This window comes from uncultured Solobacterium sp. (assembly GCF_963550625.1).
Classification (GTDB): Bacteria; Bacillota_I; Bacilli_A; order Erysipelotrichales; family Erysipelotrichaceae; genus Bulleidia.
This window is the reverse complement of the sequence record NZ_CAUVCV010000008.1, coordinates 1-57,671: the sequence shown is the minus strand read 5'-3', so window position 1 is coordinate 57,671 and position 57,671 is coordinate 1. Positions and strand designations below refer to the sequence as shown.

The 57,671-nt window shown below is 37.1% G+C and carries 54 protein-coding genes and 12 tRNA genes (1 of these 66 running past the window's edge); 56 read left to right on the top strand and 10 right to left on the bottom strand.

Annotation, left to right across the window (positions count from 1 at the left end):
* The 12 genes from RYK16_RS05790 to mgtE all read left to right on the top strand — a co-directional run.
* Positions 1-594: the final stretch of an ABC transporter substrate-binding protein gene (locus RYK16_RS05790; protein WP_294208307.1), read on the top strand. The gene continues 1,398 nt to the left of window position 1, outside the view; the window shows 594 of its 1,992 coding nt (coding positions 1,399-1,992); its start codon lies beyond the left edge, outside the window; it ends in the stop codon at positions 592-594.
* A 258-nt stretch (positions 595-852) separates the two neighbouring features.
* Positions 853-2,331 carry an ABC transporter permease gene (locus tag RYK16_RS05785; protein ID WP_314851324.1) on the top strand — a complete coding sequence of 493 codons (1,479 nt, stop codon included), beginning with the start codon at positions 853-855 and terminating at the stop codon, positions 2,329-2,331.
* Complete coding sequence (gene oppC, locus RYK16_RS05780; RefSeq protein WP_314851323.1) at positions 2,331-3,257, top strand: oligopeptide ABC transporter permease OppC; 927 nt, start codon at positions 2,331-2,333, stop codon at positions 3,255-3,257. Before RYK16_RS05785 ends, oppC begins: the two co-directional genes overlap by 1 nt.
* 11 nt (positions 3,258-3,268) lie before the next feature.
* Entirely contained in the window at positions 3,269-4,381 is a 1,113-nt protein-coding gene (locus tag RYK16_RS05775; RefSeq protein ID WP_294208300.1) for an ABC transporter ATP-binding protein, read from the top strand.
* A complete protein-coding gene (locus RYK16_RS05770; RefSeq protein ID WP_314851322.1) occupies positions 4,374-5,312 on the top strand; it encodes an ATP-binding cassette domain-containing protein in 939 nt (312 codons plus the stop codon). Before RYK16_RS05775 ends, RYK16_RS05770 begins: the two co-directional genes overlap by 8 nt.
* A gap of 116 nt (positions 5,313-5,428) precedes the next feature.
* Positions 5,429-5,746, top strand: coding sequence for a glutaredoxin domain-containing protein (locus RYK16_RS05765; RefSeq protein WP_314851321.1), 318 nt, complete (start codon positions 5,429-5,431; stop codon positions 5,744-5,746).
* Between the two features lie 57 nt (positions 5,747-5,803).
* Positions 5,804-7,315 carry a DNA methylase gene (locus tag RYK16_RS05760; RefSeq protein ID WP_314851320.1) on the top strand — a complete coding sequence of 504 codons (1,512 nt, stop codon included), beginning with the start codon at positions 5,804-5,806 and terminating at the stop codon, positions 7,313-7,315.
* A complete protein-coding gene (locus RYK16_RS05755; RefSeq protein ID WP_314851319.1) occupies positions 7,312-7,722 on the top strand; it encodes a hypothetical protein in 411 nt (136 codons plus the stop codon). Before RYK16_RS05760 ends, RYK16_RS05755 begins: the two co-directional genes overlap by 4 nt.
* A gap of 70 nt (positions 7,723-7,792) precedes the next feature.
* Positions 7,793-11,356: a SpaA isopeptide-forming pilin-related protein gene (locus RYK16_RS05750; RefSeq protein WP_314851318.1), complete on the top strand. Its 3,564-nt coding sequence runs from the start codon at positions 7,793-7,795 to the stop codon at positions 11,354-11,356.
* 44 nt (positions 11,357-11,400) lie between these two features.
* Positions 11,401-12,090, top strand: a complete 690-nt coding sequence (locus tag RYK16_RS05745; RefSeq protein ID WP_314851317.1) for a class B sortase — start codon at positions 11,401-11,403, stop codon at positions 12,088-12,090.
* Positions 12,091-12,157: 67 nt separating this feature from the next.
* Complete coding sequence (locus RYK16_RS05740; RefSeq protein WP_314851316.1) at positions 12,158-12,838, top strand: phenylalanine--tRNA ligase beta subunit-related protein; 681 nt, start codon at positions 12,158-12,160, stop codon at positions 12,836-12,838.
* Between the two features lie 111 nt (positions 12,839-12,949).
* Positions 12,950-14,284, top strand: a complete 1,335-nt coding sequence (mgtE, locus tag RYK16_RS05735; RefSeq protein ID WP_314851315.1) for a magnesium transporter — start codon at positions 12,950-12,952, stop codon at positions 14,282-14,284.
* A 29-nt stretch (positions 14,285-14,313) separates the two neighbouring features.
* Here mgtE and RYK16_RS05730 read toward each other — a convergent pair whose 3' ends face one another.
* Entirely contained in the window at positions 14,314-15,336 is a 1,023-nt protein-coding gene (locus RYK16_RS05730) for a hypothetical protein (RefSeq protein ID WP_314851314.1), read from the bottom strand.
* Between the two features lie 98 nt (positions 15,337-15,434).
* Here RYK16_RS05730 and RYK16_RS05725 point away from each other — a divergent pair, with 98 nt between their 5' ends.
* The 8 genes from RYK16_RS05725 (at position 15,435) to RYK16_RS05690 (ending at position 17,456) form a co-directional block, all read left to right on the top strand.
* Complete coding sequence (locus RYK16_RS05725) at positions 15,435-16,700, top strand: SLC13 family permease (protein WP_314851313.1); 1,266 nt, start codon at positions 15,435-15,437, stop codon at positions 16,698-16,700.
* A gap of 117 nt (positions 16,701-16,817) precedes the next feature.
* A tRNA-Arg gene (locus tag RYK16_RS05720) sits at positions 16,818-16,894 on the top strand.
* 2 nt (positions 16,895-16,896) lie between these two features.
* A tRNA-Pro gene (locus tag RYK16_RS05715) sits at positions 16,897-16,973 on the top strand.
* 4 nt (positions 16,974-16,977) lie between these two features.
* Positions 16,978-17,054: transfer RNA gene (locus tag RYK16_RS05710), tRNA-Met, on the top strand.
* A 48-nt stretch (positions 17,055-17,102) separates the two neighbouring features.
* A tRNA-Ile gene (locus tag RYK16_RS05705) sits at positions 17,103-17,176 on the top strand.
* 7 nt (positions 17,177-17,183) lie between these two features.
* Positions 17,184-17,274, top strand: a tRNA-Ser gene (locus RYK16_RS05700).
* 29 nt (positions 17,275-17,303) lie between these two features.
* Positions 17,304-17,380 (top strand) — tRNA-Met (locus RYK16_RS05695).
* A gap of 3 nt (positions 17,381-17,383) precedes the next feature.
* A tRNA-Phe gene (locus RYK16_RS05690) sits at positions 17,384-17,456 on the top strand.
* A gap of 71 nt (positions 17,457-17,527) precedes the next feature.
* Here the strand turns inward: RYK16_RS05690 and RYK16_RS05685 are convergent.
* Complete coding sequence (locus tag RYK16_RS05685; protein WP_314851312.1) at positions 17,528-18,079, bottom strand: hypothetical protein; 552 nt, start codon at positions 18,077-18,079, stop codon at positions 17,528-17,530.
* A 206-nt stretch (positions 18,080-18,285) separates the two neighbouring features.
* Between RYK16_RS05685 and RYK16_RS05680 the strand changes: the two genes are divergently transcribed.
* The 12 genes from RYK16_RS05680 to RYK16_RS05625 all read left to right on the top strand — a co-directional run bounded on the left by RYK16_RS05680 (position 18,286) and on the right by RYK16_RS05625 (position 28,315).
* Positions 18,286-19,176 (top strand): hypothetical protein, encoded by an 891-nt coding sequence (locus RYK16_RS05680; RefSeq protein ID WP_314851311.1) that lies wholly within the window; start codon positions 18,286-18,288, stop codon positions 19,174-19,176.
* A 161-nt stretch (positions 19,177-19,337) separates the two neighbouring features.
* Positions 19,338-21,473, top strand: coding sequence for an HAD-IC family P-type ATPase (locus RYK16_RS05675; RefSeq protein WP_314851310.1), 2,136 nt, complete (start codon positions 19,338-19,340; stop codon positions 21,471-21,473).
* 25 nt (positions 21,474-21,498) lie between these two features.
* Positions 21,499-21,580 (top strand) — tRNA-Leu (locus RYK16_RS05670).
* A gap of 101 nt (positions 21,581-21,681) precedes the next feature.
* Positions 21,682-22,254 carry a GNAT family N-acetyltransferase gene (locus RYK16_RS05665; protein WP_314851309.1) on the top strand — a complete coding sequence of 191 codons (573 nt, stop codon included), beginning with the start codon at positions 21,682-21,684 and terminating at the stop codon, positions 22,252-22,254.
* A gap of 92 nt (positions 22,255-22,346) precedes the next feature.
* Positions 22,347-23,063 (top strand): DUF554 domain-containing protein, encoded by a 717-nt coding sequence (locus RYK16_RS05660; RefSeq protein WP_314851308.1) that lies wholly within the window; start codon positions 22,347-22,349, stop codon positions 23,061-23,063.
* A 152-nt stretch (positions 23,064-23,215) separates the two neighbouring features.
* Entirely contained in the window at positions 23,216-23,755 is a 540-nt protein-coding gene (locus RYK16_RS05655) for an XRE family transcriptional regulator (protein ID WP_314851332.1), read from the top strand.
* Positions 23,756-23,768: 13 nt separating this feature from the next.
* On the top strand, positions 23,769-25,337 hold the full coding sequence (locus RYK16_RS05650; RefSeq protein WP_314851307.1) for an ABC transporter ATP-binding protein: 1,569 nt from the start codon (positions 23,769-23,771) through the stop codon (positions 25,335-25,337).
* A gap of 6 nt (positions 25,338-25,343) precedes the next feature.
* Positions 25,344-26,129: an ABC transporter permease gene (locus RYK16_RS05645; protein WP_314851306.1), complete on the top strand. Its 786-nt coding sequence runs from the start codon at positions 25,344-25,346 to the stop codon at positions 26,127-26,129.
* Positions 26,129-26,944, top strand: a complete 816-nt coding sequence (locus RYK16_RS05640) for an ABC transporter permease (protein WP_294021569.1) — start codon at positions 26,129-26,131, stop codon at positions 26,942-26,944. The genes RYK16_RS05645 and RYK16_RS05640 overlap by 1 nt, the downstream gene beginning before the upstream one ends.
* Positions 26,919-28,028: an ABC transporter substrate-binding protein gene (locus RYK16_RS05635; RefSeq protein WP_314851304.1), complete on the top strand. Its 1,110-nt coding sequence runs from the start codon at positions 26,919-26,921 to the stop codon at positions 28,026-28,028. The genes RYK16_RS05640 and RYK16_RS05635 overlap by 26 nt, the downstream gene beginning before the upstream one ends.
* A gap of 125 nt (positions 28,029-28,153) precedes the next feature.
* Positions 28,154-28,227, top strand: a tRNA-Cys gene (locus RYK16_RS05630).
* Position 28,228: 1 nt separating this feature from the next.
* A tRNA-Leu gene (locus RYK16_RS05625) sits at positions 28,229-28,315 on the top strand.
* Between the two features lie 72 nt (positions 28,316-28,387).
* Here RYK16_RS05625 and RYK16_RS05620 read toward each other — a convergent pair.
* Complete coding sequence (locus tag RYK16_RS05620; protein WP_314851303.1) at positions 28,388-28,738, bottom strand: hypothetical protein; 351 nt, start codon at positions 28,736-28,738, stop codon at positions 28,388-28,390.
* 161 nt (positions 28,739-28,899) lie between these two features.
* Between RYK16_RS05620 and RYK16_RS05615 the strand changes: the two genes are divergently transcribed.
* From RYK16_RS05615 to ileS, 4 genes are all read left to right on the top strand, one after another.
* Positions 28,900-29,307, top strand: a complete 408-nt coding sequence (locus RYK16_RS05615; protein WP_006525097.1) for a cell division protein SepF — start codon at positions 28,900-28,902, stop codon at positions 29,305-29,307.
* Complete coding sequence (locus RYK16_RS05610) at positions 29,300-30,040, top strand: YlmH/Sll1252 family protein (protein WP_314851302.1); 741 nt, start codon at positions 29,300-29,302, stop codon at positions 30,038-30,040. Before RYK16_RS05615 ends, RYK16_RS05610 begins: the two co-directional genes overlap by 8 nt.
* Before the next feature lie 11 nt (positions 30,041-30,051).
* On the top strand, positions 30,052-30,534 hold the full coding sequence (locus RYK16_RS05605) for a DivIVA domain-containing protein (protein ID WP_314851301.1): 483 nt from the start codon (positions 30,052-30,054) through the stop codon (positions 30,532-30,534).
* Between the two features lie 218 nt (positions 30,535-30,752).
* A complete protein-coding gene (gene ileS / locus RYK16_RS05600; RefSeq protein ID WP_314851300.1) occupies positions 30,753-33,485 on the top strand; it encodes an isoleucine--tRNA ligase in 2,733 nt (910 codons plus the stop codon).
* 84 nt (positions 33,486-33,569) lie between these two features.
* Here the strand turns inward: ileS and metK are convergent, their stop codons facing one another.
* A complete protein-coding gene (gene metK, locus RYK16_RS05595; protein WP_314851299.1) occupies positions 33,570-34,664 on the bottom strand; it encodes a methionine adenosyltransferase in 1,095 nt (364 codons plus the stop codon).
* A 262-nt stretch (positions 34,665-34,926) separates the two neighbouring features.
* Here metK and RYK16_RS05590 point away from each other — a divergent pair, with 262 nt between their 5' ends.
* Positions 34,927-36,069 (top strand): AI-2E family transporter, encoded by a 1,143-nt coding sequence (locus RYK16_RS05590; protein ID WP_314851298.1) that lies wholly within the window; start codon positions 34,927-34,929, stop codon positions 36,067-36,069.
* A gap of 48 nt (positions 36,070-36,117) precedes the next feature.
* On the opposite strand, the gene RYK16_RS05585 is transcribed toward RYK16_RS05590, so the two are convergent.
* The 3 genes from RYK16_RS05585 to RYK16_RS05575 all read right to left on the bottom strand — a co-directional run bounded on the left by RYK16_RS05585 (position 36,118) and on the right by RYK16_RS05575 (position 39,200).
* Positions 36,118-38,211 (bottom strand): glutamine synthetase III, encoded by a 2,094-nt coding sequence (locus RYK16_RS05585; protein WP_314851297.1) that lies wholly within the window; start codon positions 38,209-38,211, stop codon positions 36,118-36,120.
* Positions 38,212-38,382: 171 nt separating this feature from the next.
* The gene (locus RYK16_RS05580) at positions 38,383-38,712 is read right to left on the bottom strand and encodes a NifU family protein (protein WP_314851296.1); all 330 of its coding nucleotides are present in this window, start codon (positions 38,710-38,712) and stop codon (positions 38,383-38,385) included.
* 17 nt (positions 38,713-38,729) lie between these two features.
* Positions 38,730-39,200, bottom strand: a complete 471-nt coding sequence (locus RYK16_RS05575) for a divergent PAP2 family protein (RefSeq protein WP_294208223.1) — start codon at positions 39,198-39,200, stop codon at positions 38,730-38,732.
* Positions 39,201-39,275: 75 nt separating this feature from the next.
* On the opposite strand from RYK16_RS05575, the gene RYK16_RS05570 reads away from it, so the two are divergent.
* The 3 genes from RYK16_RS05570 to RYK16_RS05560 are packed head-to-tail and all read left to right on the top strand — an operon-like array spanning position 39,276 to position 42,342.
* Complete coding sequence (locus RYK16_RS05570) at positions 39,276-39,644, top strand: CvfD/Ygs/GSP13 family RNA-binding post-transcriptional regulator (RefSeq protein WP_294208220.1); 369 nt, start codon at positions 39,276-39,278, stop codon at positions 39,642-39,644.
* Complete coding sequence (locus RYK16_RS05565) at positions 39,641-40,921, top strand: glucose-6-phosphate isomerase (protein ID WP_314851294.1); 1,281 nt, start codon at positions 39,641-39,643, stop codon at positions 40,919-40,921. The genes RYK16_RS05570 and RYK16_RS05565 overlap by 4 nt, the downstream gene beginning before the upstream one ends.
* Positions 40,922-40,977: 56 nt before the next feature.
* Positions 40,978-42,342 carry an MATE family efflux transporter gene (locus tag RYK16_RS05560; RefSeq protein ID WP_314851293.1) on the top strand — a complete coding sequence of 455 codons (1,365 nt, stop codon included), beginning with the start codon at positions 40,978-40,980 and terminating at the stop codon, positions 42,340-42,342.
* 23 nt (positions 42,343-42,365) lie between these two features.
* On the opposite strand, the gene RYK16_RS05555 is transcribed toward RYK16_RS05560, so the two are convergent.
* A complete protein-coding gene (locus RYK16_RS05555) occupies positions 42,366-43,520 on the bottom strand; it encodes an FAD:protein FMN transferase (RefSeq protein ID WP_314851292.1) in 1,155 nt (384 codons plus the stop codon).
* Between the two features lie 91 nt (positions 43,521-43,611).
* Between RYK16_RS05555 and RYK16_RS05550 the strand changes: the two genes are divergently transcribed.
* The 8 genes from RYK16_RS05550 (at position 43,612) to RYK16_RS05515 (ending at position 50,192) form a co-directional block, all read left to right on the top strand.
* Positions 43,612-44,919 carry an RnfABCDGE type electron transport complex subunit C gene (locus RYK16_RS05550; protein ID WP_314851291.1) on the top strand — a complete coding sequence of 436 codons (1,308 nt, stop codon included), beginning with the start codon at positions 43,612-43,614 and terminating at the stop codon, positions 44,917-44,919.
* Between the two features lie 12 nt (positions 44,920-44,931).
* The gene (locus RYK16_RS05545; protein WP_314851290.1) at positions 44,932-46,728 is read left to right on the top strand and encodes an RnfABCDGE type electron transport complex subunit D; all 1,797 of its coding nucleotides are present in this window, start codon (positions 44,932-44,934) and stop codon (positions 46,726-46,728) included.
* 11 nt (positions 46,729-46,739) lie between these two features.
* Entirely contained in the window at positions 46,740-47,675 is a 936-nt protein-coding gene (locus RYK16_RS05540) for an FMN-binding protein (protein WP_314851289.1), read from the top strand.
* A gap of 10 nt (positions 47,676-47,685) precedes the next feature.
* The gene (rsxE, locus tag RYK16_RS05535; protein ID WP_314851287.1) at positions 47,686-48,348 is read left to right on the top strand and encodes an electron transport complex subunit RsxE; all 663 of its coding nucleotides are present in this window, start codon (positions 47,686-47,688) and stop codon (positions 48,346-48,348) included.
* On the top strand, positions 48,348-48,920 hold the full coding sequence (locus tag RYK16_RS05530; protein WP_314851286.1) for an RnfABCDGE type electron transport complex subunit A: 573 nt from the start codon (positions 48,348-48,350) through the stop codon (positions 48,918-48,920). Before rsxE ends, RYK16_RS05530 begins: the two co-directional genes overlap by 1 nt.
* Positions 48,921-48,923: 3 nt before the next feature.
* Positions 48,924-49,109: a hypothetical protein gene (locus RYK16_RS05525; protein WP_314851285.1), complete on the top strand. Its 186-nt coding sequence runs from the start codon at positions 48,924-48,926 to the stop codon at positions 49,107-49,109.
* Positions 49,109-49,396, top strand: a complete 288-nt coding sequence (locus tag RYK16_RS05520) for a (Fe-S)-binding protein (RefSeq protein ID WP_314851284.1) — start codon at positions 49,109-49,111, stop codon at positions 49,394-49,396. Before RYK16_RS05525 ends, RYK16_RS05520 begins: the two co-directional genes overlap by 1 nt.
* An 82-nt stretch (positions 49,397-49,478) precedes the next feature.
* Positions 49,479-50,192 carry an SAF domain-containing protein gene (locus RYK16_RS05515; RefSeq protein WP_314851283.1) on the top strand — a complete coding sequence of 238 codons (714 nt, stop codon included), beginning with the start codon at positions 49,479-49,481 and terminating at the stop codon, positions 50,190-50,192.
* Between the two features lie 46 nt (positions 50,193-50,238).
* Here the strand turns inward: RYK16_RS05515 and RYK16_RS05510 are convergent.
* Positions 50,239-50,312 (bottom strand) — tRNA-His (locus RYK16_RS05510).
* A gap of 85 nt (positions 50,313-50,397) precedes the next feature.
* On the opposite strand from RYK16_RS05510, the gene RYK16_RS05505 reads away from it, so the two are divergent.
* From RYK16_RS05505 to RYK16_RS05470, 8 genes are all read left to right on the top strand, one after another.
* Positions 50,398-51,084 carry a SprT family zinc-dependent metalloprotease gene (locus RYK16_RS05505; RefSeq protein ID WP_314851282.1) on the top strand — a complete coding sequence of 229 codons (687 nt, stop codon included), beginning with the start codon at positions 50,398-50,400 and terminating at the stop codon, positions 51,082-51,084.
* 8 nt (positions 51,085-51,092) lie between these two features.
* Entirely contained in the window at positions 51,093-51,968 is an 876-nt protein-coding gene (locus RYK16_RS05500) for a mechanosensitive ion channel family protein (RefSeq protein WP_314851280.1), read from the top strand.
* A 303-nt stretch (positions 51,969-52,271) separates the two neighbouring features.
* Entirely contained in the window at positions 52,272-52,940 is a 669-nt protein-coding gene (locus RYK16_RS05495; RefSeq protein WP_298665609.1) for an ankyrin repeat domain-containing protein, read from the top strand.
* Between the two features lie 10 nt (positions 52,941-52,950).
* Entirely contained in the window at positions 52,951-55,020 is a 2,070-nt protein-coding gene (locus RYK16_RS05490; RefSeq protein ID WP_314851279.1) for an elongation factor G, read from the top strand.
* Positions 55,021-55,095: 75 nt separating this feature from the next.
* Positions 55,096-55,179, top strand: a tRNA-Leu gene (locus RYK16_RS05485).
* Between the two features lie 108 nt (positions 55,180-55,287).
* Positions 55,288-55,827: a glutathione peroxidase gene (locus RYK16_RS05480; protein ID WP_314776962.1), complete on the top strand. Its 540-nt coding sequence runs from the start codon at positions 55,288-55,290 to the stop codon at positions 55,825-55,827.
* A 67-nt stretch (positions 55,828-55,894) separates the two neighbouring features.
* Positions 55,895-56,212 (top strand): single-stranded DNA-binding protein, encoded by a 318-nt coding sequence (locus tag RYK16_RS05475; RefSeq protein WP_006525123.1) that lies wholly within the window; start codon positions 55,895-55,897, stop codon positions 56,210-56,212.
* 71 nt (positions 56,213-56,283) lie between these two features.
* Positions 56,284-56,931 carry a TRIC cation channel family protein gene (locus tag RYK16_RS05470; protein ID WP_314851278.1) on the top strand — a complete coding sequence of 216 codons (648 nt, stop codon included), beginning with the start codon at positions 56,284-56,286 and terminating at the stop codon, positions 56,929-56,931.
* On the opposite strand, the gene RYK16_RS05465 is transcribed toward RYK16_RS05470, so the two are convergent.
* Positions 56,912-57,671, bottom strand: a 760-nt coding sequence (locus tag RYK16_RS05465; RefSeq protein WP_314851277.1) for a hypothetical protein, incomplete at its 5' end; no start/stop codon positions are given. The genes RYK16_RS05470 and RYK16_RS05465 overlap by 20 nt on opposite strands.

The following is a 57,671-nucleotide window of genomic DNA, read 5'->3' as shown; positions in this document are numbered from 1 at the left end:
GTAGAAGAAGCTACAAATGGACAAATCTTAATCAATGTAATGCCAATTGATAAGGATGCTTACTATGCAGCAACATATCTTGCAAATAATGGTAGTGAATCTGACTGGGATATCTCTACAGCAGTAGGTTGGAACCCAGACTACTTAGATCCAAGAAGTTACTTAAATATCTATAGTCCAGTAAATGGTGACCAGTTAACTTCAGTTGGCTTAGATGGAACATCTGATCCAGATAACTTCCAGGAATCTGATAAGGCTGCTATGGAAGCTGTTGGATTATTCGATTACCAGAAGTTATTAGAAGCAGCTGATGCAATTACTGATGACTTAAATGCTCGTTATGCAGCATATGCTAAGGCTGATGCTTGGCTTATTGAAAATGCGTTTGCTCTCAGTGTACAGTGCACAGCTGTAGCAAACACAGTTACAAGAAGCGTTCCATTCGTAGGACCATACTCAATTGCCGGCCAAGGTGGTAGTAAGTTCAAACTAAGACGTGTTCAAAAGGATATTGTTACAAACAAGGACTACTATGAAGCTAAGGAAGCTTGGTTAGCAGAACGTGCTAAGTCCGCTAAGTCCGCTAGCAAATAAATCTTAGAATATTTACATTGTAAATTTTCATAAGTAATTTAAAAGACAGATATCATTCAGCGATGAATCTGTCTTTTCTTTCTCTTGAGAGATGATATAAATACGCTGTAAGGAGTATCTATATAGATATGAATAAATATTCATAATATTTGAAAATGAAAATTAACATGAAATTAATTATGAAAAAAATTATATTTTAGTGAAATACCTAGTCTTATATGGTATTATAACTACTATGAAAAGGTAGGGGTGAGTTATATGAAGCGTTACATTTTAGGCCGTGTAATCAGATCGTTCTTCTCGATTTTTGCGGTTGTTACAATCGCATTGGTTTTGGTCTATACGCTGACACCGCGCGACAATATCTTTACAACTGATACAACTTACCAGAAGTTGAAGAGCGCGGATGATAAAACAAAATACAAATACAACACCTGGGAGAGCCTAGGTTATCTACGTTTTGATGAACAGAAGGACCTATGTGCAAATACAAGTGATTATGATGCATGCATGGTTACTGGTTCTGATTTATTAAAAGAACAGGTAAAGAAATATGAGTCAGATGGATATACAATTCAAACATATTCAGATGGTAAATATTATGCCTATAAAGATTATTCTGTTCCTGAACTAGTATTCAACTGGTTTAGTAAGTTAATTGAAGTAGATCATCCATGGAGAATGTACGATGGTCATAACGAAAATATGGAAAGAAAAGTCTATATTGAGAATGACTATAATGGTTTACCTGCAATTAAGTGTTCGGGTTGCGAGCATAAGTATCTTGTATACATGGATGGTAGTTTCCCATTTATTCACCAGAATATTGTTGGGTTGAATTTTGGTATTTCTTATCCAACATTTAGTGGTGTAGATGTAACTACTGTTATTACACAGACACAGGGTAATGCAAAGAGCCAGGAAGTAACTTTTGAAACAGGAAAGACATCTTCTTCAGCTGTGAATTTGCATTCATGTACATATAAATATTCAGAATTGTTAGACAACATTGATAAGGGTAAGTTTAATGACAATTATGCAAACTGTGCGTCTAACTTACAAGATCCATCAATGGTAACTACATCAGCGATTCAAGGTTTAATTGCCTTATTGATTACTTATTTATTTGGTATTCCAGCTGGTATGATTATGGCTGCGAATAAAGGTAAGTGGCAAGATAAGCTTGGTACAGTTTACATCAATATTATGAGTGCAGTTCCATCACTAGCATTTATTTATTTCGTTCGTTCAATTGGTATGACACTTGGTTTACCAGATAAGTTCCCGGTATATGGTGCGCATGATGTTCGTTCCTATATCATGCCTATCTTAATTCTTGGTTTATTGAGCACAGGCGGACAGATGTTATGGATTAGACGTTACATGGTTGACCAGTCAAGCTCTGACTACGTTAAGTTTGCACGTGCAAAGGGTCTTTCCAATAGTGAAATTTTCCGTACACATATTTTACGTAATGCGATTATTCCATTTGTAAATGGTTTCCCATCAGCTGTTATTATGACAATTTCTGGTGCGGTTATTACAGAAACTGTATTCGCGATTCCTGGTATGGGTAAGATGTTGCCAGACAGTATTAAGGCATATAATAACCCAATGGTTATTGGTCTAACATTTATTTTCACTGCTGTTTCTATTTTTGCCTTGTTATTAGGTGACTTACTCGTTACAGTTGTTGATCCTCGTATTCAGTTACAGGCAAAAGGAGATTCGAGATAATGTCAGAAATCAGAGATGAAAGATTTACTTTTGTCGCATTAGACGACTTTGCATCAGAAAGAATTAACAGTCCGAAATATTCTTATTGGAAGAGTGTATTTAGAAAGTTCTTTAGTAGTAAGACTGCTATATTCTTCTTAGTACTAACGCTATTAACCTTATTCTTGTCTTATATTTTACCTTTTATTAGTGGATACGATCCAACTGTTCAAACGCATATCAATGACTTCTCACGTCGCTTCGTTGCACCAAACTTACAGTTCTGGTTTGGTACAAACCAAGTAGGTGATTCACTCTTTGATGTAGTTTGGGCAGGCGCTAGAACTTCATTAAGCCTTGCAATTATCGCTACATTTATTACAAATGTGATTGGTGTTATTGTAGGTGCGTTCTGGGGTTATTCACGTAAAATGGACGTTATTATGATTGAAGTTTATAACATCATTGCAAACGTACCATTTACATTAGTTGTTATTATCTTGTCTTATGTATTAGGACCTGGATTCTGGCAGTTGGTATTCTGCTTATGTATTACTTCTTGGTTAGGCATGGCTTATAGCATTCGTATTCAGGTTATGATGATTCGTGACCGTGAATATAACTTAGCTTCAAGATGCTTAGGTACACCTACACATAAGATTATTCAGCATAATGTTTTACCATTTATGATTCCAATTATCGTTACATCTATTTCAAGAGATGTACCAAGCTTTATTTCTTATGAGGTATTCTTGTCTTACTTAGGAATTGGTTTAACTGAAAAGGAAGTTTCATTAGGTAGACTTATTTCAAGTAACTCTGCATACATGACATCTGCTCCATATTTGTTCTGGATTCCAGTTGCTGTAGCAGCAGTTATCTCAATTTCACTCTATATTGTCGGACAGACTTTGGCAGATGCATCTGATCCAAAGACACATATGTAAAGGAGGGTATCATGGCAGAAGAAACATTAGCTACAAACTTAGATATCACCTTTGAAAACTCAGACAAAGAGGCAGTATTATCTGCACGTGATATTATTGTTGAATTTACAGTTCGTGACCGTGTTTTAACTGCGATTCGTAATGTTTCATTAGACCTTTATGATGGTGAAACACTTGCAATCGTAGGTGAATCCGGTTCAGGAAAATCTGTATTCACAAAGACTTTTACGGGTATGCTAGATAAAAATGGTAATATCTCACAAGGTCAAATTATTTTTGAAGGAAGAGATTTATTAGAACTCACAAGTGACCGTGATTGGGAAATGATTCGTGGTAGTAGGATTGCGACAATCTTCCAGGACCCAATGACTTCCTTAAATCCAATTCGTACAATTGGTTCTCAGATTACTGAGGTTATTGTAAAGCACCAAGGTGTAGATTTAATTGAAGCACGTAAGATTGCGGTTGATTTGATGAAGCGTGTAGGTATTAATAACGCAGAGAATCGTTTTGATGAATATCCATTCATGTATTCTGGTGGTATGCGTCAGCGTATCGTTATTGCGATTGCATTAGCTTGTCGTCCACGTATCTTGATTTGTGATGAGCCTACAACTGCTTTAGATGTTACAATCCAAGCTCAAATTATTAAGTTGATTAAGGACTTACAGGAAGAGTATCACTTCACAACTGTTTATATTACACACGACCTTGGTGTCGTTGCGAATGTAGCAGATAAGGTTGCGGTCATGTATGCAGGTCAAATTGTTGAATATGGAACAGTAGAAGAAGTATTCTATGATCCTAAACATCCATATACATGGGCTCTATTAAGTTCTATGCCTCAGTTAGGTATTAAGGGTCAAGACTTATATGCAATTACAGGTACTCCACCAAGTTTATTTGAAGAGGTTGTAGGTGATGCGTTTGCACCACGTAATCCTTATGCGATGAGAATTGACTTTGAGGAAGAGCCACCGATGTTTGCAGTTTCTAGTACACACCTTGCTAAGACATGGTTATTAGACCCACGTGCACCAAAGGTTGAAAAGCCTGAAGTAATTCGTAACTTGCACGAAAGATTATTAGAGACATTAGGTGAAGGAGGTACATATCATGGATAACAGCGAAAAAGAAGTACTAGTTGAAGTCAAAAATCTTGAAGTAACTTTCACCAATGGGAAAAATAAGTTCGTAGCCGTACATGATGCCAACTTCCAAGTATATAGAGGAGAAACTTTCTCCCTTGTAGGTGAGTCTGGTTCAGGTAAGACTACAATTGCGCGTGCAATTAACCGTATTAATCCAATTAGTAATGGTGAAGTCTTGTTTGAAGGAAAGCGTATTTCTGGAAAGATTTCTCGTGAATTAGATAAAGAAGTTATTCGTAAGATTCAGATGGTCTTCCAAGATCCGGCTGCTTCTTTAAATGAACGTGCAACAGTTGATTATATCGTTTCTGAAGGTCTGGTTAACTTCAAGTTATATACTGATGAAGAAGATCGCTATAATCAAGTAGTATCTGCATTAAATGAAGTAGGTCTTCTTGAAGAACATATGTCTCGTTACCCACATGAATTCTCAGGTGGTCAGCGTCAACGTATTGGTATCGCTAGAGCGATTATCATGCAGCCAGAATTATTGATTGCAGATGAACCTATCTCAGCGCTAGATGTATCTATTCGTGCGCAGGTATTAAACCTATTAAAGAGATTACAGAGAGAACGTGGATTAACATGTATCTTCATCGCGCACGACTTATCAGTTGTACGCTTTATCTCTGATCGTATTGCGGTTATTCACTTAGGTAGAATTGTAGAACTTGCAGAAACAAATGAATTGTTCCTCAATCCGCTACACCCATATACGCAGTCATTATTAGGAGCTGTTCCAATTCCAGATCCACAGATTGAAAAGGCTAAGGTTGTTAAACCATATTCATTGGATAGCCATCATTATGATGAAGATAAACCAGCATTCCATGAAATTAAGCCTGGACACTTTGTTTGGGCTAATGATGCTGAATTAGCTGAATATCGCAAGAACATGAAGTAAAAATATTATTAAAAACGACTGAGTAGTTACGAATGTAATGAAAATTCGTTTTTTTTATTTAATTCTTTTGGTAAGTAAATGGTTATACGCTAGAATAAATATATAGGAGGATTAATATGTTAAAAGTTTTTGGTAGTCCACTTTGTCCACATTGTGTTTCATGTAAAGAATTTCTAGAAAAAAATAATATTGCGTTTGAATATATCGATATTACGGGATCGATTCGAGCATTAAAACAATTTTTGGCTTTGCGTGATCACTCAGAAGCATATGATGATGCGAAAAGAGAAGGATATATTGGTATCCCAACACTTGTGTTAGAAGATGGTTCAATTTGTTTTGACTATGAAGAGTGGTTAAATGGAGAACAAACTTCAAAATCAGTCGTAATAGAATCTGGACAGTCATGTAATATTGATGGAACTGGATGTTAAGGCAAGTTATAACTTGTCTTTTTATTACGTTATAATAGTATCTGCAGAGATAAATTTATGAGTGAAAGAAGAACATATATCGCAATCGATTTAAAGTCATTCTATGCATCTGTAGAATGCCAGGATCGTAATTTAAATCCACTTACAACAAATCTGGTAGTGGCTGATACTTCACGTACTAGTAAGACTATCTGTCTTGCGGTATCACCATCACTAAAGCAACTGGGAATATCTGGTAGACCCAGACTTTTTGAAGTGGAACAGAAGGTTGCAGAAATCAATCGTGAACGTCAAAGCAAGATATATAGAAAGCGTTTTATAAAAGAAGAATGGAATCGAGATATTTTGGAGAACCATCCTGAATATAAAGTGACATATATCATTGCCCAACCCCGTATGGCAAAGTATCTCGAATATAGCGCAAATATTTATAATATCTATTTACGTTATATCGCAGCTGAGGATATCCATGTATATTCTATCGATGAAGTAATGATGGATGTAACAGGATATTTGCGCACTTATCATATGACAGCAGAAGAACTTGCAAGAACAATGTTATCAGCTGTATACGAAGAGACAGGAATTACAGCAACAGCCGGTATTGGCACAAATTTATATCTTGCCAAAGTTGCGATGGATATCATCGCTAAACATCTTCCTGCAGATAAGTATGGTGTACGTATTGGGGAACTGGATGAAATTAAATATCGTAAGTTACTTTGGAATCACAAGCCATTAACAGATTTCTGGCGTGTTGGTAGAGGCTATGCACGCAAGCTTGAACAACATGGTATGCATACAATGGGAGATGTCGCAAGATGCTCAATCGGTAAAGAAGATGAGTATTTAAATGAAGAGTTACTTTATAAATTGTTTGGTGTAAATGCTGAGTTACTGATTGATCATGCTTGGGGATGTGAATCATGTACTATGCATGCAATTAAACATTATCAACCTAGTAATCATAGCTTTAGTTCAGGACAGGTTTTGATGTCTGGTTATACTTTTACGAAGGCAAAACTAGTCGTAAAGGAAATGACAGAACAATTAGTGCTAGACTTGACTGCGAAGAAAATGACAACAAAACAAGTTGGATTATCTATCAGTTATGATGCTGATAGTTTAAAGGATTATGAATTATCAACAGATATCAAAATAGCCTTGGACTGGTATGGTAGAGTGGTTCCAAAACCTACAAATGGTACTGCGAAATTATCACATCATACATCTTTCTCAAAAGAGATAATGGAGGCAGTAGAACGGCTATTTGATAAGATTGTAGATGCGAGATTACTAGTGCGTAAGATAACAATCACATTTATGAGTATTATCAGTGAAGAAGACGCAAGGAAGCGTACAGAGGCGACACAATTAGATTTATTCGCACCACCGGAAGAGGATGTTAATATAGCGAAAGTTGACGAGACTAAGGATCGTCAACTACAACAAGCAATTCTCTCTATCAAACGGAAATATGGTAAAAATAAGTTGTTAAAAGGAAGAGACTTAGAAGAAGGGGCTACTGCAGTAGATCGTAACAATCAGATTGGAGGACATAAAGCATGAGTGAAAAGTATGAAGATATGTTGTATCTAGATCCTCCAGTATCAAAGGTTCACCGTAAGATGTCTATTCAAGATAGAGCAGCCCAGTTCATGCCGTTTTCGGCTTTGACAGGATATGAAGACTTAATCCGCGAATCTTCTAGACTCACTCATAGACGTATTGAATTATCTGAAACAGAAATAGAGGAATTAAGGTATAAGCTTGAATTTCTACATGAGCATGAAAAAGAAAAGCCACTCATCAAAGTTCAGTATTTTATACATGATCTAAAGAAGAGTGGGGGTAGTTATCAAACAGTTGAGAAACATTTGCATCGTATTGATGATATAGAAAAAAAGATTATTTTTAAAGATCGTACAATCATACAGTTTGATGAGATTATTTCAATTGAATATGAAGATTTTTAGATTGGCATAAAGTTGGCACAGGAATGTACCGACTTTTTTTCTATACATAAGTGAGTAGGGAGGAACTCATATGAAGATAGAAAAAATTAAGAAACATATTCAAAATTTAATTCTACGTATCATGTCGGTGCTAATGGTATTGACGCTGATACCGTACTTACATGTTCACGCAGAAAGTACAACAATCACTTGTACAGATGTACCTGGTAGACAAATCTATTATGTAGATGGAATTGCCTATGATACACCAGAGTCACATTTCTTGCGTGCGGATGGAATCCCCGCATATTGTATACAGCCAAAGATACCTGAAATCTATCATCCAATTGGCTATGTAGGAGAAGATCCAGGATGGACTAAAATGTCCGAACTTGATCAAAATATCATGCTTGCATATGCATTTTTTGGATATGGATTTGATGGTGAAAGGACAAATGAGCGTTACTTGGCTGCACAGGATTTAATCTGGGAATATTTAGGTACAACCAATATTACACGTGCAACGATTGATACGACACAAAAGAAAAACGAAATTCGATCACTTGTAGAACAGTTACGTTTCATGCCAAATCTTCAAGTTATGGAGTATAACCAGAACGTGAAGGAGGGTAGTTTCTTTACTGGTGAAATTGATGGCAACGTACCAGTACATGTAGTAAATACAAATGGCAGTCTTGATAACTTTAATGTAGTTGTTGAAAACGGAACACTTGTAGATGTGAATGGAGAGCCTGTATCTACAGTTGTAGGAAATGACTTCTATGTTAAAGTTGCCATGGGCCAACAGGCAAAGATTCGCTTTATCAATAAACTATTATCTCGTAATGATGAAGGTGGAGAAAATCAGATTATCTATCGCTCATCTATTAATCAAGATGTGATTAAGGCAGGAAAGTTGCGTGTGGATAGTGCAGAGATTAATCTGCACGCAGTAGGTACGAGTATTAGCTTGGTGAAGCGTGATATCGATACGAATCTACAAAATCCACAAGGTGCTGCAGAATCATTTGCTAAAACGAGTTATGAACTGTTTGATGAAACAACACAAACTCCAGTAGGGATGTTAAATATTGATGCAAGTGGCATTTCTAATACAATTCATGGTCTTTATTACTCCCATCAGTATTCTGTCAAAGAGATCACAGCACCAACAGGATATAAACTAGATATGGAAAAGAAGATTGTTTTATTTAATCAATTACCAAGTTATACGAATCATATCGCACTGGATGTTTTTGATGATGTAATTACTGCTAAATTTAGTATTCATAAGTTATTTGTAGATAAACATCAATCAGCTCTAGCTACAAATGAACAGGGCGCTACATTTACTGCAATCTTACAGAAACATATTGATCGTTTTGGAAGTTTTGAAGAAGCGATTCAACACTTATCAGAATTTACACCAAAAGAATATGCGGTTATTACCACAGATGAAGAGGGCATTGCGAAATCAGGGGAACTAGCATATGGAAAATATACTGTACGTCAAACAGGAGCTAAGGATAGTGAAATTGAGCTGCTGAAGGAAGATTTTGTATTCGAAGTATCTCGTGAAAATCAACCTGATATAAAATATGAGATCAGCAATATCTCAAAGGAATATTACTTACGTCTTGTAAAGAAGGATTCGGAAACAAATGAAATTATTGATTTCCATTCTGCAGGTTTTAAAATCAAAGATTCCAATGGCGATTATGTTGTGCAACGTATCGGAGAGCATAGCTATGATACATTTCAGACAAGCACAAAAGAAGAGATTAAATATCCTAAGGGAACATTCTGCGTCGTACAAGAAGGTGGTACAATCACAACTCCATTAAAGTTAGCGCCAGGCAGTTATACGATTGAAGAAATTAGCAGCCCAGAAGGATTTACAAGAGAACTGCAGGAGATTCCATTTACATTACAACAAGAGAATGTTGTAAAAGTAGATGAAGATAATAATCAATATATTACAGTAGAGGTAAAGAATAATCGTATCTATGGAGAATTAGAACTACAAAAGAAAGTAGAAGAGTATCAAAGTGATCGTAATTTAGTATCAGAAAAAAGTTTAGCTGGGATTGTTTTTAGGATTGTCGCTGATGAAGACATTATCGAGCCAATGCATGGGAGTGTAATATTACCGAAAGGCCATGTATTTACAGAATTTACAACAGATGAAAATGGATATGCATTCGTTAAGAAGATTCCTTTAGGCAAGTATGTAGTACAAGAAATTAAGACGCTTGATGGCCTTGTGTTAGATGAAATAACATATCCTGTCCAGTTTGTGAAAGAAGATGATGTGACTGCTACGATTCACCGTAATCTTACAATTACAAATCAAATCACAAAGACAGAGATTACGAAGACGATGATTACAGGAAGTCCGGAAACACCAGGTGCTAAATTACGCATTTTAGATGAAGAAAATACAATTGTTGATGAGTGGATATCTGCTTATCAAGTAGCGCATAAGATTGCTGGATTAACTGCAGGAAAGAAGTATACACTGCACGAAGAGATGACAGCAGATGGCTATTACTATGCGGATGATATTACATTTACAGTAAATTCAGATGGCACAGTGCTAGCAGTAGAAATGATCGATAAACCTATAGAATACCTCATTAAGAAAATGAATGAAAAGGGTGAATCAGTAAGTGGTGTTCGTTTACAATTAAAGAATCTTTCGACTGGAGAATTGGTTCCTTTACCGAATGAAGGTGTGACAACATCAGAACCGTTCCATCTAAATAACCTGCATGCAGGTGAACAATATGAATTAGAAGAACTGGAGATTGTAAATGGTGTACACCGTGCTTCGACAATGCAGTTTACAGTTCCGAAATATAATCCAACTACAACAGAACCAATTCAAATTCAAATGGTTGATCTAACAGTTGATATCTCGTTAAAGAAAGTAGATGAAGATGGTAATTCCGTTGTTGGTGCTATCCTAGAAATCTATGAAGCTGTTCTAAATGAGAATCAAGAATATGTACCAGTATTGGATGAAAATCAAAATCCAAAGATAGTACACCGTTTGACAACAACAGAAGAAGTATATGACATTGGTCAATATGTCAAAGGTGGTAGTAGTTATATCTTGCATGAAGTAGCAGCACCATTTGGATATGAAATGATGGACCGAGATATTGTGTTTACTGCAACAGGTACAAAAGAAAAACCGCAACTCATTCAAGCGATTGATCGTAAGAAGAAAATCTATATACGTGTAAAAAAGATAGATGCCGAGGACTATGAAACAGTACTTGAGAATACTGAATTTACAGTCTTCCATTCTGATGGAAGAATCGCAATGGATATTTATGGACGAAGTGCAGTTGGTTTGACGGATAAGAACGGTTATGTTGATTTTGCGGTACCATATACTGTATCAGGAATGTATGTGATGGAAACAGAAGCTCCAAAGGGCTATGAGATTTCAGTTGAAAAATATGAAATCAGACATCTATCTGCACAAAACTTTAGTCCAGAAAAACCTGTTGAAATGACAGTTGCAGATGAGAAGGAAAAAGATATTCCAACTGGAGTAGGAATTCACTATGGTGTCTGGTTCTGTGTGATTGGAGGAGTCATTGGTGTTGTATGGACTATTTTCTCAACAAAGCGAATGCATAAGTAATAGGGATGTTAATCAAAATTAAGGTCTCATTATGCATATTAGTTATGTTATTTGGTGTATGCATCTATGCAAGAAAGTGGAGAGTATTAGAGGATGAACAACTGAAGGTTCAAATGTTATCTATGAAAATACAACCACAAAAAGAAAATGAAATATTTAGTATTAATATGCATGCATGGAATGACTTAAAGAAACAGAATCCTGACTTTTGGGCATGGATTTATTGGCAGAATGGAATTGTATCTCAACCGGTTGTCATTGATACAGGTGGAAAAGAGTATCTTTACAAAAACTTTGATGGTGAACCATCTGTGTGTGGAACACCGATGATATTTGAAACGAAATCCAAGAATAAAATTATCTACGGCCATCATGTTGGATACGGAACTGAAAATGGAGTATTTACTAGGCTTGCAGAATTAACGGACAAGAAGCTATTTTATGAACATCAAAGTTTTTACTTGTGCATGCAAGATAAAATAGAGGAATACAGAGTATTTTTAATTACTATTAAAGACAAGGGATTAGATTGGAACTATCAGCAGAAGGATTTTTCTTCTGCTGAGAAGTTCTATGATTGGATTAAGGAAGCAAAAAAAGTTTCAGTAATTTATGATACAGATATAAAGCCAAGATATAGTGATGAGTTTGTAACGATACAGACATGCTTGGATGCATACTCTTCCAAAAGAGTTATATTACTAGCGGTGAAAATAAAAGAATATCCTATCTAAGAAGGTGATTTTATACCATAGTTTTAATGTTGATAATGATATAATGCTAGTAATAGTGAGGTGCTATATGAAAATAATCTTAGATAAAAGCTTAGAAGCGCTTGGTGTAAAACATGTTGTAATTGGTATCGCTAGAAATGTTGATCCAAATGCTGAATTAACACCGGCATTTTTGCAAAAGCAAAAAGAAGTAGAAGAGTGGGCGCTACAGTGCGATGTGGATGAAGTGATTCAACATCCATTCATCCAAGGCTATATCGAACTAATGCAGAAGGCTGGAAGAAGTATTAAGAAGAATCCCCCAACGATTCCTGCTTTCATTCGCAATATCCAACATAGAGGCTCAATGCCTCACATCAACAGCATTGTGGATATTTATAATGTCGAAACTTTAAAATCTTTCCTAGCAATTGGTGGACATGACCTAGATAAGATTCAAGAACCACTAGAATTTACAGTGAGCCAAAAGGAGGATACATTCCTGCCAATCTGCTCAACGCCAAAGCATGTGGCTGAGACAGACTATCTCTATCGAGATAGTAAAGGCATCTTAGCTTGGATGGGTGTTAGAGATGGTGAAAACTACAAGTTTGATGATACTACGAAGAATGCTATCTTTATTATTCAAGGAAATGCAAATACACCGGTAGAAGACAGAATTGAGGCACTACATCGCATTGAACATGATTTAAAAGAATGTATGCCATCATTAGAGTTTGAAATTCTAGTGATTGACGCAGAATCATAAAATTTGTCATATTTATAAGATGAAATGAATTGAATTTCCTAGCATAAAAATATAAAGTTATTATGCTAAGGAGGCGATGAGATGTCTGAAGAAATAATAAGAGGGGAAATAATGAATGAAGAAAGACTGCGCCAGATGATTGAAGCTGGTGAGGCTGCAGAACTTTCTGAATATATCAAAGAGAATAATCCGATTGACGTGGCACAAGCTGCCGAGTATCTCGATGATGAAGAACTATGGAAAATGTGTAGTATCTTATCATCAGAAGATATCGCCTCTGTATTAGAACAAGCGAATGATGAACTTCGTGTTCGTTTTACGTATGCACTTTCTAATAATGAACTTCTTGAAATCTTTAGTAATATGGCACAAGATGATATCGCCGATATTGTTGGAGATTTAACGATTGATAGACGTAAAACCATTGTAAATTTGATGAAGGATAAAGATCGTACAGAAATCACTGATCTATTGGAATATCCAGCAGATACAGCTGGTGGTATTATGACGACTGCCTACATCGCAATCAAAGAAGATTTGAAGGTTATTGAAGGTTTAGAAAAGATTCGTGAGATTGGACCAAAGATCGAAGTTATTGAAACAATCTTTGTAGTAAACGCAAGAGGGCAATTAATTGGTGTTGCGGACTTGCGTGATATCTTATCCGCAGATAAAGATATATTGATGTCAGATATCATGAAAGAAAACTTCATTAGTGTTGAACCAGAAATGGACCAGGAAGAAGTTGCTAAACTTGTATCGAAATATGACTTGAAAGCGATTCCGGTTGTAAATCAACGCATGGCAATTCTTGGTATCGTTACTGTTGACGATATTATTGACGTTATCGTTGAAGAGTATAACGAAGACATGTTGGAGATGGGTGGTGTATCGAAAGAAGAAAGTCTTGATACAACATTATTTCAGTCTATCAAGTTGCGTTTACCTTGGTTATTAATTAACCTAATTACAGCTTTCATGGCATCTTTCACCGTAAAGGTTTTTGAAGGCACAATTGCACAGGTCGTTGCACTCAGTTCGATTATGACAATTATCTCCGGTATGGGTGGTAATGCAGGTTCACAAACACAGTCAATCTTGGTTCGTCAGATTGCAACTGATAAAGTTGATTTCAAGAGAAACTGGAAGTCTTTTGTAAAAGAGATCTTCTTAGGAATTATTAATGGTACGGTGAATGGTTTGATTACAGCGGTTATTGTAATAATACTCTATCGTAATGTATTCTTAGGTGTGATTACCGTTATTGCAATGATTGGTAACCTAGTAGTCGCTGGTATCTTTGGTTTCCTAGTCCCAGTTGTTTTAGATAAGTTTGGAGCTGATCCAGCAGTATCATCTTCAATCTTTGTAACAACAGCAACAGATGTTCTAGGGTTCTTTATCTTCCTAGGACTAGCAAATATATTCTTACCAATGTTAATTTAAATAACAAAAAACTGGATTGGTCTTATTGATCAGTCCAGTTTTATTGATAGGATTCTGCGTGAAATATTTGTATCATACATGTATGTTTTTAATGTTTCTACATCAGATACTGTTTCATCAATATGTTCAAAGTAGTATACAATTTTCTCTATGTATGTTTGGTAGTAAGGATTCACTTCTAATTCTTTGTTGCGTGCTAAGGATTCAAAGTATAGGAATATTAATGTCCAGAAGACTTCTAGACAAGAATCTTCAATCCAGAAGTCTGCTTTTTCTTTTGGTAAGTAACATTGTTCTAAAAGTTCTGTAATCAGAGGTAAGCCATCCTGAGAAGATTGCCAGATATCTGTATAGATATAGTCGAAATTTGAAAGATATTCTTCATTAAAGTAATCAAATGCATCTGCTTCAATCAAATGAATCGATTTTGTGGATTCGAATTGAGGTAAGATAAAATTTTGAAACATTGCGATTACCTCTTTAGAGCGCTCGATTACAGTAACTTCTTCTACATTAGGATTTTGAATTGCCATATATAAGAAATAGCCAATGCCTAAACCAAAGGTAAGTACTTTCCCGTGTGCTCGTTGAGCAGGAACATCATTGGTGTTTGCTTCACTAGGTGCATCAAACATCCAGTCCATATCATCTTGGTATAAATAGAGAGCATCAAAATTGCGATCCATTGCACGCAGTTTCATCCAATCATTTAATTCTCGATTTGGGTCTTTTTGGATAACATCGGAATTAAATAATTCAAAGCCTGCAATTTTTCCTTTTTCAAACGTGAAGTGAGAATCTTTAATCCAATCTAAATGAATATTTTTGTGATATGGATTATTCTCCCACTCATCAACAGATAAGAAAAGGGAAGGGCAATTCGCCATATCTTGAAATTCAGGGATACCTGCATCTGCTAGCATCTTTATGATTTTCTTCTCATTTTTCTTTGTGATATGCATTCCTACAAAATCATTCTTTGAATCATTCGTGATATTTGCAAGACAGCGATTAAGAAATTGATTGATTTCATCATTTAAAGTAATTTTCATGATTCAATCTTACATGAAACTTCATAATTTTTAAATGTAATAATACTTTGAATTTTGCTTGTTTCTGATATAATTCACTTACTTGTTCGGAGGAAATTATGATACTTGCTTTAGCATTGTTTATTGTCATGTATATATTCTTATTGGCACTTCCAGAAAAACGTCCATATGTTGCGCTTATTGCGGCGGGGATATTCATTCTGTTAGGGATCTTACCACTAGGAAATGTAATTGGTGCTGTCGATTGGAATATTATTCTAATGTTGGCAGGCACAATGATGGTTGTTCAGTTATTCATTGAAAGCCAAATGCCTGCACTTATGGCAGAAGGACTATTAAAAGCCGTTCCTAACATTCAGTGGGCAGTAGTTGTATTAAGTATTTTCGCAGGTGTAATTTCTGCGTTTGTTGATAACGTTGCGACAGTATTAATGGTTGCACCAGTTGGTTTAGCAGTCTCAAAGAAATTAAAGACAAATCCTGTTCCAGTTTTAATTGCGATTGCAGTATCTAGTAACTTGCAGGGAGCTGCGACACTTGTAGGGGATACAACAAGTATTCTTCTAGGTGGTTATGCAAACATGAGTTTTAATGATTTCTTTGTATTTATGGGTAAACCTGGAATTGCGTTATCAGTAGAAATTGGTGCTGCAATGACAATTCCAGTATTATTATTCTTATTTAGAAAATCAAAAGAACCAGTCCATGCGGAAATTACTACAAAGGTAACAGATTATATTCCTTCATTATTGATGATTGGTGTGATTGTAACGTTAATCATAGCCTCTCAATTTGAGAATAAGCCACAACTTACAAACGGTTTTATCTGCATGAGTTATGCAGTGATTGGTATTATTTATAGAGTAGTTCGTGAAAAATCATGTGATGTTGTAAAGCGAGCAATTCAAGCAATTGATTTCAATACACTACTTCTATTGATTGGATTATTTATGGTAATTGCTGGTATTACTGAAGCAGGCGTCATTGATGCGATAGCTGATCTCTTTGTAAAACTGGGTGGTAGTTCCGTATTTGTGATGTATACAATGATAGTATTTGTATCGGTAATTATCTCTGCATTTGTGGATAATATTCCGTATGTTGCGACAATGTTACCAGTTGTACAAGGTATTGCAAATTCTATGGGAGTTGAACCATATGTCCTATACTTTGGATTACTAATTGGTGCTACTCTTGGTGGTAACTTAACTCCTGTTGGAGCGAGTGCAAATATTGCCGCAATTGGTATTCTAAACAAGGAAGGGTATAAAGTTTCCTCAAAAGACTTCTTCCGTATTGGTATTCCATTTACACTAATAGCAGTATTTTCGGGTTACATCGTAACTTGGTTAATTTGGGGTTAAAATCATATAAGAGACTTCTTCTGATGGAGAAGTCTCTTTTGTAAAATTATTTTATTTTTACCTTGCCAAATAGATATTTTCTTGCTATATTTATATAGCACTAATTTTAATGTGTATGCGCCGATAGCTCAACTGGATAGAGCATTTGACTACGAATCAAAAGGTTGCGGGTTCGACTCCTGCTCGGCGCGCCATTCGGGATGTAGCACAGCTTGGTAGTGTACTTGATTTGGGATCAAGGGGTCGCAGGTTCGAATCCTGTCATCCCGACCATGATGGCGAGGTAGCTTAGTTGGCTAGAGCAATCGGTTCATACCCGGTAGGTCGTGAGTTCGAGTCTCACCCTCGCTACCATTACTATTTAAGAACGAGATGTAACATGCATCTTGCAAGAAACATCTCGGACCCTTAGCTCAGTTGGTCAGAGCTGTCGGCTCATAACCGACTGGTCGAAGGTTCGAGTCCTTCAGGGTCCACTAAAACGGAGGAATACCCAAGTGGTTGAAGGGTCCGGTCTTGAAAACCGGTAGGTCGAGAAATCGGCGCCTGGGTTCGAATCCCAGTTCCTCCGCCATTTAAATTATGTTCTTCGGAACAACACATCGCGAGGTAGAGCAGCCTGGTAGCTCGTCGGGCCCATAACCCGGAGGTCGTTGGTTCAAATCCTTCCCTCGCAACCATTTGGCTCTGTAGCTCAGTCGGTAGAGCAAAGGACTGAAAATCCTTGTGTCGCCAGTTCGATTCTGGCTGGAGCCACCTGAAAAACCTGTACTTGTACAGGTTTTTTCATTGTTTATACTGGTTTTTTCTAAAAAATTTCTATAATATCAGTTCTTGAGTTCTGTTTCATACCAGGCATCTACACCAGGGTCTATGATAGTCTGTTCTGTATCAACTCGCACATTTCGATATACAGGCGCGTAATAGTCTGCGACACCACCATGATGTGAACAAGCACCTTTTCCCTTCGCGTTACTAGGAGACCATGTACCATCATTACATAAGGTTTGATAATCTACAATTTGATTTTCATAGGTAGTTACAATCTCAATATGACTAGATTCAGGGATTGCAGGATGATAGATAAATTTGGAATATACAATACCATCTACCTGACAATCAGTTGTAATTGTTGTTCCATCACAGGTTGGGACTGGTGTTGGCGTAGGAGTAGGCTTTGGGGTAGGTTTGGGTGTTGGTTTAGGTGTTGTCTTTGGGACAGATACAGTAGTTGTTGTTTGTGCTGTTTGCACCGTTTCAGCAGTTGTTTGCTGTTTCTCTTGTACTGTTGAACTGCTAGAGCAGCCATACGAAAAAATGAAAGTACCAACTAGTACAGTTTTGCAAATGCGTGATAAAAAATGATTTGTATGAATCATATTCCCCTCCGTTTTATCAAGATACTTTTGCTTCAAATTATGAAATAACAAAAAATGTTGTGTGATGCATTAGTTTAATGGTTTAAGCACTATTTATTTTGCAACCCTCTTTAAACAGTGTATGGCTGAATTGTTACTAATATCATAAAAAGAAATATAGGAATTGTAAATTTATTTTTGAAAGGAAATTTTGATATACTGAACATATGAAAAAGATATTAATTATAGGATCGGCACATGTAGATTTTGTTTCCCGTGTAGATAAACTTCCACAGGGAAATGAAGAGTTTAATGTTTTAAAACAAGAACAACTCATCAGTGGTACAGGTTTTAAAGCTGCTGATGTATTTCAACATTTTGATTTCCCATATGAACTATATGCGCCTGTTGGTACAGGTATTTATGGTGAAGCTGTAGAAGATGAAATGGTGGTACGTAAATTACCCATTCATGCAAGAAGTGAACTGGTAAATGGTTGTACCTATCACATGATAGATCAAGATGGAAGTCAAACGTATTTTAGTGTTCCTGGTGGGGAATATAATTTTGACATGTCATATGCACAAACTTTAGACAAAGATGATATTGATGCAGTACTGCTATATGGAGAAATGCTGAGTGGTGAAGGTGTTATTGATTTATTGAATACTTTAGATGATTTGGGAAAACCAATCTATTTTGTACCTGGTGAATTTGGTGATCAGATGGATGAGGATATTTTCCGTGCACTGTGTTCATTAAATCCAATACTAATTTTATCTGAAACAGACGCATTCTATCTCTCTGGTGAGAAGTTTCATGATTTCAAGATGACTGCAGAGTATCTGCATGATTTGACAGGTTCAGATGTTATGATCTTCAAGAATGATGAAGGTGTGTATTGTTATGGTTATGAGAAGTTTATGTTACCATGCGAGCATGTTTCTGATATTGAACTACAAGCAGCGATATTTGTTCTTGCACAACTAGCTGGTGTTGATGTAAAGAACAGTATGGCATTTATGTATGAATTTGCACAAAAGTTAATTCATGATTGGGATAATTTTACTTTTGAAGAAGGTAAGATTAGACTTGCGGAAATTATTACGCAGAAGTAATGATACACAAAGGACTTACAAAAGAAGAAGTAAACCAGCGTATTTCAGAAAATAAAGTAAATGGTGAACCTAAGAAATTATCAAAGTCTAACATAAATATTATTAAAGAAAACATTTTTACTTATTTTAACTTTTTAAACATTATACTTTTTATATTTGTGATGACGACTGGCAAATACCAAAATGCCATGTTCATGGGTGCAGTCATCACAAACGCACTCATTGGAATCATCCAAGAAATACGTGCGAAGAAATTACTGGATCAGATACGTATTCTTACAACTACAAAAGTAAATGTGTATCGAGATAATATATGTGAAGAAATCTCTGTACATGAAATTGTTCAAGATGATGTAATAAGTTTACAAGCAGGTATTCAAATCCCAATTGATGGTGTAATAACCGAAGGTAGTCTGGAGATCAACGAAAGTCTTTTGACTGGCGAATCTGATACTGTTTATAAAAAAGTTGGGGATACTGTTTATAGTGGAACAATTGTATTAAGTGGAGATGCAGAAGTTAGGGTGACAAAAGTTGGTCATGAACGTCAATCTGAGAAGATTATGGAAGGCTCTAAAGTATCTGGGTTCCACAAAAGTACATTACAAAAAGACCTACAAAAACTAATTAAGATAGTATCCATTTTAATTATTCCTGTCGCATTGATATTGGTTTATATGCAGATGGGTGTAAAGGACGTTGGCTATGTAGGTATTGTGCTAAATACATCTGCTGCAATTATTGGTATGATTCCCGAAGGCTTAGTTGTACTAACAAGTGTTGCCTTAGCAGTTTCTACCGTACGTTTATTGAAATTAAAAGCACTTGTGCAAGAACTATATTCAATTGAAGGTCTAGCTCGTGTTGATGTAGTATGTCTTGATAAGACAGGTACATTAACCCAAGGGGATATGCAGGTTGATCATATTGAAATTATCGGGGATATATCTGAAGAGTCGTTACATGCGTATATGCATGCATATCTGCAGATGGAAAAACACCCAAATCCAACCGCAAAAGCATTACTAGAGTATTTTAAGAGTGATATACAGATTCAAGTAAATAGTTTTCAACCGTTTGCGAGCGAACGTAAATATACAAGTGCAACACTACACGATATAGGCACATTATATGTTGGCGCCTTTGAATTTATCTTTGAGAAAGAAGATGCAATCTATCAGATGTATCACGATTCGATTTCTCAGGGTGAATTACGTACGATTACACTAGCACTAGTTAAAGAGAATAATGAAAAAGAATTATTAGCTTTGGTATATATTCGTGATGTAATGCGTCCAAATGTAAATAAAACCTTATCCTATTTATTTAATCAGGGTGTAACTATCAAAGTAATATCTGGCGATTATCCAAAAACCGTTTCTTCCATTGCGAAGAAAGCGGGTGTACCAAATGCAGAAAAGTATATTGATTTATCAATTGGCGATATCGATTATGAACAAGTCGTTGAGGAATATACTGTTTTTGGCAGAGTTCTTCCAAAGCAGAAGAAGGAACTTCTAACAGCACTACAGCGCAAACATGTTGTAGCGATGGTAGGGGATGGAGTGAATGATATTCCTGCTTTAAGGCAAGCAGATGTATCTATATCCATGCTTGCAGGTTCGTCGGCAGCGAAAGATATTTCTGATATCGTCTTATTAGAAAATGACTTTAATGTTGTACCTTCTATCGTCTGTGAGGGTAGAAGAGTCATCAATAATATCTCTAGAGCATCTTCAATGTATCTAGTTAAAACACTATTCTCTTTCTTATTAACAATCTATGTTGCATTATTTCAAGTCGCTTATCCATTCGTTCCAGTACACTTAACAATGATTAGTGCAATTTGTGTAGGAATACCAACCGTATTTTTACAACTAGAACCTAGCTTTGAGAAGTTGAGAGGCAGATTTTTGGTAGATGCATTCTTACGTGCACTGCCGTCTGCGATTACAGTCGTATTGGTTGTACTTTTCACAAAGTTATATCGTACATATATGGGATTATCTTTGGAACGTGCAAATGCAATTCTGGTATTTGTGACAGGGGTTGTATATCTTTATACTCTATATCGCATCTATCAGCCAACAACAAAGTATCGTTTAACAATTGTACTCATCATGAGTGTACTCTTTGTGATTAGCTTTTATTTCACGCAATCACTCCTAGGAATCTCATTTGGTTTTGAACTACTTCCAGTAACAATTATAGTGAGTGTGTTAGGTATTATATTCGTAACTTTATTAGGCTTTTTCATTGAAAAAGCGTTCAAAATAAATTCGTGCAATTTAAAGTGAGCTTGTGTATAATTACTATTGCGATGCGGATATGGTGAAACTGGTAGACACGCTGATTTCAGGTGTCAGTGAGGCGACTCGTGCAGGTTCGAATCCTGTTATCCGCACTAATAGTAGGCCCGATAACGGGCTTTTTATTATGTTTCTGAATGGGTGAATTTGAAGTAAAATTGCATATCTTATACAATGTAATCATGAGGTGATATACATGAGAATCATAAAGAATGAAGAAATCAATGAGAACTTGTTTTCTCAGATGATTCGTTTGGATCATGAAGTATGGCCATCAGATGATGAAAATTACTTGCCGACTTCCTATTTGCATAGATTATATGAAAACTCAAAGGATGGATTATTTTTTGCGGTAGATGATGAAGATAAGCTAATTGGCTATCAAACATTAATTTTTGTGGATGAAGATAATTTTCAAAAATATTATGAGACTGGTGATTTTACAGTTTTAAAGAATATAGGTATGAAGAAGGGCGACAATATCTTATATATCTATACTGCTAATATTAAAGAAGAATATCAGGGTAGTGGCTGTATGAAAGAAATAGGAAGAGCACTGGCAACTTGGTTAGTTGAGCAGGAAGAAAAGGGATATTATGTTTCAGTAGCCTATGCAGAAGCAGTTACTCCAGCAGGTGTTAAGACAGTTATAAGTGGATATGAAATGGAACCGATGGAAGATGTTGATGAAGCTGGGCTTGGCCATTATATTTTGAAAGATGGTATGAAAGCATATTGTAAGAAGATGCTAGAGGATGTCAATCTATAATTGATTTTGTAAAAAATAAATACTTTTCATATTTACACTGTATAGTTATAAGCCTAGAATAGTACTGGTGAGTTTTATCTAAGAGGGAAACTATGCGAGGACTCGGAACGATCATCAATATCATTTTAATTGTGCTAGCTGGTACGTTTGGCTGCTCTTTTAGTTCTAAAATGAAAGAGAAGATGCAAGAAACACTGTTTTTAATAACAGGGATAGCAGTTATCTTTGTGGGTATTGCAGGTGCGATGGAACAGATGTTAATGATTGAAAATGGTAGGTTAATTCCACGTAATATCATGATGGTTATCTGCTGTTTGGCAATTGGTGCTATTGTGGGTGAGTATTTTGATTTAGATGGAAAGATTAATCAGTTTGCTGATTATGTTAAAAAGAAAAGTAATAATGGCAATGATACAAAGTTTGTTGTAGCATTCGTGAATACAAGTTGTGTTGTATGTATTGGTGCGATGGCTGTCATTGGCGCAATCAAAGATGGTATTAGTGGTGATATCACAGTACTAGCAGCCAAGGGTGTAATTGACTTTATCTTGGTTAGTGTTATGAGCGCCTCTCTTGGTAAGGGTTGTATGTTTTCGGCAATTCCAGTCGCAATCTTTCAGGGTAGTATTACCTTGCTTGCGATGATGTTAAATACAGTTGTGCCAGCTGTTGCATTAGAGAATCTTTCGTGTGTTGGATCGATCTTGATATTCTGTGTTGGAGTCAATATGGTATTTGATCGAAAGATGCGAGTGGCTAACGTTTTACCGGCAGTTATCATTGCGGTACTATGGGGTATGGTATTTTAAAAAGTCGAAAGACTTTTTTATTTTAGTTTATAATCTCTAAACAAAAAGTTTAAAAAAACTATTGATTTTCATCTTGAATTACATATAATTATTATTGTTTTGTTACTGTTAATAAATAGTTTAGTAAAACTAAACAAATGAGGGGGATTATGATAGATATCGGACATCGCATCAAGCAGCTACGAATCAAGAATGACCTGACACTTGAAGAATTGGCCTCACGAACAGAACTAACGAAGGGTTTCTTGTCACAGTTGGAGCGTAATTTAACATCTCCATCGCTTCAGACACTGGCAGATATTGCGGAAGCTCTAGGGGTTGATATGTCACGCTTTTTTGCGGAAGAACATGAAGAGAAGATTGTCTTTACACCAGAGGATGTGTTCGTTGATGAACAGGATGGTGTAACAACTCATTGGATTGTTCCAAATGCACAGAAGAATGATATGGAACCAATTATCTTAAAACTTGAACCTGGTACTAGATCAAAACAGATTGAACCACATCAAGGGGAAGAGTTTGGATATGTATTAAGTGGACGTATCTATCTTGTAAGAGAGGGATACAAAAAAGGCGCTTTGGTAAGACGAGGGGATACTTTCTATATCCGAGGAGACGTAGCGCACTATTTAGAAAATCGTAGTAAACAATCAGCAGAAGTGCTTTGGATTAGCACGCCACCAGAATTTTAGAGGGAGAATAGACATGGCAAAGAAATTGATTGAAGTAAAAAATGTTGTAAAGACTTTTGACAACCAAGTCGTACTAAAGGGAATCTCATTAGATATTTATGAAAATGAGTTCGTAACGTTACTTGGACCATCTGGTTGTGGTAAGACAACGCTCTTACGTATTATTGCTGGTTTTATTGAACCAACAGAAGGTCATGTCATCATGGATGGCGAGGATATTGCACGCATTCCTGCATACAAGCGTGATGTAAATACAGTATTCCAGCATTATGCATTGTTCCCACACTTAGATGTATATGACAATATTGCATTTGGTTTAAAGATTAAGAAGATGCCAAAGGATATCATCGATCAGAAAGTTCGTCGTATGATTTCTCTTGTAGGTTTAGAAGGATTTGAACACCGTGATGTCACAATGATGTCAGGTGGACAACAACAGCGTGTAGCGATTGCACGTGCGCTTGTCAACGAACCAAAGGTTTTATTATTAGATGAATCTTTAAGTGCGTTAGATAAGAATCTTCGTAAGGAAATGCAACTTGAATTAAAAGAGATTCAGCGTGAGGTAGGTATCACATTTATCTTCGTTACACACGACCAAGAAGAAGCTCTAACAATGTCTGATAAGATTGTTATCTTAAAGGATGGTGATATTGAGCAGGTTGGTTCTCCTACAGAAGTTTATAACGAACCAATTAACCAATACTGTGCACGTTTCATCGGTGACTCTAATATCATCGATGGTGTGATGAAGAAGGATAACCTTGTTAACTTTGATGATGTTGATTACGAGTGTGTAGACTATGGCTTTAGTGAGAATGAACCAGTTGATATTGTAATTCGTCCTGAAGATATCGACATTGTTGCTAGAAACCGTGGCTTATTAAATGGTGAAGTGAAGTCTGTATTATTCAAGGGCGTTCATTATGAAGTTATTGTAGAAACATCCTCTGGTACATCTAAGACAGTTACCATGCATGTAACTGGAGAACATGATGTTGTCAATGAAGAGGCGAAAGAACATATTAGTGCATCTTCCTTTACAATGGACCTTGAAGACGTTGATCAGTTAACAGACTCTGAAGTTATTGCGCGTGCAAATGCGCAAGCATGGACAGATGAGGGTGAGGATGTTTCCTTAACACATGTAGAATATGATGTGAAGAAGGAAATTGGTACATACTCATGTACATTCGGTACAGGTGCAGGTACAAAGATTACAGTTAAGATTAATGTTGTTAAGCCAACTGCAGTTGAAGACGTTGAAAATGAAGAAGGTATCCAGGCGTTCGACTTCTATCGTACAGTTGATGATATTAAAGAATCCGTAGCGTTAGATACAGACCTCATTCGTTGGGCTGATGCATATGCTTGGAATATCGAAGATGACTCTCGTGTTGAAATCTGGGATGTGAAGTATGACTTTGATGATGAAAATATCACAGAAGGCGACTATCAGATTACATTCTCTACACAGGGTCGTGAGTTAAAGATTGAAACTACAGATAAGATTGAAGCTGGTGAAAGAATTGGTCTACAGTGGAATCCTGAAGACATTCATGTAATGAGAAAGATGGGTTAATGCACGATGAAGTCATTTAATAAATTAATCTATCCATATTTTGTATGGATGATGATTATGATTGTCATTCCGATGTTCATGATTGTCATGTATGCAATGACAGTAAAAGGTAATTCCGTTTTAACACTTCAATTTACATTTGAAAACTTCACACGTTTCTTTAATGATACGATTTTTCCAAGTGTATTATGGCGTAGTTTAAAGATGGCATTCATCACTACAGCTATCTGTATTATTGTAGGTTATCCAACAGCGTACATCATGGCGAAGCTAAAGAGTGGTTCTCAAGCAATCATGGTGTTACTCATTACACTTCCAATGTGGATAAACATGCTTGTACGTACGTATGCATGGAAGGGTATTTTAGGCTGGTTTGGATTTAGCAGTGAAGTTAGAGTATATATTGGTATGGTGTACAACTTCTTACCATTTATGATTCTACAAATTTATACAGCTCTTTCTAAGATTGATAAGAACTTATTGATTGCGGCTAGTGACTTAGGTGCAGATAATAAGCAAACATTTATGCGTGTTACATTACCACTATCTTTAAGTGGTGTTGTAAGTGGCATTACTCTGGTATTCTTACCAGCGGTATCCAGCTTCTTTATTCCTAAGCTACTTGGTGGTGGTCAGTATGTATTGATTGGTAATTTGATTGAAGATTACTTTATCAAGACTGGTGACTGGAACTTTGGTTCTGCAATCAGTTTAATTATGGCAATCATTATCTTAATTTCGATGTATGTTACAAAGAAACTAGATAAAGAGCCAGCAGAGGAGGCAGACTAATGGAAAAGAAAAATTCTATTTTCGGGAAGTTATATCTTGCCCTCATCTTGGCATTCTTCTATTTACCAATTCTCTATGTAGTATTCTTTAGCTTCAACCGTTCTAAATCACTTACTCGCTTTACTGGTTTCTCATTACGTTGGTATGAGAACATGTTTAATAACCGTTCCATCTTAGAAGCAATCTATTACACGGTTTTATGTGCAGTACTAGCGACATTAATTTCTACACTTATTGGAACAATCACAGCAATTGGTCTTTCCAAGTCTAAGCGCATTACACGTGAGTTATTCCAACAGGTAAATAACTTACCAATGCTAAACCCAGAAATCGTTACTGCGATTGGCTTAATGTTGTTCTTTACATCATTGAGAGTTCAAACGGGTTTTACAACGATGTTGCTGGCTCATATTGCATTCTGTACACCTTATGTAATTCTATCGGTATTACCACGTTTACGTCGTATTGATAAGAACATGGCAGAGGCTGCTTTAGACTTAGGTTGTACTCCATGGCAAGCGATGTGGAAGGTTATCATTCCTCAGATTAAGGGTGGTATTATTGCAGGTGCTCTTGTGGCATTCTCTATGTCCTTCGATGACTTCGTTATCTCCATGTTTACAACAGGACCTGGTGTCTCCAATATCTCTATCTATGTTTATGCAAACGTAAAACGTGTTAACCCAACAATTAATGCGTTAAGTGCAATTATTGTTTATGTCATCACAGTTGTACTCATTGTCGTAAATGTTGTACCTATGATTAATGAAAGAAGAAAGGCAAAGTTAAATGCGCAAATTACAGAATCTAACTAAATTAGTATTATGCGCTGCACTTGTAGCTCCACTTGTTGGCTGTGGTGGGGATGATGAAGGTGCAGTAAAGCAAGTTGGCGACGCAAAAGAAATGTTTGGCTGTAACGTTATCAATGTATTCAACGCAGGAGAATATATCGGTGAAGGAGTTATCTCTAACTTTGAAACAATGTATAACGCAAAAGTTAACTATGATCTATTTGAGTCCAATGAAATGATGTACACAAAGTTACTTGGTGGCTCATCTTATGATGTACTTGTGCCTAGTGACTATATGATTGAGCAGTTACTAGCTGAGAAGATGTTACAACCATTAGATAAGAAGTCTTATGAAAATTTAGGCTTACTCAATCCTTCCGTTGTAGAATCTCAAAAGGCATTTGATCCAACACTAGAATATTCTGTTCCATATTTCTGGGGTAATGTTGGACTTGTATACAACAAAACAACAGTTGATGAAAAGGATATTGAAGAACAGGGTTGGAACATTCTCAAGAATCCAAAGTATAAGGGAAGAATCTTCTTCTACGATTCACAACGTGATGGCTTTATGATTGCGTTTAAGGCTCTTGGTTATTCAATGAATACTAACAATCCAAAGGAAATCCAAGAGGCATATGAATGGTTATCTGAGATGAATGCCACAATGGATCCTGCCTATGTAACAGATGAAGTTATTGATGGTATGACGAATGCGGAAAAAGATATCGCTGTCATGTATTCTGGAGATGCGACAAACGTTCTTACGGAAAATATGGATATGAGTTGGGTAGCACCAAAGCAGGGTACAAACGTTTGGATTGACGCAATGGTTATTCCAAAGAACAGCAACTGTCCTGGACTTGCAAATAAGTTTATCGACTACATTATCAGTGAAAGTGTTCAGTCACAGAATGCTGAGTGGGTTGGATATACACCGGTTGATAAGAGTGTTGAGGAAGAACTTGCTGGACCGGATGGAGAATTCTTTGAAAATCCAGCATTTGTTCCACGTTCAGGATATCAATTGGATGAAACATTCCATTTTGATGAACAGTTAAAAGCAAAACTCTCAGACTTGTGGAATAAGGTCAAAGTACAATAACGGTTTTCTCACTTTGAAAAAATACAAAAAATATTTGTAAACTAGAAATAAAAAGTGATATACTTCTATTGCATTCAGTGAATGCTTTCAGTATAATAATAAAGCGCTGTAATTTTACAGGGCTTGGTTCCTTAGCCAAGTGGTAAGGCAGCAGACTGCAACTCTGCGAGCGCCGGTCCGACTCCGGCAGGAACCTCCACGGAGATGTGGCGGAATCGGCAGACGCAACGGACTTAAAATCCGTTGTCTGAAAGGACGTATGGGTTCAAGTCCCATCATCTCCACCATCAAAAAATGCTTACTTCGGTAAGCGTTTTTATTATTTCTATCGATGTCAAAAGAAAAGTGATGGATCACCATCACAAAATACGTGGTAATAGGATACACAGTAAAATCAGAACGATACTTGCATAAAGGGGGATATTGTTACGATGACTTCGTTCAACCAAGATACGTTTCCGATAATCTGCATAAGTTGGATCTAAATCTTTACTTCGTTGGAACTCAAGGGAAAGGAAATCACCTTTGAGCCATGCTTGTCTAAATGTTCCAATAAAGAATAGGATAGCTGTTAGAACTCCTAAACAGTTCAAGAAACTGAAACGAAATGGTTGTTTTACAACTCCGACAACGACAGAAAGAAGTACAACTACTCCAACACAAATCCATACTTTACTATCCCTAAAAGGGAGAATTAATTTTTTTAACATGGTTACATTTTAACCGATATTTTGAACATGACAATATACTTGATTGTGATTTGTTGAAAATGAATACAAATTTACAGAAATACACTGTAAACAGCGTTGTATGCGTTGTTTATCATATTTAGGAATGCTATAATAGAAATAATAAAAAAGGGAGATTGTATATGGTATTCAACAAGATTAAAGAATTCGTCGCACCAGTAGATGAAGACGAAGATGAAGGCGAAGAATTACAATTCACAGGAAGAGAGGTACAACCAGTGAGTACTTACGAGTCAAAACAAACAAATTTGAATAACATTTCTAAAAATACACAAATGGTAATGTTCGAACCAAGAAGTTTCGAACAGGCTGAGGAGATTGCACGTCACTTAAAGCAAACACGTGGCTGCATTATCAACTTACACCGTTTACAAAGAGAATATGCACAGCGTACAATTGATTTCTTATCTGGTGTAGTATTCGCATTAGATGGAACAATTCAGAAGGTTGGTCATAACGTTATCTTCTGTGCACCAAGAAATGTTGGTGTCGAAGGTAATATCTCACTTGATAAGGGTGAAGATGAATAATCTAGGGAATTACGATTCTCTGATTGCACATTTACACGACTTAAAAGAAAAGAGTGAACGTTGGCATAAGAGTGTTTGTTCTGCATTCTTAACGGAAGAAGAACAGGCGGTTGTCCAAAAGATATTCACTCCATCCCGCTTTGTTCGCTATGATGGCGGATACGATGAAGCACGTAAAAAGAAAGTCATCTTTCTCTATGAAGAGAAGGATGGCTTTTCAGATATAGTATGCATGAAGGCTAAGATTGATCAGCGCTTTCGTACGATAGGACATCGTGATGTATATGGAGCAATCATGAATCTGCAGATAGAGAAGAGTAGCTTTGGCGATTTCTGGATTGAAGAAGATGCAATTTATCTCTATACATCCGAACATATGGTTGATTTTATCAAAGATCATCTGATTCGTATCAATCAGCTAACGGTATCGTTTGAGCAGATTGATGAACGACCAAAACAGGAGTTTAAGACCAAAGAACTTTCTCTTGTTGTGGCAAGTGAAAGAGCGGATGCAATCGTGGCTGCTTTAACCCATTCTAGTCGTAGTGATGCAAAGGATTTGATACGAAAAGGATACGTGCAGGTGAATCATATCGAACTTGAAGAGCCTGATAAAATATGCAATAATGGGAGTGTTATTTCTATACGTGGCACAGGTAGATTTACCTTCTTAGGCTTTAGTCGAAAGACGCGTACAGGAAGAATCGTTGCAGAATTTCTGCAGAATATATAAGAGGAGAGAACATGACGACACGAAAACCGACATTTCGCATCATGAAAAATGGCTATGATCGGTTTGCGGTTGATGATGTGATGGAGCAATACGCTGCGCAAGTTGCCTTCCTTCAAAGAAAGTTGGAACTCTATCAAGAACAGATGGTTGAGACAACAGAGAAGTTGGAGGACTTACAGGCACGCTACAATGAGATTGAGCGTGCAGTAGATGTGCGGAAAGATGCGGCCGACAGTATTACCAGATTATCTTTGCAGGAAGCTAACGATGTGATGGCAAGAGCACAGGATAACGCTGATGAGATTGTCAAAGAAGCTTTATCCGTTGCGCGTTCCATATTGCTGGATCTATCGCAACTGTACACTGAAGCTGGTGAGGTAAAGAGCGATCTGAGCCAACAACTAACCGATTTACAAAAGAGTTTAGATAACTTTAGACTTCCAAAACTTCCTGATATGGATTGGTTGGAAGAGTCTGATAAAGAATTGCATTGATCAGGACATGCTTTAACAGAAGTGGATTGATAAGAGAGTTCGTGTATGCTGAAAACGAATATGAAGCCTGTTAATAGAATCACCTGTGAGTAATCGTATCTTCTGCGTTAAAGAAGAAAAGAGTGTATGACAATCAAGTCATAAACTAAGGTGGTACCGCGTTTAGACGTCCTTAGATTTTTAAGGACGTTTTTATTTTTATAAAAGAGGAGGGTCATATGGACTACAAAGATACGCTAAACATGCCAAATACAGAGTTTGAAATGCGTGGTAATCTTGCTCAGAAAGAACCAGGTATTTTAAAGAATTGGCAACAAGACAACTATTACCAAAACTTACTAGAACACCACAAAGGACAGAAGGCATTCATCTTACATGATGGTCCTCCATACGCAAATGGTAACCTGCATGCAGGTACAGCCATGAACCGTACTATCAAGGACTTTATTATTCGTAGCCATGCGATGTCTGGTTACTATACACCATTCTTTCCAGGATGGGATACACACGGATTACCAATTGAAAATGCTATCCAGAAGTTGGGTGTTGACCGTAAGGCGTTGTCTGCTGCTGAGTTTAGACGTAAGTGTGAAGAGTATGCACACCAGCAGATTGCACAGCAGATGGAAACTGAAAAACGTTTAGGTCAGATTGCGGATTATGAACATCCATATATCACACTGACAAAAGGCTTTGAGGCTCGTCAGATTCAATCTTTTGCTAAGATGGCTTTAAATGGAATGATTTTCCAGGGATTAAAACCTGTTTATTGGTCACCATACAATGAGACAGCAGTTGCGGATTCTGAAATCGTCTATAAGGATGTTAAGGATGCGACAATCTATCTCAAGTTCCCGATTGCAGATGGTAAGGGTGTATTAGCTGCAGATGATAACTTTGTAATCTGGACAACAACACCTTGGACAATTCCATCCAACATGGCAGTGTCTGTTCATCCGGATCTTTCATATGCATTAGTAAAGACAAGTGCTGGTAATCTTGTTGTGCTTGAGAAGTTTGTTGATCGCTTACTTGAAAAGTTTAATCTTGAAAATCTAGGTGTCCTAAAGACATTTACTGGTAAGGAAATTGAAGGTGTTACATATCATCATGTTGTATTAGACAAGGAATGTCCATGTCTTTTAGGTACTCACGTTACAGATGAAGATGGTACAGGTATTGTACATACAGCTGGTGGTCACGGTATGGATGACTATCTTGTATGTATGAAGAATGGTATGCCACCAATCTGTACTGTTGATGAGCGTGGTTATATGAATGAAGAAGCAGGCTCTTACCAGGGTATGTTCTTTGAAGATTGTTCAAAGGCTATCATTCATGACATGAGTGAAAAGGGCTACTTATTACAAGTTGAAAATATTACTCACTCATACCCACATGATGACCGTTTAAAGAAGAAGGTTATCTTCCGTGCAGTGAAGCAGTGGTTCTGTTCGATTGAGAAGGTACGTGAGCAGGCATTGGATCAGATTAATAACCACGTTAAGTGGCATAATTCCTTTGGTCAAAAACGTATGAATAATATGATTGCGGACCGTGGTGACTGGTGTATCTCAAGACAGCGTCTATGGGGCGTTCCAATTCCAATTATCTATTGTGAAGATAACTCACCAATTATGGAAAAGGAAGTCTTTGATCATATCGCTGAACTCATGAATGAATATGGTTCAAATGTTTGGTTTGAAAGAGACGCAAAAGACTTACTCCCAGAAGGTTATACAAATGAAAAGTCACCAAATGGTGAATTCCGTAAGGAAACAGATATCATGGACGTATGGTTTGACTCTGGGTCAAGCTGGAACGAATTAATCGCTCGTGGCGACGGTTATCCATGTGACTTATACTTTGAAGGTTCTGACCAGTATCGTGGTTGGTTTAACTCTTCCCTTATCGTTTCTACAGCAGTGAATGGAACGGCTCCATACAAGGAAGTCTTATCCCATGGTTACGTTGTAGACTCTAAGGGTGAAAAGATGTCTAAGTCTGTTGGTAACGTTGTAAACCCAATGGATATCATCAACCAGAACGGTGCAGATGTATTCCGTCTTTGGGCAATGTCTTCTGACTTTAGAGAAGATTTAAAGTTAGGCCCAAGCAATATCAAGCAGGTTTCTGATCAGTATCGTAAGATTCGTAATACATTCCGTTTCTTGCTAGGTAATGTAAATGCAGAAGACTTCAACCCTGCAGCAGATATGGTTACCTTTGAAAATCTAGAACGTGTTGATCAACAGGTTCTTGTATTACTGAATGACTTAGTTAGAGATGTACGTAAGGATGTATTAGAATACAACTACCTATCCGCAAATAAGCATTTGATGTATTTCATGGTTAATATCTTATCTTCTTACTATTGTGATTTCACAAAGGATATCTTATATGTAAGTGCCAAGAATGATCATCGTAGAAGACAAGTACAGTCAGTATACTGGAACTGTGCGGATGCGCTTGTGAAACTTTGGGCCCCATTCTTAGCATTTACTGCTGAAGAAATCTGGACACATTTTTCACACCTAGGCGCAAACTCTGTACATTACGAAGAATTCCCAGAAGTAAAGGAATACGCAGAAGCTGAAACATTACGTGATGAAATCAAACGTCTATTAGATGTTCGTGCACTTGTCACGAAGGCAAATGAAGAAGCACGTAATGAAAAGTTAATCGCATCTAGCCAAGAGGCTAAGATTATCCTAACTCTTCCAAAGGAAGACAAGGAACTTGTAGAAAAGAACCTAGGTGCTACAGTAGCACAGTGGTTAATCGTTTCTCAGGTTGAACTTGTAGAAGGAGAATCAGCAGTGAAGGTCGAGAAGGCTAGTGGAGAGAAGTGTCCACGTTGTTGGAACTATGATGAACATGTGGATGAAAATGGACTATGTCCAAGATGCCACGCTGTCATGGAAGGTTACAAGCTGATTCACCAAAACTAAATCTATAAAACATGCATGTAGGATGATAGTTCTACATGCATTATTTTTGGATAAAGAAAAGCGACAGATTACTGTCGCTTGATGTTATAGTTCAATCTTCTTAAATTGTTCCCAAGGTAAGTAAGGCTTACCGAAGTGACCATAGTTTGTTGTCTGTGTATAGATAGGTCTTTCAAGATCTAATTCCTTGATCATATTTTTAACGGAGAAGTTGAAGTTCTTCTTAACGATTTCTTCTAACTCTTCATCACTATACTTTGATGTATTGAAACTATTTACGTTAATAGAGATCGGGTTAGGTTCACCAATCGCATATGCAAGTTCAATCTGGCACTTCTTTGCTAGACCATTTGCTACGATATTACGGCAAACGTAACGTGCGTAGTACGCTGCGGAACGGTCAACCTTTGTAGGGTCCTTGGATGAGAAACATCCACCACCGATAGGTGCGTATCCACCATAAGTATCTACAACAATCTTACGTCCAGTAGTACCGGAGTCACCCCAGCTACCACCAACAACGAAGGAACCGGAAGGGTTGATGAAGAACTTTGTATTTTCATCAATGAGTTCTGGTTTAACAACCTTGTTAATGACTTCTTCATGAATGAGCTTCTTTAACTCTTCTTGCGTAATATCTTTACTGTGTTGTGTAGAAACAACGATTGTTTCAATTCTCTTGAGTTCGCCATTATCATATTCTACTGTAACCTGTGTCTTACCATCAGGTCCTAAAAGAGTAGGGTTTTCGCGACGTACCTGTTCAAGACGCTTTGCGAGCATGTGTGCACAGTCAATCGCAAATGGCATATAGGACTTTGTTTCATCACTTGCAAAACCAAACATAATACCTTGGTCACCAGCACTGTATTCCTGATGTCCAACAGCAGAGTTGATTTCTGCAGATTGCTTGTTTACCTTTAGGATGACATTGTATTCTTCAGGGTAACCAATATCCTTTAAAACATTCTTTGCGATAGTAGCGTAATCGATTACTGCAGTTGTGCCAGCTTCACCATAGATGAAGATTGTATCATCCTTGATTGTAGCTTCAACAGCCATATGTGCTTTTGAATCTTGCGCTAGCGCTGCATCCAAGATAGAATCCGCAATCAAATCACAGATTTTATCTGGGTGACCACTTGTAACTGATTCGGATGAGAAATAATACTTTGACATAATAAAAACCTCCTTCGTTTTGTCTTTTTTATACGACAGATGAAAGAGGATATTTAACTTATTTAGCTCTTTCCTTATCGATGTCAGCAGTACCACCTTGCTGGAAGCAGTAGGTTGGTGTGAGGTTACTGAGCTGACTCTCTACCTCAGTTCTTGATAAAAGACGTTATTATTAAAACACTAGAAAGATTGCTTGTCAATTGATATGTTCGTGTTTAAACATATTCTAAAACTGGTATAATCAATGTGGAGGTTTTTGCGTATGAAATGGTCGAAATTAAAAGAAGAAACAATTGAAAATATCAAAGTATTTTCGATTTCGGGAATTCTAGTTGTAGCGTTTTACACGCTGATTAATAATGTTGAGCCTTTATATGGTGTATTCCACGCTGTCTTTGTGGCTCTTTCACCATTTATTTATGGATTAGGAATTGCATTTCTGTTAAATCCACTAAGAAAAATTATCGAGTATAGCTGGTTAGGAAAGACATCACTAAAACCACGTACGAAGAAGATTATCGCCTCATTTGGAGCGTTGTTTATTGGAATCATCATGTTATTTGTATTCTTCTCAATTCTAATTCCACAGATGATTTCTTCTATTCAGACCTTCCTTTCATCCTTTGAAGGATATGTAGAAACTGCTCGTAATTTCTTTGAATCAAATAACTTCTTGAGTGAAGATTTATTGAAGACATTGAATCCAGTCATCGATAGAGGTGCTAGTATGTTGGGTGATTGGGTATCCAACCTAGCAAGTAGCTTAAACGCCATCTTGATGTACAGTGTAATATTTGCTAAGGGAGTCATGAACTTCTTGATTGGTATGATTATCGCATTATACATTTTATTAGATGAACCAAAGCTAAAGCGCCAAACAAAGAAGGTACTATATGCATTACTTCCAGAGAAGACAACAGAAAAAATTATCAAAACTTCTCGTTTAACAATTAATACATTTAATAGTTTCATCGCAGGTAAAGCAGTAGACTCGTTGATTATTGGTATTCTTTGCTACATTATCCTATCGTTCATGAATATGCCTTATACACCTTTAATTAGTGTATTAGTTGGTGTAACAAATATGATTCCAGTATTTGGTCCATTCTTAGGAGCTGTTCCTAGTATCTTGATCTTGCTATTGGTTGATCCGTTTAAGGCACTTGAATTTGCAATCTTCATTCTGATTTTACAGCAGGTAGATGGCAATATCATTGGTCCACGTATTCTTGGTGGAGCAGTTGGTTTACCAACGCTCTATGTTATGTTTGCGATTATTATTGGCGGTGCATTATTCGGTATCTTCGGTATGTTTATCGGTGTGCCAGTATTCTCAGTCATCTTTGTGTTGGTTCGAGATTTCATTCACCAACAATTAGAAAAGAAGAAAATAACAGTTGTATAAAAAATGCATGGCGACCCATCTGACTAACAGGTGAGTGCCATGCATGTTTTATATATTAAATAGAATATCTTCGTAAGAAGGTAACTTGTAGAATTCTCTTGATGCGATTTGTTCGTAGTGGTCTACTGCTTCTCTTAACTGATCCATAAGTGGATTAATCTTGTAGTAGATATTTTTGCCAACCTCGAATGTATTACCAGTTGCAGTTACTTTCTGCCAAGCTTTTTCCAAGTCTTGGACTGCCTGGTAGGTTTGATCAATTAACGTAGAAACTGCATTAGTGTGATCAAGAATAAACTTTGGAACACGCTTACCACTTGCGTTTACAGCATCGCTATAGAACTTTAGTTCAGCTGTTTGTGCAGGTAAGATATCCTTTCGTACCATCTCAATCATTGTACGAACTTCAATACCCATAATCTTTTCGTATTGTTCCTGTAGGATGATACGGTTGGCAGCGAGTTCTTTTTCAGAGTAGATATTTAAGGAAGTAAACAGGTTCATAACAGAAGGGTCATTGAGTACTTCTGTAGACTCAATAAAACTCTTCACATTTGGTAAGCCTCTACGCTTTGCTTCCTTTGCCCATTCATCACTATAGCCATCACCAGAGAATAGAATTCGCTTATGTTTCTCTATTAATTTACGGCAGATAGTTAATGCCTTTTCACGGATATCTTGGATATACTTGATACCTTCGAGTTCATCCGCAATCTGATTGAGTGATTCTGCCATGATGGCGTTAAGCACTGTGTTAGAGAAGGATGCACTCATGGAAGAGCCAAGCATTCTAAACTCGAACTTATTACCTGTAAAGGCAAGCGGGGATGTACGGTTGCGATCTGTGTTATCGTGAGGAATATAAGATAAACCTGTTACAGGGTTAAAGGATGTTCTTTCTTCTTGTGTGATTGGTTTCTTACGATTCTTTGTGTAGATATCATAGAGGATATTTTCAATATAACTTCCGAGATAGATGGAAATGATTGCTGGAGGAGCTTCATTAGCGCCTAAGCGATGATCATTGCCTGTACAGGAAGCACTCATTCTAAGTAGAAGAGGGTAAGTATCAACTGCACGAATAAATGCACAGATAAATAATAAGAAGCGAATATTCTCAGCTGGTTTATCTCCTGGGGAGAATAGGTTTTGTCCATCATCTGTGATGATAGAGTAGTTATCATGTTTACCAGAACCGTTGATACCTTGGAATGGCTTTTCGTGTAAGATACATGCAAAACCATGTTTTTTAGCTGTTTCACGAAGAATGTCCATGATGAGATGATTTTGGTCAACTGCAACATTACCATTGGTAAAGATAGGAGCTAGTTCAAACTGTCCTGGCGCAACTTCATTGTGCTCTGTTTTTGCGTAGATGCCGAGCTTCCAAAGTTCTTGGTTAGCTTCCTTCATGAAGGCTGCTACACGTGGTGGAATTGCACCAAAGTAATGGTCATCTAACTCCTGCGTTTTAGGGGATGGTGCACCAAATAAAGTGCGACCTGTAAAACGTAAGTCTAATCGACGATCAAAATATTTACGGTCGATGAGGAAGTATTCCTGTTCAAGACCTACGGAAATATCACAACTCTTTACATCTTTATCACCAAGGATATTTACAACACGTGTTGCGGCTTTGCTAAGAGCCTCTAATGATTTCAATAGAGGATCTTTCTTGTCTAAGGCTTCACCACTATAAGATACAAAGACAGTAGGGATACATAAGATATTATCGCGAATGAATACTGGACTCTTTACATCCCAATATGTATATCCGCGTGCTTCAAATGTTGTACGTAATCCACCGTTAGGAAAACTTGAGGCATCAGGTTCACCTTTGATCAGCATCTTGCCAGAGAAGCGTGCAAATGGTTCACCATTCATGTCTGGTTCTAAGAAGCTATCGTGTTTTTCAGCTGTGCCACCTGTCATAGGTTGGAACCAGTGTGTAAAGTGAGTTACACCATTATCGAGTGCCCAAAGTTTCATTGCATGGGCAATCGCATCAGCAGTGATACGATCGAGCATTCCTTCATTTGCGACTGTCTTCTTCCAAGAAAGATAGACAGGACGAGGTAGGCGACTCTTCATCTCTTTTTCGCCAAATACTTTTGAACCAAAATCTTTGAATAGGTCTTCCATAGAATCTCCTTTTTTGTTATGAAAAATTTATAACGTTTTAAAGGATGTTTCAATATAAAATTCTGACTTTTTATCATTTCTATAAAATTTTTTGAAGATTTCTCTGAAATTTTTATAGAAATGACAGAAAACATGAAAATAAAATAAAAAATGTAGAAATATTTCTACATTTTAGTAATATGGGTTAAATTCATCGTAGTGATTTGTTTCTAGCAAACGAACATCGTGTACTTCTGGTACTTCATCTAATAAGATAGCTTTAATACCATCGTTTAATGTGGAATCCATTACCATACATCCATTACATGCTCCTGTCATTGTTACTGTAACAATACCATCAGCATATCCTACTAAGAAGACGTCACCACCATCTGCTTGAATATATGGACGAATCTTGTCCAATGTATGCTGAATACGCTGTAGAAGCTCTTTGCGAACTGGATCTGTTTCTAGGGCAATTAGATCTGCACTACTTTCAGTATAGAAATCTGTATCATTCATTACTTTCGCCTCTTTCCTTACTTTACAAGATAGAAAATATACGCAACGATGAGTCCCCAAATAATACCGCCAACAACCTCAACCCAGCGATGACCAAGTACAGGTTTAAGCTTTGTTTTATAGATAGAGTTTTCGAAGACGTGAGGATATTTCTCTTGTAAATCCTTGACTAATTGTTGCGTAACTTTAATATTTTGTCCACTATAATACCTCACGTTAGCGGCATCATAGATAACAATGATTGCTAGAACAATAGTAATTGCAAATAGTGTTGAACTAAAACGTTCGCGGAAACCAACCGATAGGGCTAAGGCAGAAACCATCGCACTATGTGAACTTGGAAAGCCACCGGAGGCGACAGTTAAACTCCATTCCCAATCATGTTCAGGTTCTACAACGAATGCACAAATTGGTTTTAATAGCTGCGCACTAACGGCCGCAAATATAGCACAAAATATAATATGTATCGTATTTAATGAAATTAACATAATAAGCCTCTAGTAAAGTATACCACACATCTTTTCTTGAGTGTGCTATACTTAAGAACGATTGGAAATGCTAAAATGATATATAAACCAGGACAGATTGTAGAAGGAAAAATAACAGGGATTCAACCCTATGGTGCATTTGTGGCACTGGAACATCATGTGAGTGGACTAATCCATATCTCAGAAATTAGCGATGGCTATGTCAAAGATATTTCAAAGTTCGTTAGTGTAGGGGATGTCGTAAAGTTAAAAGTCCTGGAATGTGATGACAAGAGCAGTCATGTCAAGTTATCATTGAAAGCACTACAGAAAGCACACTCAAGAAATAGACGTAAACCGATGGGTCATAAACCAAGTTTACCAAATATGAAAATGGGTTTTCAGACAATCGCAAATGCTATGAGTGAATGGATCAAAGAGGCGAAGGAGAATATTTTAAAATGATGAAGTTAAATACATCACACGCTTTACTCAAAGAAAGTATTGAAAGTTATCAAGAAAAAGTAAATGAACTACACAAAGTAATTTTTGAAAGAACAGGTGCCGGTAATGACTTTATGGGATGGGTCGATTGGGCTGAAACATATGATAAGGCTGAATTCGAGCACATCTTACAGGTTGCTGAAAAGGTTAAGGCTAAGGCTGAAGTATTACTTGTATGTGGTATTGGTGGATCTTACTTAGGTGCACGTGCCGCAATTGAAATGATTCAAGGTCTATACTCAGGAAATAAGACAGAAGTTATTTTCGTAGGTAATACATTCTCATCTACATATATTGCACAGGTGTTAAAGCACATCCAAGACAAGAGCGTTGTGATGAACGTTATCTCTAAGTCTGGTACAACAACTGAAACAGCACTTGCGTTCCGTGTACTTCGTGAATTCATGGAAAAGAAATATGGCAAGGAAGAATGCAAAGAACGTATCATTGCGACTACAGATAAAGCACGTGGCACATTGAAGGCATTAGCCGATAAGGAAGGCTACGAAACATTCGTTATTCCTGATGATATCGGTGGTAGATACTCTGTGATTACACCAGTAGGTTTAGTGCCACTTGCAATTATGGGTGTAGATATCAAGGAGATCATGGCTGGTCTTTATGATGCATATAAGGAATTAAATACTGCAGATCTGTCCAAGAACCCTGCATATCAATATGCAGTATGCAGACGTATTCTACAGAACCAAGGCTATAATGTAGAAATGTTTGTTGCGTATGAACCACAACTTGCAATGCTTGCTGAGTGGTGGAAGCAGTTATTAGGTGAATCTGAAGGTAAGGATGGTAAGGGTATCTTGCCAGATAGCGCAAACTTCTCAACAGATTTACATAGCTTAGGACAGTTTATCCAAGAAGGTAAGAAAGTTCTATTCGAGACAATCTTAGAAGTCGAAAATCCTACAGAAGATTTACTCATTCCAAATGATGCAGAAGATAGTGACCAGATGAACTATCTTGCTGGTAAATCATATGACTGGGTCAACAAGATGGCATGTCTTGGTACAATTGAAGCTCACGAAGTAACGGGAGGAGTTCCTAACTTAATTATCTCAATTCCTGATATGAAGGAATATTCATTCGGTTATCTATGTTACTTCTTCTTCATCGCTACAGCGATGACTTGCTACATGATTGATATCAACCCATTCAATCAGCCAGGTGTAGAAATCTACAAGAAGAATATGTTCCGCTTATTAGGTAAGCCTACTAAGTAAGTCTTTAAGAGGAAGAAATTCCTCTTTTGCTTTTATGGATAGAAAGGATGGTATATATGTCTACAATGAACCAAGAGGCACATTATCGTCGTATGACACAGGATTCAATTCCTCACTTAATTACGCAGTTAGCAATACCCACAATTATTTCGATGCTCGTAACAAGTATCTATAATATGGCAGATACCTACTTCGTAGGAACAATCAGCACTTCTGCCAGTGGCGCAACTGGTATCGTATTTAGTTTGATGTCCATTCTACAGGCCTTTGGATTTATGTTTGGCCATGGTGCTGGTGCGAATATTTCACAACAGTTAGGCTCAAAGAATGTTGAAAAAGCTAGAATATTTGCATCGACAAGTTTCTTTCTCTCTATTCTTGTAGGTGCAATCGTGATGGTGGTTGGACTTATTTTCATGGATCCAATGATGCGTATGATGGGAAGTACAGATACGATTCTTCCATATGCAAGAATATATGCATTCTATATTTTGCTTGCAGGTATGGCGATGACATCGAGTTGTGTATTAAACAATATCTTGCGCTATGAAGGAAAAGCCTTCTACGCGATGATTGGTTTAACACTAGGTGGTGTCTTAAATATCTTTGGTGATTACATTCTAGTGCGTGTATTCCATATGGGTATTGCTGGTGCAGGTCTTAGTACAACTATCTCACAATATATCAGTATGTTTGTGTTAATGTTACCTTACCTGCAAGGGAAAACACAGAGTAGATTGCAGTTAAAATATGTGACACATAAGCCTGAAATTTTGAATCGTATCTTTACGACTGGATTACCATCGCTTAGTCGACAAGGATTAAACTCACTTTCTACGATGGTATTAAATACTACATCTGCGATGTATGGTGATGCGGCTGTTGCAGGAATTTCTATCGCAACACGTATTGTATCGTTCTTGTTCTGTGTTGCGCTTGGCATTGGTCAAGGTTTCCAACCAGTAAGTTCATTCAACTATGGTGCGAAAATCTACAGTCGTGTAAAGAAGGGATTCTACTTTACGCTTAAGAGTGGTACAGCTCTAATGGCAATTCTTGCGGTAATTGCATTTACCTTCTCAGGACAGTTTGTGGCACTCTTTAGAGATGATCCTGATGTTATTGCAGTTGGTACTACGGCATTACGTTTCCAATGCGTATCTTTAGTATTAATGCCGATGACGATGTATGGAAATATGTTATTTCAATCAATATCACGTAGTGCTGTTGCAACATTCTTGGCAATGTTACGCAGTGGACTGGTTCTAATACCTGCAGTCATTATCTTGCATGCATGTTTTGGTATTACTGGTATTGAAGCAGCTCAATCTGTCAGTGAGATTACAACTGCAATTATTTCACTACCATTTATACTTTACTTGTTTAGAACGTTTCCAGAAGATGGAAGGGATATCATATAAAAAGCGATGAATTCATCGCTTTTTTAGTAAGTAATAATATCTTTTAAGCCTTCGCTAGAAACAACATAATAGCCATTTGTTTCTTTGCCTTCACCTTGTTTTTTATCTAAATCCATTACCCATACTGCATTTGCTTCTTTGCCAGTTGCCTGTTTGTAGGCTTCTAGTACCTTCTTTCCATCTTCGATGGAGAGAGTAAATAGTGTTGTACTTAAGCAGTCAGCGACACCAGAATTTTCTGTGAAGATTGTGACACTACGGTAATGGCTTGCAGGGTAATTTGTGGATGGATCGATAATGTGGTGATAACTCTTTCCGTCTGTTGCGATATAGAAACGTTCATAGTCTCCACTTGTTACAAATGAGAAGGATCCTTTTGAAGAGATTAATGCAAGTCCATTTGGTAATGCACCTTCTGGATCAGCAATACCAACATTCCATGTAGTTCCATCTGGTTTATTGTTGACTGTACGAATATTTCTGCCAACGTTGAAGTAACCTGCTTGCATGTGCTGACCCACTTCTTGTGCAACTAATTCAGTAGCGTAACCTTTCGCAATACCGCCAACATCAAATGACTGACAAGCTTGTGTGATATAGACTGTACTTTCTTCATCGTTGATAACGACGTTATCCCAACCTTTACAACCTGCAGCCTGTAGAAGTTCTTCTTCAGGTGGAAGGTTACCGAGTTTCTTCTCGGAGTTTAGTTTAATGCCTTCTTCACGATACTTATGCCAAACCTTTAGCAGAGCACCCATGGTAATATCAAATTCGCCATTGGAGTAATCATAGAACTGTTTTGCCATATGCAACATGTCAATGATTGGCTTATCAACTTTGACTGGTTTGATACCAGCGTTATCATTAACTGTCTTTAGGTTGTTGATACCATCATAGTCGTTATAAATATCAAACAACTGATTGTAATAACGAAGTAGAGAAGCACTGTCCTGAAAGTGAGCAGCTGCTGTTTCTGTATTTGTGGTGTATTCCATGTAACTATAGATTGTGTCGAAGCCTACATCAGAACTCACATTTTCATATTTGGTTAGACTTTCGCTATTGGTTGAAGTTGTGCTAGAGGTACTGTTTTTACTCTCTTTTGTTGTACAGCCTGCAAGTAGTGTACAAACGCTTAATGCGCTGATTAATAATTTAGTTATTTTTCTTTTCATATCTAAACTATATCATAAAAGGCATCTTACTGTTAACGTTGGAATATGTTATAATTTTGTGTGATTTCAGATGAGGAAAGGAAAGAAAATTATGTCAATATTTACAGGACCAATGAAGCTTCATTTAAATGGACATAAGGATTGGACGATTCATAAAGAAGTATTGAAATCTATCGATCCAGATGTTGTTTGGATTCCGCTTGTAAACGGTGTTGCCCCATGCCAACCACTCGTTCAAGTTGGAGATGAAGTTAAGATTGGACAAAAGATAGCAGAAAGAAATGATGCATTCTATTTACCACTCTTTGCGTCTGTTTCCGGTACTGTTACAGGTATCGAAAAGTTCTTAGGTGCTGGCGGTGGAATGATTGAACACTTACGTATTCAAAATGACCACAAACATACAGTAGAACGTGCGTTTGCGGAGTTTGATTATGAAAAGGCTAGCTGGCAGGAATTGCATGCATTCGCTAAGGATTCCGGTATGCTCGGTTTAGGTGGTGCAGGATTCCCATCTTACGTGAAGTATGTTAAGCCAGAGAATGTAGATCTCTTTATCGTGAATGCGGTTGAGTGCGAACCATTCTTAACATCAGATTATAAGAACATTGAAGAAAACATGGACTTACTCAAGGTAGGTACACTTGCATTCTTCAAGTTAAGTAATGCAAAGGCTGGTTGTGTTGCAATCAAGGAAGACAAGAAGGAACAGATTGCCCAATTACAAGAATTATTCAAGGGCACACCAATCGAGGTGCGTATCGTTCCTAATGTATACCCAATGGGTTGGGAAAGAACACTTGTATACCAGTTAACAAACAAGCGATATGATAGATTGCCAATTGAAGCTGGATGTATCGTTAACAACGCATCTACAGCAATTGCGTTTGGTAATGCGATTGTAAATGGTATGCCAGTTACACATAAGTACTTAACAGTGTCAGGTGATGCAGTTAAGAATCCACAGAACGTTTATGTTCCAGTAGGAACAAAGGTACATGACATTATCGATGCTGTTGGTGGATACAAAGATGGTGTAGATGATGTAGTGCTACTTGCTGGTGGACCAATGATGGGCCGTGCAGTTCCTAACGATCAATTCGTAGTAATGGCACAGAACAATGGTCTTACAATTCAGAAGTATGAAAAGCCAGATACCGTTGCTTGTTTACGTTGTGGACGTTGTACAGAAACATGCCCATCTGGATTACAACCAGTACGTATCGCTTCTGAACATAAGTCTGTAGACTATGATACATTAATGCGTTTAGATGTAATGAACTGTATTGAATGTGGTCTATGTACATATGTATGTCCATCTAAGATTGAAGTAACTGAGAATGTTAGACGTGCAAAGACATTTGTACGTGCAAAACTAGCAGCACAGGCAAAGAAATAGGAGGCAGGAAAAATGAAATTTTCATATAAAGTAGCGCCTAACTATGCGGCTAAACAATCTACAACAGGCATTATGTTGGAACTTAGCTTAGCTTTGGTTGTTGTGACAGTTGCTTCTGCAATCTGGTATGGAATGACTTACGGTACTGCAGTAGGTATTCGTGTTGTTCTATTATCACTTGCTTCTGTTGTAACTGCATTGTGTACTGAAACATTGTACTTACTTGCAAGAAAGAAGAAGGACATTGCAAAAGAATTGTTACATTCCTATGGTTGGGTAACAGGTTTAATTATTCCATTAATTACAAGAATTAATGTTAGTTTCTACGCAATTATTATTGCGACTGCAATTGCAATCTTGTTTGGTAAGATGCTATTTGGTGGATTTGGCCAAAACATCTTCAACCCAGCAGCTTTCGCAGAAGCAATTATCATGAACTCATTTGGTGCAAGTGTCGCAGCTGATATTCAAACAGGTGCTACACCACTTGCAGTATTGAAGTCCTATGGTTGGGTAGTTGAAGGTAGTGCATTACATGAAGTATTAGACCAATTTGGTAACTTATCCGGTATGTTCTTTGGAAACTACCAGAGTGTTATCGGTGGTTCATGTGCATTATTATTAATTCTCGTTGCAGTATATCTCATTGCTAGACGTATTATTGACTATCGTTTAACAGTGACATACATCTTAACAGTATTCGTAGTATCTCTCATTGTTGGATTCATCCACGGTGCAGGTTTTGAATACGCAATCGTAAACGTATTAGCTGGTGGTGTATTATTTGCAGGTGTGTTTATGTTAACAGACCCAGTTACTTCACCAGTATCAATTCCAGGTAGATATGTATTTGCAGTAGGTGCTGCAGCTTTTACATTAATCATTCGTTGGAAGGCTAACTTACCAGATGGTGCATTATACTCCATCTTAATCATGAATATGCTAACTCCTGCAATTGATCAGTTACTTGATGGTAGCCAGATCAAGGATGCAGCGAAGATTGCTCGTAAGGCAATTATCGCAATGTGTGCATTCTTAGTGTCAGTTCTTCTTGTTGGTGCAAGCTTAACAGCGAAGACTCCAACGGTTGCTGAAGAACCTAAGAAGGATGATAAGCCAGCAGAGGCAGTAGCATTAAGTGCTGAAGACTTTAGCGAAAATAATGCAGAGTGTACAGAAACAAGCAATGATGGTGCAACTGCAGTATATGCATGTAAGGCAAAGGGATTTGAAGGTGTTAACGAAGCTACAGTTACAATTGATGTAGCTAAGAAGACAGTCGTATCCTTTGCGGTTACAAAGTTCAGTGATACAGAAGAAGTTGGTGATCTTGCAACTAAAGAAGAACAACTAAAGAAATATGTTGGTGCAACTGCAGATAGTAAGATTGACTCGACAACAGGTGCTTCTTTCACAAGTAAGTCTCTACGTGCAATGATTGCGAAGGCATTAAATTCTGCTTCCGCAGTAGCGTTAGGTAAAGAAGACTTCAAAGACAACAAAGCAGAGTGTTCACAAACAAGCAATGATGGTACAACAGCTGTGTATGCATGTAAGGCAAAAGGCTTTGAAGGTGTAAATGAAGCAACAGTTACAGTAGATGTAGCTAGTAAGTCAGTAAAGAGTATCGAAGTAACAAAGTTTAACGATACAGAAGGCGTAGGCGACCACGCAACAAAAGCTACTGAGTTAGATAAGTACAAGGGAGTAACACTTGAAAGTAAGGTAGACTCAACAACAGGTGCAACATTCACAAGTACATCACTCAGAGCAATGATTACAACAGCCTTACAGGCTGCAACAAAGTAAGGAGGTGCCGTATGAAAATTGATAAGACTTCAGGAGTATATAAATCATGCATGCTCGGTATTCTCTGTGCAGTGTGTGGAATTCTACTATCAACAGTAAATGCGATTACCGCTCCTATTATTGAAGAAAATGCATTAGCATCTGTTAAGTCTTCACTTGAAGTAATTTACCCAGGTGCAACATTCGCAGATATTACAGAAGACAAGATTGGCCTTCTTGAATTAAAAGATGGTGAAGAAAAACTTATTGACGGTATTTATAATGCGGAAGGTAAGGGAACAATCTTTACATTACATTCTACAGGTTATAACGCTGATGGATTCACATTCATGATTGCTTATAACAATGATGGTTCAGTTGCTGGATATAGTGTACTAGAACAAGCTGAAACAGCTGGTAAGGGTGATAAGGCATTTAAGGATCCATATGTAAGTGATGTATTAAAACTTACTTCATCAGATACAATGCCACTCATCTCTGGTGCGACAATTACAACTACTGCAGTAGGAAAGGCAGTAGACCAAGCTAGACAAGTATTCAATAAGATGAACAACATCTCATATGATGAAAATGCTACTGCTACTCCTGCTCCAAAGGCAGAGCCAGTAGAACTAGCAAAAGAAGACTTCAAAGACAACAAAGCAGAATGTTCACAAACAAGCAATGATGGCACAACAGCTGTGTATGCATGTAAGGCACAAGGCTTTGAAGGTGTAAATGAAGCAACAGTTACAGTAGACGTAGCTAGTAAGTCAGTAAAGAGTATCGAAGTAACAAAGTTTAACGATACAGAAGGCGTAGGCGACCACGCAACAAAAGCTACTGAGTTAGATAAGTACAAGGGAGTAACACTTGAAAGTAAGGTAGACTCAACAACAGGTGCAACATTCACAAGTACATCACTAAGAGCAATGATTACAACAGCCTTACAGGCTGCAACAAAGTAAGGAGGAAGGTATGAGCGAAAATAAAGTAAAAGGTCAAGGCTTCTTCTCTAAATTAGCGACAGAAAACCCTGTATTTGCAACTTATTTGGGTATCTGTTCAACATTAGCGATTACAACAAGCTTAAATAGTGCAATCGGTATGGGTGTTGCGGTAATTATCGTATTAACATTATCCAATATCTTAGTATCACTTATTGCACCAATCACACCAGATGATATTCACATTCCAGTTTATATCGTTATTATTGCAACATTAGTTACTATCGTTTCTATGTTTATGCATGCATATACACCAAGTCTATTTACAGCGTTAGGTGCATTCTTAGACTTAGTTGTAGTAAACTGCATTATCTTAGGACGTGCTGAAGCATATGCATGCAAGCATTCAGTACCTGAATCTATCGTTGATGGATTACAGCAAGGTTGTGCATACACATTTGCGCTTCTTGCAATGTCACTCATCAGACAGTTGTTAGGTACTGGTGGATTATCTTTCTCTAATCCATTCACAAACAATGTTGTATTTGCATTCAGAATTATTCCAGAAGGATTTGAAATCCCTATGTTCACAGAGCAGTTTGGTGCATTCATTACATTTGCATGCTTAGCTGCTGGTGTAGCTGCTTACAAGAACTATCTTGCTAAGCCAGCAAAGAAAGGAGCTGCTAAATAATGAACTTATTTACACTCTTGATCAGTGGATTACTGATTAACAATATTATTCTTACTAAGTTCTTAGGTATGTGCCCATTCATGGGAGTATCTACAAAACTTGAATCTGCAGTAGGTATGGGTCTAGCCGTTATCTTCGTTATCTTCGGTGCATCCATTCTTGCATGGGTACTTTACTATTTTGTATTAGTTCCTTTTGAACTAGAGTTTATGGAACTTATCTGCTTCATCTTATTGATTGCAGCTTTCGTACAGTTCGTTGAACTGTTCGTTAAGAAGTTCTCACCAGATCTATATAAGTCATTAGGTATTTACTTACCTTTGATTACAACAAACTGTGCAGTACTTTATGTAGCAATGGCAAACATTACACAGAAGTATACATTAGTTGAGACAATGGTAAACTCAATCGCAGTTCCTGCTGGCTTCATGATGATGCTAGTTATCTTTGCAACAATCCGTAAACGTTTAAATCAGAACGATATTCCGAAGGCATTCCAGGGCAATCCTATCGCTTTCATCTGTGCAGCAATTATGGCAATTGCATTCTCTGCATTTGCTGGATTAGTATAAGCCATGCTTAGAATCGTTGTTGCGGTTTTATTAGCTATAGGTTTCTTTGCCCTAAATGTATGGTTATTAAGACTTAATCAAAGAACACCAAAACCTGAAGGTTGTGAAGACTTAAAGGTAGAGTGTTCTGCATGTGGTATCAGCGAATGTAGTGTTCGCCAAGCACCACAAAAAACAGAGGAGGAATAATGGTAGTCGCAATGTTAAAAGGCTTCGGCTTGATGTTAGTTTTAGGTGCTGTCTTAGGTGGTGTGCTAGCGTTTGCTTCCATTAAGTTCTATGTAAAGGAAGACAATCGTAAGGAAGAGCTAACAGCTTTATTGCCTGGATATAACTGCGGTGCTTGTGGTAACCCAGGTTGTGCTGCGATGGCTACGAAGTTACTTGCTGGTGAAGCACAAGTAGAACAGTGCAAACCAAGTAAGCCAGACCAAAGAGAAACAATTAAAACATATCTTGCTGAACATGTAGGTTAGTTTAAAATTCCTGAGCGTAAGCTTGGGAATTTTTTTATGGAAAATACCCTCAAGAAACATATATAAGTTTGAGGGTAAATGAATGAAAAAAATCAAAAGAACAGGAATTATTGTAGTGATATTATGCTTGTGTGTTATAGGTAATGTAATTGCATTTCGATATTATCTTGCAAAAACAATCAATTTAAAAACAACGTATATCGCAAAGCATAATATTCCACCGAGAACACAAATCAAAACAGAAGATCTAACAATGATTCAAATTCCAGAGAAGTATATGCAAGCATATACGTGGAATGAGAAAGCAGATATTATTGGTAAATATACATCAATTCAAGGAATGATACCAAAGGGTTCTATGTTTTATAAAGATATGTTGTATAACGAAAAAGAAGTTCGTGATCTTGCAATCACAAAACTTCAAGAAGGAATGACCATATTTACATTAGAAACAAATGTATCTTCACTAGGTAGTATTGAAGAAGGGATGTATGCAGATATCCATGTTTCAATCTCACAGAAGAAAGAAATACCAATTACAGGTATACTGATACGGCATGCAGAAGTAATATCAATTAAAGACCATAAAGGACTATCACTGAAAGACGAACAATCAACCAAGGTTCCATATTTTATTGAACTTGGAATCAATCAAACTGATATTGACTATCTTTCTCTAGCTTCTTCGTTAGGTGAAATCAGATTATTTCCATCAGCAGATTCCTATAAACCAGCAAAATCCACACTAGAACAGAATTCGAAAGTGACGGAATATTTAAAATCTCTTTATCCATAGTAAACAAAATAAAAATCCGTTATTAAACGGATTTTTTGCTACAAGGGGCGACTAATGGGACTCGAACCCATGAGTGCTGGAGCCACAATCCAGTGTGTTAACCAACTTCACCATAGCCGCCATGTGCTAAAATATATTATCATATCCAAAACTAATAGACAACATATATTTTTAGTTATAATAAAAATAGAGGTATCATACATACATGAGACAAATCAATATTGGTGGTGAACTACGTAATCTAGTAGTTGAACATAAGCGAAATAGGAAAATGTATCTAAGGGTTAAGGAAGATGGAACATTATATGTGACCTGCCCACGTTATGTCAGTGAGCAGGAAATTCTATCCTTCATCCTTGAGAAACAAGATTGGATTATAAAAGTAAGTAAAAAAGAAAAGAAAAAGAATCGTTATCTTTTAGACGGTACTGATCATAAGGAAGCGTGCTGGCTAGGAAAGGTATATCCGGTTGAATTTATTTTCTCTAAACAGAAATTTATGTCGGTTGAAGAGGATAAAATCATATTCTATCTCCCAGAGGTGAATGATGATAATATTCAGGAAATCTTCTATCGCACAGGAAATCTTCAACTGAAGCTAATGGTGGAAGAAAGACGTAAAGATTGGGATAACCATATTTGTATTGTAAATCATAGAAATCTTCCAAACATCACTCTAAAGTATATGACTAGTAGATGGGGATCATATTCACCTATGACACATCACATTAGCTTGTCTTCAAGATTAATTCACTTTCCTGTTGTGTGTTTAGATTATGTTTTATTGCATGAGTATGCACATATCCTGGAAGGGAATCATTCGAAGCGATTTTATGATATCATCAGAATGTATATGCCTGAATATAAGGAATATAGTGATTTATTGAAATGAGGTTAATGATGGGAAACATTGTAAGAGAAAATAGTGTATTTTTATTTGGAAATGCAATATTTGAAAATGGTATTCTTGGTTTTCTGATTACATTTTTAATCACAGTTGTGATTGCAAAGATATTTACAACGATACTTGAGAAGTTAGTTGATCATGCGATGAAAAAAGATGCTAGAGCAAGTATGCCATTTAAGTATCTTTTAAAAATAATACGTACAGTCATTTATGTAATTGCAGTATTTGCAATCTTGATGAATGTGAAGCCACTGCAGAGTATTTCTACGGCGATACTAGGCGCAACGAGTGTCATGACAGTTGTTGTCGGTTTAGCTGCGCAGGAAACATTTGGTAACTTTATCGCAGGTTTCTTTATCGTAATCTATCAACCATTCCACGTAGGGGATATGGTCAATCTTCCAGAGAAGAATATTTCTGGTACAGTCATTGAAATTACATTCCGTCATACAATCTTAAATACAATTGAGAATACAAAGATTATTGTGCCAAATAGTACGATGAACTCAGCGATTGTAGAAGATAAAGCATTTGGACAGAAAACTTACATTCGATATCTATCCTTAACCGTAGCGTACAATACAGATATTGATAAACTTGAAAGAGTGATTACAGATGTTGTTATCAATACAGATGGTGTGATTGATACAAGAAGTGTAGAAGCACAAGAAAAGAATTTACCAATCAATATTACGGTGAATGAATTCTTAGATAGTGGTATTCAGATTCGCTTCCCATTTACAACGAAGTCACTTGGAAAGAGCGTAGAGACTGCTTCTAAGATTCGTAAGTCTTTACTTGTGGCATTTAGAGAGAATGGAATTGAGATTCCGTATCAAAAAATTCAGATCATTAAGGATAATATGTAAACGTTTACATTATTTTCATGAATTAATTTAAAAAGTTATTAAAAGATAATCAAACGATATTGCAGGGAATTAAAATTGAGGTATTATGTAGTTACAGGAACACGAAGTGTATTATTAAGAGAATGGAGATGATGTAGCATGACTACGAAGCATGTTCTTTTTGATATACAATATGAGATTGTACAAACCCCAGGCGGGGAGGTTTTTGACGGGTTCTCTGTGAAAATGGTTTTTAGGATGGACATATAATGCCCATCCTTTTTTGTAACTAATTTCTGATAATCATACAGGAGGAAAACGATTATGGATCAGACAAATTTAGACTTTTTTGAAGCAGCAGCCAGTGGCGATTTTGCAAAGTTATGTGCACAGGTTTCTAAGGGTGCAAACATTAACATCGCAAATGGTGATGGACGTACAGCGTTAATGAGAAGTGCAAAACGTGGTTACACTGAAATCGTACGTTTCTTATTAGACAATGGTGCGGATACAAGAGCTAGAGATAAAAATAATAAGACAGCTTTAATGGGTGCCGCTAAGAAGGGTCACACAGACATTTGCCGTATGTTAATTCATGCGGGCGCAAACATTGATGCCCATGATAATAAGGGTAGAACAGCTTTGATGAGAGCTTCATTACTTGGTCATAGTGACACAGTAAAGTACTTAATTTCTAAGAACGCTGATGTAAATGCAGTAGATGAACAGGGTCGTACAGCATTAATGGAAGCAGTAAATGCATATAAGTTAGATGAAATTAAAGATTTAGTAGATAACGGTGCAGATATCAATAAGGCTGATAATAAGGGTTGTACAGCATTGATGCGCGCTGCATATATTGGAATTCCAGAATTAGTGAAGTATCTGCTTGAAAAAGGTGCAGATAAGACAATGAAGGATTTTGATGGTAATTTAGCAATTCATTACGTACGTAAAGAATGCTTATCAGATTTGAAAGATATCTTAAAGTAGGAGGCCGACAATGAAAGACTATTTAGCAAATGAAGTAAGAAACGTAGTGGTGCTAGGACACTCTGGCGCTGGTAAGAGTTCTGTCATTGAAGCCTGCCTATATTTCACAAAGGCAATCGAACGTTATGGAAAGAATAACGATGGCACAACAGCACTCAACTACGATCCTGAAGAAGGTAAACGTGGTACCTCTGTATATTGCCATATCGCACCTGTAGAATGGAAAGATAAGAAAATCAACTTTATCGATACTCCAGGTTATATGGACTATGCTGGTGAAGAAGCGACAGGTTTAGTAATGGGTGATAATGCCTTAATTGTCGTAAACGCAAAAGAAGGAATCGAAGCTGGTACGGAGCGTGCTTGGCGTGAAGCAGTTTCCAAACAAAAGATTCCTACGATTTTCTTTGTAAATAAGATGGATGTAGAAAATGCAAACTTCGATACTGTATACTCAACTCTTAGAGAAAAGTTTGGTAAGTCAGTAATTCCATTTGAAGTTCCAATCATTGAGAACGGTGTGGTCGTAGGTTCTGTTAATATCTTGCGTCGTAAAGCATGGTATTATAGTGACCGCAATACAGCAAAAGAAGTGCCAGCTGATTTAGTTGGTGAAGTAGAGCGTTACTACAATGAAATCGCAGAAGCTATCGCAATGACGGATGATGAACTCATGGAGAAATTCTTCTCTGGCGAAACATTTGATGAACATGAGTTAGCGAAGGGATTACGTATTGGTGTACGTAATGGTGATATCCGTCCTGTATACTGTGGCAGTGCAGAAAACCAAACAGGTATTGAACGTTTGTTAGACCTAATTACAGAGTACTTCCCAAGCTACGCAGAAAAGGGAAGAATCCAAGCTGAAACACTGAAGGGTGATACAGTTGACATGGAAACAAACGAAAATGAAGCACTCAGCGCATTTGTATTCAAGACTATCGTTGACCCATTCGTAGGTAAGGTTTCTTACTTAAAGGTAATGAGTGGTGTCCTCAATAGTGATAGCCAAGTATATAACTCCAAGAAGGACGTCACAGAAAAAGTTAACCAGATCTACGTTATCAATGGTAAGTACCAGATTGGTGTAGGTAAGTTATTTACAGGAGATATCGGTGCAGTTGTTAAGTTACAAGCAACAGAAACAAACGATACATTGTGCACACGTTCTAGAGTTATCAAGTATCCAGATATCGAATATCCTCATCCGATGTTAGGATATGCAATTCATCCAAAGACAAAGGCAGATGAAGATAAGTTATCCAGTGGTATTCATAATTTGATGTTAGAAGACCATACAATCAAACTAGTAAACAATGAAGAAACACACGAACAAGTACTATATGGTGTTGGTGATCAACATATCGACTTAATCCTTTCTAAGTTAAAGAGTAAGTATAAGGTTGAAGTAACAACAGAAAAACCAACTGTACAGTATCGTGAGACAATCTCAGCAAAAGCTGAAGCACAAGGTAAATACAAGAAACAAAATGGTGGTGCTGGTCAGTATGGTGATGTTTGGGTAAGATTTGAACCAACAGATTCTGATGATATGGTATTTGCGGAAGAAGTATTTGGTGGTGCAGTTCCTAAACAGTACTTCCCACCAGTTGAACAAGGTTTACGTGACTGCATGAGTAAAGGTGTTCTTGCGGGATACAAAGTGGTTGGTGTTAAGGCTACGCTATATGATGGATCTTATCACCCAGTAGATTCCAAGGAAGTGGCCTTCAAGGAAGCAGCTAGACTTGCATATAACGCCGCAATGCCAAATGCCAAACCAGTTCTTCTTGAACCAATTGGTAAGGTTGTTGTGACTGCACCAGAAGACTATACAGGTACACTTATGGGTGACTTCACAAAACGCCGTGGAATCATCTTGGATATGGGTACAGACGAAGATGGTCTACAGGTGATTAGAGCTGAAGTGCCAATGGCAGAAATGTTAACGTACGCAACAGAATTACGTTCTATGACACAAGGTCGTGGATGTTACGAATTAGCGTTTGATCGCTATGAAACAGCACCTCATGATGTAGCACAGAAAGTCATCGACGCAAGAAAGAGCGAGAAAGAATAATCCTTTAGGTGGAAAGTTCATTTGAAACTTTCCACCTATTGCATTTTAAAAGGCAATCATATAAAATAATTGAGCGCCCCCGTGATGGAATTGGTAGACGTAGGGGACTCAAAATCCCCCGGTAGCGATACCGTGTCGGTTCGAGTCCGACCGGAGGCACTGAAAGACGATTCAACAACTGTTGGGTCGTTTTTTCTTTGAGAGTATATCAATTGCAATGCCATATACGCTTGATACAATATAACTAACCAAAGGAGAAAATGAATTATGGGATTTTACGATTATTATGTAACTGATGCGAAAGGCAATCAGATTTCTTTAAAAGAGTATGAAAATAAGGTGGTATTAGTAGTAAATACTGCTACAGCTTGTGGTTTTACACCTCAGTATGAAGAACTAGAAAAACTTCATGAAAAGTACAATGAACAAGGCTTAGAAATTCTTGATATTCCTTGTAACCAATTCGGTGGACAGGCACCTGGATCTGATGAAGAGATTCATGAGTTCTGTTCTTTACACTTCAATACAAGATTTGCACACATGCATAAGTCAGATGTAAATGGTGAAAATGAATTACCATTATATACATTCTTGAAGAGTGAAAAGGGCTTCGAAGGATTTACAGGTGAAAAGGCAGACTTCATGAATGCACACGTTGGTAATCTCGTTCCTAACTTTAGAGAAACTTCTGATATTAAGTGGAATTTCACGAAGTTCCTTGTTGACCGTAAGGGAAATGTAGTAGCTCGTTTTGAACCAACTGCTGATATGGCAGATGTAGAAAAAGCGATTCAAGAATTACTTTAATTTTTAGGGAGTCATATCATCTTTTGTGAATATATACGTAGAAGGATATTCTATGGAGGAAAGAAAGATGAATGATTTAAATGCAGTTGAAATTAAAGGGACAGTGATGTACGAACCAAGTGTTCGTAGCACAAAGAATGATTCCACAATGTCAACATTTTCAGTTTGTGTAAAACACAATGAACCAAGTAAAGCGAAGGACTATCTAAATGTAGTTGCGTGGGGAGATGTAGCGGATCAAGTTCGCGAAGAATTCCATGCCGGCACAAGAATTGGTATTAAAGGCCATCTTCGTAAGCAGTTTTACATGAAGGATGAAAATAAGAAAACAGTTGTGCAAATCGTTGCAGAGAAAATCTATCATCCAAAAGATGAAACTGAATAAGTTATATAAAAGTGCGTTGAATACGCACTTTTAATTTTGGTATAATACGGACGGATTATGACGAGGATGATATGAATCAATATATATTTGTATTAGAAATAGTAGGTACCATAGCGTTTGCGATTTCGGGAGCACTTGTCGCAATGAAATCGAAGATGGACTTCTTTGGGGTTGTGATTATTGGAGTTATCACCGCAACGTTTGGTGGAATTATGCGTGATATTGTACTAGGTAGTGTACCACCAAGTGCATTTTCCAATCCAGTGTATGTGGTTGTTGCTAGTGTTACTTCTGTTGTCGTATTCTTATTTGCATACTTCAATGTGAATACAAATAAGATTACGCAGAAAAATGCGTATAAGAATTTCTTGTTGATTGCAGATGCGATAGGATTAGGCGTTTTTACTGCAGTAGGTGTGCGTGTAGCTTTCTTCTTACACCCAACATCACATAGTTTCTTGCTCGTATTCTGTGGCGTATTAACAGGGGTAGGCGGAGGTTTATTCCGTGATATCTGTGTCAATCAATTACCACAGATCTTCCATACAGACGTATATGCAATCGCATCAATTATCGGTGCAATTCCATGTGCAATGTTAATGCATGCAGGGAATATCTCATTTGGTATCTGGGTAGGAATTGGTGTGACAATCTTAGTAAGAGCACTGGCAATTTTACATAAATGGAGTTTACCAGTTGCTAAGAATATTCATGACTAAGATACATATAATCAATTGTATCAATTAAAAAAGTAGTTATATAACGAATGACATTTAGGGCCTCTCTTAAATCGTGATTCGTTTTTTGTTTTGCCCAAAGTGTAATAGAAGAAAAATTATATTCACTAACATCAATTCCATAGTAGAAACAGATACAGTAGAGTATACTCTTCATTTCAATTTCACTTGAAGAATATTGTGGAAAATGTGATCTGATTAAATGATAAATATATCTTTGTAATGCATGTTTGGTTTGTATCGTAATATCATCGGTTGTAACTGAAAGAATTGTGTCAGTCACAACTTTGGATGTTAGAAAGACAAGAATCCTTCTGAATTGATTTATATTTATACCTATATGCTTAGGTATAAATTCCTTACCAACTGTATGTGTGATATCAAAGACAGCACGTAATTGCTCGTTACTATTGCTGTTTGACAGTAGTGAAATGGCAGTATAACCTCTACGAACAGTACGGTGATATCTTTGCCAAGCTTTATATGTTAAGACATATGTAGCAGTTGGATATTGCGCAAAGATTAAAATAATGTTCTCGATGGATTCCTCATGGAAATAACATAATTGTTTTAAGAATGTTAGATAGTTTCCAGGATAAAAGATGTTTATTAAATTCTCTTGAATCATATGCAGGAGTTGTATTTTTGTTAAAGATGTTTTCATAGGTTGGTATATACAAATTAAGCTCATCCAGCTAAACAAAATCTGTATACATCTCCTT

Coding starts and splice junctions, on each gene's coding strand:
- RYK16_RS05760 (WP_314851320.1), top strand. CDS start 5,804: ATGAGTGAAAGAAGAACATATATCGCAATCGATTTAAAGTCATTCTAT.
- RYK16_RS05650 (WP_314851307.1), top strand. CDS start 23,769: ATGGCAAAGAAATTGATTGAAGTAAAAAATGTTGTAAAGACTTTTGAC.
- RYK16_RS05565 (WP_314851294.1), top strand. CDS start 39,641: ATGATGAAGTTAAATACATCACACGCTTTACTCAAAGAAAGTATTGAA.
- RYK16_RS05500 (WP_314851280.1), top strand. CDS start 51,093: ATGGGAAACATTGTAAGAGAAAATAGTGTATTTTTATTTGGAAATGCA.
- mgtE (WP_314851315.1), top strand. CDS start 12,950: ATGAATGAAGAAAGACTGCGCCAGATGATTGAAGCTGGTGAGGCTGCA.
- RYK16_RS05520 (WP_314851284.1), top strand. CDS start 49,109: ATGGTAGTCGCAATGTTAAAAGGCTTCGGCTTGATGTTAGTTTTAGGT.
- RYK16_RS05640 (WP_294021569.1), top strand. CDS start 26,129: ATGGAAAAGAAAAATTCTATTTTCGGGAAGTTATATCTTGCCCTCATC.
- RYK16_RS05775 (WP_294208300.1), top strand. CDS start 3,269: ATGGCAGAAGAAACATTAGCTACAAACTTAGATATCACCTTTGAAAAC.
- RYK16_RS05730 (WP_314851314.1), bottom strand. CDS start 15,336: ATGAAAATTACTTTAAATGATGAAATCAATCAATTTCTTAATCGCTGT.
- metK (WP_314851299.1), bottom strand. CDS start 34,664: ATGTCAAAGTATTATTTCTCATCCGAATCAGTTACAAGTGGTCACCCA.
- RYK16_RS05560 (WP_314851293.1), top strand. CDS start 40,978: ATGTCTACAATGAACCAAGAGGCACATTATCGTCGTATGACACAGGAT.
- RYK16_RS05540 (WP_314851289.1), top strand. CDS start 46,740: ATGAAAATTGATAAGACTTCAGGAGTATATAAATCATGCATGCTCGGT.
- RYK16_RS05605 (WP_314851301.1), top strand. CDS start 30,052: ATGACGACACGAAAACCGACATTTCGCATCATGAAAAATGGCTATGAT.
- RYK16_RS05665 (WP_314851309.1), top strand. CDS start 21,682: ATGAGAATCATAAAGAATGAAGAAATCAATGAGAACTTGTTTTCTCAG.
- RYK16_RS05765 (WP_314851321.1), top strand. CDS start 5,429: ATGTTAAAAGTTTTTGGTAGTCCACTTTGTCCACATTGTGTTTCATGT.
- RYK16_RS05480 (WP_314776962.1), top strand. CDS start 55,288: ATGGGATTTTACGATTATTATGTAACTGATGCGAAAGGCAATCAGATT.
- RYK16_RS05545 (WP_314851290.1), top strand. CDS start 44,932: ATGAAATTTTCATATAAAGTAGCGCCTAACTATGCGGCTAAACAATCT.
- RYK16_RS05770 (WP_314851322.1), top strand. CDS start 4,374: ATGGATAACAGCGAAAAAGAAGTACTAGTTGAAGTCAAAAATCTTGAA.
- RYK16_RS05680 (WP_314851311.1), top strand. CDS start 18,286: ATGAAAAAGATATTAATTATAGGATCGGCACATGTAGATTTTGTTTCC.
- RYK16_RS05475 (WP_006525123.1), top strand. CDS start 55,895: ATGAATGATTTAAATGCAGTTGAAATTAAAGGGACAGTGATGTACGAA.
- RYK16_RS05570 (WP_294208220.1), top strand. CDS start 39,276: ATGATATATAAACCAGGACAGATTGTAGAAGGAAAAATAACAGGGATT.
- RYK16_RS05530 (WP_314851286.1), top strand. CDS start 48,348: ATGAACTTATTTACACTCTTGATCAGTGGATTACTGATTAACAATATT.
- RYK16_RS05685 (WP_314851312.1), bottom strand. CDS start 18,079: ATGATTCATACAAATCATTTTTTATCACGCATTTGCAAAACTGTACTA.
- RYK16_RS05740 (WP_314851316.1), top strand. CDS start 12,158: ATGAAAATAATCTTAGATAAAAGCTTAGAAGCGCTTGGTGTAAAACAT.
- RYK16_RS05590 (WP_314851298.1), top strand. CDS start 34,927: ATGAAATGGTCGAAATTAAAAGAAGAAACAATTGAAAATATCAAAGTA.
- RYK16_RS05645 (WP_314851306.1), top strand. CDS start 25,344: ATGAAGTCATTTAATAAATTAATCTATCCATATTTTGTATGGATGATG.
- RYK16_RS05490 (WP_314851279.1), top strand. CDS start 52,951: ATGAAAGACTATTTAGCAAATGAAGTAAGAAACGTAGTGGTGCTAGGA.
- RYK16_RS05585 (WP_314851297.1), bottom strand. CDS start 38,211: ATGGAAGACCTATTCAAAGATTTTGGTTCAAAAGTATTTGGCGAAAAA.
- oppC (WP_314851323.1), top strand. CDS start 2,331: ATGTCAGAAATCAGAGATGAAAGATTTACTTTTGTCGCATTAGACGAC.
- RYK16_RS05575 (WP_294208223.1), bottom strand. CDS start 39,200: ATGTTAATTTCATTAAATACGATACATATTATATTTTGTGCTATATTT.
- RYK16_RS05610 (WP_314851302.1), top strand. CDS start 29,300: ATGAATAATCTAGGGAATTACGATTCTCTGATTGCACATTTACACGAC.
- RYK16_RS05470 (WP_314851278.1), top strand. CDS start 56,284: ATGAATCAATATATATTTGTATTAGAAATAGTAGGTACCATAGCGTTT.
- RYK16_RS05635 (WP_314851304.1), top strand. CDS start 26,919: ATGCGCAAATTACAGAATCTAACTAAATTAGTATTATGCGCTGCACTT.
- RYK16_RS05495 (WP_298665609.1), top strand. CDS start 52,272: ATGGATCAGACAAATTTAGACTTTTTTGAAGCAGCAGCCAGTGGCGAT.
- RYK16_RS05660 (WP_314851308.1), top strand. CDS start 22,347: ATGCGAGGACTCGGAACGATCATCAATATCATTTTAATTGTGCTAGCT.
- RYK16_RS05525 (WP_314851285.1), top strand. CDS start 48,924: ATGCTTAGAATCGTTGTTGCGGTTTTATTAGCTATAGGTTTCTTTGCC.
- RYK16_RS05725 (WP_314851313.1), top strand. CDS start 15,435: ATGATACTTGCTTTAGCATTGTTTATTGTCATGTATATATTCTTATTG.
- RYK16_RS05620 (WP_314851303.1), bottom strand. CDS start 28,738: ATGTTAAAAAAATTAATTCTCCCTTTTAGGGATAGTAAAGTATGGATT.
- ileS (WP_314851300.1), top strand. CDS start 30,753: ATGGACTACAAAGATACGCTAAACATGCCAAATACAGAGTTTGAAATG.
- RYK16_RS05580 (WP_314851296.1), bottom strand. CDS start 38,712: ATGAATGATACAGATTTCTATACTGAAAGTAGTGCAGATCTAATTGCC.
- RYK16_RS05505 (WP_314851282.1), top strand. CDS start 50,398: ATGAGACAAATCAATATTGGTGGTGAACTACGTAATCTAGTAGTTGAA.
- RYK16_RS05555 (WP_314851292.1), bottom strand. CDS start 43,520: ATGAAAAGAAAAATAACTAAATTATTAATCAGCGCATTAAGCGTTTGT.
- RYK16_RS05675 (WP_314851310.1), top strand. CDS start 19,338: ATGACGACTGGCAAATACCAAAATGCCATGTTCATGGGTGCAGTCATC.
- RYK16_RS05745 (WP_314851317.1), top strand. CDS start 11,401: ATGTTATTTGGTGTATGCATCTATGCAAGAAAGTGGAGAGTATTAGAG.
- RYK16_RS05615 (WP_006525097.1), top strand. CDS start 28,900: ATGGTATTCAACAAGATTAAAGAATTCGTCGCACCAGTAGATGAAGAC.
- RYK16_RS05750 (WP_314851318.1), top strand. CDS start 7,793: ATGAAGATAGAAAAAATTAAGAAACATATTCAAAATTTAATTCTACGT.
- RYK16_RS05755 (WP_314851319.1), top strand. CDS start 7,312: ATGAGTGAAAAGTATGAAGATATGTTGTATCTAGATCCTCCAGTATCA.
- RYK16_RS05550 (WP_314851291.1), top strand. CDS start 43,612: ATGTCAATATTTACAGGACCAATGAAGCTTCATTTAAATGGACATAAG.
- rsxE (WP_314851287.1), top strand. CDS start 47,686: ATGAGCGAAAATAAAGTAAAAGGTCAAGGCTTCTTCTCTAAATTAGCG.
- RYK16_RS05785 (WP_314851324.1), top strand. CDS start 853: ATGAAGCGTTACATTTTAGGCCGTGTAATCAGATCGTTCTTCTCGATT.
- RYK16_RS05515 (WP_314851283.1), top strand. CDS start 49,479: ATGAAAAAAATCAAAAGAACAGGAATTATTGTAGTGATATTATGCTTG.